At 46.3% G+C, this 48,854-nt stretch carries 42 protein-coding genes, 16 tRNA genes and 1 pseudogene; 28 read left to right on the plus strand and 31 right to left on the minus strand.

Going from position 1 to position 48,854, the window contains the following annotated elements:
* The 8 genes and pseudogenes from MO387_RS18255 to MO387_RS18290 form a co-directional block, all read left to right on the plus strand.
* A pseudogene (locus tag MO387_RS18255) lies at window positions 1-96 on the plus strand (IS5/IS1182 family transposase); the annotation flags it as partial.
* A 107-nt stretch (window positions 97-203) separates the two neighbouring features.
* Window positions 204-1,505, plus strand: a complete 1,302-nt coding sequence (locus MO387_RS18260) for a porin (protein WP_107948216.1) — start codon at window positions 204-206, stop codon at window positions 1,503-1,505.
* A 103-nt stretch (window positions 1,506-1,608) separates the two neighbouring features.
* Window positions 1,609-1,995, plus strand: a complete 387-nt coding sequence (locus MO387_RS18265; RefSeq protein WP_006085487.1) for a VOC family protein — start codon at window positions 1,609-1,611, stop codon at window positions 1,993-1,995.
* Between the two features lie 146 nt (window positions 1,996-2,141).
* On the plus strand, window positions 2,142-2,858 hold the full coding sequence (locus MO387_RS18270; RefSeq protein ID WP_006082262.1) for an SIMPL domain-containing protein: 717 nt from the start codon (window positions 2,142-2,144) through the stop codon (window positions 2,856-2,858).
* 171 nt (window positions 2,859-3,029) lie between these two features.
* Window positions 3,030-4,043, plus strand: coding sequence for an efflux RND transporter periplasmic adaptor subunit (locus MO387_RS18275; protein ID WP_107948218.1), 1,014 nt, complete (start codon window positions 3,030-3,032; stop codon window positions 4,041-4,043).
* A 36-nt stretch (window positions 4,044-4,079) separates the two neighbouring features.
* On the plus strand, window positions 4,080-7,322 hold the full coding sequence (locus MO387_RS18280) for an efflux RND transporter permease subunit (RefSeq protein ID WP_107948220.1): 3,243 nt from the start codon (window positions 4,080-4,082) through the stop codon (window positions 7,320-7,322).
* Window positions 7,323-7,365: 43 nt separating this feature from the next.
* Window positions 7,366-7,578 carry a DUF2892 domain-containing protein gene (locus tag MO387_RS18285; RefSeq protein WP_006082265.1) on the plus strand — a complete coding sequence of 71 codons (213 nt, stop codon included), beginning with the start codon at window positions 7,366-7,368 and terminating at the stop codon, window positions 7,576-7,578.
* A 94-nt stretch (window positions 7,579-7,672) separates the two neighbouring features.
* A complete protein-coding gene (locus tag MO387_RS18290) occupies window positions 7,673-8,113 on the plus strand; it encodes a rhodanese-like domain-containing protein (protein ID WP_199908732.1) in 441 nt (146 codons plus the stop codon).
* A 313-nt stretch (window positions 8,114-8,426) separates the two neighbouring features.
* Here the strand turns inward: MO387_RS18290 and MO387_RS18295 are convergent, their stop codons facing one another.
* Window positions 8,427-8,918: a GNAT family N-acetyltransferase gene (locus MO387_RS18295; RefSeq protein ID WP_107948222.1), complete on the minus strand. Its 492-nt coding sequence runs from the start codon at window positions 8,916-8,918 to the stop codon at window positions 8,427-8,429.
* A 1,015-nt stretch (window positions 8,919-9,933) separates the two neighbouring features.
* On the opposite strand from MO387_RS18295, the gene MO387_RS18300 reads away from it, so the two are divergent.
* The gene (locus tag MO387_RS18300) at window positions 9,934-12,393 is read left to right on the plus strand and encodes a S8 family serine peptidase (protein ID WP_107948224.1); all 2,460 of its coding nucleotides are present in this window, start codon (window positions 9,934-9,936) and stop codon (window positions 12,391-12,393) included.
* An 83-nt stretch (window positions 12,394-12,476) separates the two neighbouring features.
* Here MO387_RS18300 and MO387_RS18305 read toward each other — a convergent pair whose 3' ends face one another.
* The 10 genes from MO387_RS18305 to MO387_RS18350 form a co-directional block, all read right to left on the minus strand.
* On the minus strand, window positions 12,477-13,022 hold the full coding sequence (locus MO387_RS18305) for a YaeQ family protein (protein ID WP_006085495.1): 546 nt from the start codon (window positions 13,020-13,022) through the stop codon (window positions 12,477-12,479).
* Between the two features lie 159 nt (window positions 13,023-13,181).
* On the minus strand, window positions 13,182-14,093 hold the full coding sequence (locus tag MO387_RS18310; RefSeq protein WP_107948226.1) for a bifunctional precorrin-2 dehydrogenase/sirohydrochlorin ferrochelatase: 912 nt from the start codon (window positions 14,091-14,093) through the stop codon (window positions 13,182-13,184).
* A gap of 19 nt (window positions 14,094-14,112) precedes the next feature.
* Window positions 14,113-14,472, minus strand: a complete 360-nt coding sequence (locus tag MO387_RS18315; RefSeq protein ID WP_107948228.1) for a rhodanese-like domain-containing protein — start codon at window positions 14,470-14,472, stop codon at window positions 14,113-14,115.
* 128 nt (window positions 14,473-14,600) lie between these two features.
* A complete protein-coding gene (locus MO387_RS18320; protein ID WP_006082273.1) occupies window positions 14,601-14,918 on the minus strand; it encodes a DUF2007 domain-containing protein in 318 nt (105 codons plus the stop codon).
* A gap of 234 nt (window positions 14,919-15,152) precedes the next feature.
* Window positions 15,153-16,100: a protein translocase subunit SecF gene (gene secF / locus MO387_RS18325; RefSeq protein ID WP_106650963.1), complete on the minus strand. Its 948-nt coding sequence runs from the start codon at window positions 16,098-16,100 to the stop codon at window positions 15,153-15,155.
* A gap of 12 nt (window positions 16,101-16,112) precedes the next feature.
* On the minus strand, window positions 16,113-17,963 hold the full coding sequence (secD, locus tag MO387_RS18330; RefSeq protein ID WP_106650964.1) for a protein translocase subunit SecD: 1,851 nt from the start codon (window positions 17,961-17,963) through the stop codon (window positions 16,113-16,115).
* Between the two features lie 17 nt (window positions 17,964-17,980).
* Window positions 17,981-18,313: a preprotein translocase subunit YajC gene (gene yajC / locus MO387_RS18335; protein ID WP_007649452.1), complete on the minus strand. Its 333-nt coding sequence runs from the start codon at window positions 18,311-18,313 to the stop codon at window positions 17,981-17,983.
* A gap of 27 nt (window positions 18,314-18,340) precedes the next feature.
* Complete coding sequence (tgt, locus tag MO387_RS18340) at window positions 18,341-19,465, minus strand: tRNA guanosine(34) transglycosylase Tgt (protein WP_106650965.1); 1,125 nt, start codon at window positions 19,463-19,465, stop codon at window positions 18,341-18,343.
* A 162-nt stretch (window positions 19,466-19,627) separates the two neighbouring features.
* Window positions 19,628-20,665, minus strand: a complete 1,038-nt coding sequence (queA, locus tag MO387_RS18345) for a tRNA preQ1(34) S-adenosylmethionine ribosyltransferase-isomerase QueA (RefSeq protein ID WP_107948232.1) — start codon at window positions 20,663-20,665, stop codon at window positions 19,628-19,630.
* Window positions 20,666-20,728: 63 nt separating this feature from the next.
* Window positions 20,729-20,953: a hypothetical protein gene (locus tag MO387_RS18350; protein ID WP_107948234.1), complete on the minus strand. Its 225-nt coding sequence runs from the start codon at window positions 20,951-20,953 to the stop codon at window positions 20,729-20,731.
* Between the two features lie 106 nt (window positions 20,954-21,059).
* Between MO387_RS18350 and MO387_RS18355 the strand changes: the two genes are divergently transcribed.
* Window positions 21,060-21,689: an acyl carrier protein phosphodiesterase gene (locus tag MO387_RS18355; protein ID WP_107948235.1), complete on the plus strand. Its 630-nt coding sequence runs from the start codon at window positions 21,060-21,062 to the stop codon at window positions 21,687-21,689.
* A gap of 69 nt (window positions 21,690-21,758) precedes the next feature.
* Entirely contained in the window at window positions 21,759-22,430 is a 672-nt protein-coding gene (locus MO387_RS18360) for a pseudouridine synthase (RefSeq protein WP_107948238.1), read from the plus strand.
* Window positions 22,431-22,528: 98 nt separating this feature from the next.
* Here MO387_RS18360 and MO387_RS18365 read toward each other — a convergent pair whose 3' ends face one another.
* Entirely contained in the window at window positions 22,529-22,969 is a 441-nt protein-coding gene (locus MO387_RS18365) for a hypothetical protein (RefSeq protein WP_107948240.1), read from the minus strand.
* A gap of 351 nt (window positions 22,970-23,320) precedes the next feature.
* On the opposite strand from MO387_RS18365, the gene MO387_RS18370 reads away from it, so the two are divergent.
* Complete coding sequence (locus MO387_RS18370) at window positions 23,321-24,700, plus strand: Gfo/Idh/MocA family oxidoreductase (RefSeq protein ID WP_107948242.1); 1,380 nt, start codon at window positions 23,321-23,323, stop codon at window positions 24,698-24,700.
* A 192-nt stretch (window positions 24,701-24,892) separates the two neighbouring features.
* On the opposite strand, the gene MO387_RS18375 is transcribed toward MO387_RS18370, so the two are convergent.
* The 7 genes from MO387_RS18375 to MO387_RS18405 form a co-directional block, all read right to left on the minus strand.
* On the minus strand, window positions 24,893-25,417 hold the full coding sequence (locus MO387_RS18375) for a CIA30 family protein (RefSeq protein ID WP_006085503.1): 525 nt from the start codon (window positions 25,415-25,417) through the stop codon (window positions 24,893-24,895).
* Between the two features lie 75 nt (window positions 25,418-25,492).
* Window positions 25,493-26,719 carry a serine/threonine transporter SstT gene (sstT, locus tag MO387_RS18380; RefSeq protein WP_006082286.1) on the minus strand — a complete coding sequence of 409 codons (1,227 nt, stop codon included), beginning with the start codon at window positions 26,717-26,719 and terminating at the stop codon, window positions 25,493-25,495.
* Window positions 26,720-26,893: 174 nt separating this feature from the next.
* A complete protein-coding gene (locus MO387_RS18385; RefSeq protein ID WP_106650974.1) occupies window positions 26,894-27,790 on the minus strand; it encodes a chemotaxis protein CheV in 897 nt (298 codons plus the stop codon).
* Between the two features lie 140 nt (window positions 27,791-27,930).
* On the minus strand, window positions 27,931-28,401 hold the full coding sequence (locus tag MO387_RS18390; RefSeq protein WP_006082288.1) for a dual specificity protein phosphatase family protein: 471 nt from the start codon (window positions 28,399-28,401) through the stop codon (window positions 27,931-27,933).
* A 72-nt stretch (window positions 28,402-28,473) separates the two neighbouring features.
* Window positions 28,474-29,757, minus strand: coding sequence for a DEAD/DEAH box helicase (locus MO387_RS18395; protein WP_107948244.1), 1,284 nt, complete (start codon window positions 29,755-29,757; stop codon window positions 28,474-28,476).
* 47 nt (window positions 29,758-29,804) lie between these two features.
* The gene (locus MO387_RS18400) at window positions 29,805-30,362 is read right to left on the minus strand and encodes a methylated-DNA--[protein]-cysteine S-methyltransferase (protein ID WP_242326440.1); all 558 of its coding nucleotides are present in this window, start codon (window positions 30,360-30,362) and stop codon (window positions 29,805-29,807) included.
* A 93-nt stretch (window positions 30,363-30,455) separates the two neighbouring features.
* Entirely contained in the window at window positions 30,456-32,147 is a 1,692-nt protein-coding gene (locus MO387_RS18405) for an Ada metal-binding domain-containing protein (RefSeq protein WP_107948249.1), read from the minus strand.
* A 172-nt stretch (window positions 32,148-32,319) separates the two neighbouring features.
* Between MO387_RS18405 and MO387_RS18410 the strand changes: the two genes are divergently transcribed.
* A complete protein-coding gene (locus tag MO387_RS18410; protein ID WP_107948252.1) occupies window positions 32,320-34,149 on the plus strand; it encodes an ABC transporter ATP-binding protein in 1,830 nt (609 codons plus the stop codon).
* Window positions 34,150-34,730: 581 nt separating this feature from the next.
* Here MO387_RS18410 and MO387_RS18415 read toward each other — a convergent pair.
* The 10 genes from MO387_RS18415 to gltX all read right to left on the minus strand — a co-directional run bounded on the left by MO387_RS18415 (window position 34,731) and on the right by gltX (window position 37,824).
* Window positions 34,731-34,806 (minus strand) — tRNA-Glu (locus tag MO387_RS18415).
* Between the two features lie 200 nt (window positions 34,807-35,006).
* Window positions 35,007-35,082, minus strand: a tRNA-Glu gene (locus MO387_RS18420).
* Between the two features lie 118 nt (window positions 35,083-35,200).
* Window positions 35,201-35,276, minus strand: a tRNA-Glu gene (locus MO387_RS18425).
* A gap of 123 nt (window positions 35,277-35,399) precedes the next feature.
* Window positions 35,400-35,475, minus strand: a tRNA-Glu gene (locus tag MO387_RS18430).
* 118 nt (window positions 35,476-35,593) lie between these two features.
* Window positions 35,594-35,669: transfer RNA gene (locus tag MO387_RS18435), tRNA-Glu, on the minus strand.
* A gap of 51 nt (window positions 35,670-35,720) precedes the next feature.
* Window positions 35,721-35,796: transfer RNA gene (locus MO387_RS18440), tRNA-Ala, on the minus strand.
* Window positions 35,797-35,900: 104 nt separating this feature from the next.
* Window positions 35,901-35,976, minus strand: a tRNA-Glu gene (locus tag MO387_RS18445).
* A gap of 118 nt (window positions 35,977-36,094) precedes the next feature.
* Window positions 36,095-36,170, minus strand: a tRNA-Glu gene (locus MO387_RS18450).
* Window positions 36,171-36,233: 63 nt separating this feature from the next.
* Window positions 36,234-36,309 (minus strand) — tRNA-Ala (locus tag MO387_RS18455).
* A gap of 105 nt (window positions 36,310-36,414) precedes the next feature.
* On the minus strand, window positions 36,415-37,824 hold the full coding sequence (gene gltX / locus MO387_RS18460) for a glutamate--tRNA ligase (RefSeq protein WP_071939599.1): 1,410 nt from the start codon (window positions 37,822-37,824) through the stop codon (window positions 36,415-36,417).
* 614 nt (window positions 37,825-38,438) lie between these two features.
* On the opposite strand from gltX, the gene MO387_RS18465 reads away from it, so the two are divergent.
* The 13 genes from MO387_RS18465 to MO387_RS18525 all read left to right on the plus strand — a co-directional run bounded on the left by MO387_RS18465 (window position 38,439) and on the right by MO387_RS18525 (window position 46,509).
* Window positions 38,439-38,514, plus strand: a tRNA-Val gene (locus MO387_RS18465).
* A 58-nt stretch (window positions 38,515-38,572) separates the two neighbouring features.
* Window positions 38,573-38,648, plus strand: a tRNA-Val gene (locus tag MO387_RS18470).
* Between the two features lie 39 nt (window positions 38,649-38,687).
* Window positions 38,688-38,763, plus strand: a tRNA-Val gene (locus MO387_RS18475).
* A gap of 48 nt (window positions 38,764-38,811) precedes the next feature.
* Window positions 38,812-38,887, plus strand: a tRNA-Val gene (locus tag MO387_RS18480).
* Between the two features lie 28 nt (window positions 38,888-38,915).
* Window positions 38,916-38,991, plus strand: a tRNA-Val gene (locus MO387_RS18485).
* A gap of 28 nt (window positions 38,992-39,019) precedes the next feature.
* Window positions 39,020-39,095: transfer RNA gene (locus MO387_RS18490), tRNA-Val, on the plus strand.
* Window positions 39,096-39,123: 28 nt separating this feature from the next.
* Window positions 39,124-39,199 (plus strand) — tRNA-Val (locus tag MO387_RS18495).
* Between the two features lie 170 nt (window positions 39,200-39,369).
* Window positions 39,370-39,600, plus strand: a complete 231-nt coding sequence (locus tag MO387_RS18500; protein ID WP_006082294.1) for a hypothetical protein — start codon at window positions 39,370-39,372, stop codon at window positions 39,598-39,600.
* A 465-nt stretch (window positions 39,601-40,065) separates the two neighbouring features.
* Window positions 40,066-41,085: a TRAP transporter substrate-binding protein gene (locus tag MO387_RS18505; RefSeq protein WP_063884723.1), complete on the plus strand. Its 1,020-nt coding sequence runs from the start codon at window positions 40,066-40,068 to the stop codon at window positions 41,083-41,085.
* Window positions 41,086-41,144: 59 nt separating this feature from the next.
* Entirely contained in the window at window positions 41,145-41,801 is a 657-nt protein-coding gene (locus tag MO387_RS18510; RefSeq protein WP_012089624.1) for a TRAP transporter small permease, read from the plus strand.
* Window positions 41,801-43,198, plus strand: a complete 1,398-nt coding sequence (locus MO387_RS18515; RefSeq protein ID WP_006082297.1) for a TRAP transporter large permease subunit — start codon at window positions 41,801-41,803, stop codon at window positions 43,196-43,198. Before MO387_RS18510 ends, MO387_RS18515 begins: the two co-directional genes overlap by 1 nt.
* A gap of 130 nt (window positions 43,199-43,328) precedes the next feature.
* Window positions 43,329-45,125 (plus strand): ATP-binding protein, encoded by a 1,797-nt coding sequence (locus MO387_RS18520; RefSeq protein WP_107948254.1) that lies wholly within the window; start codon window positions 43,329-43,331, stop codon window positions 45,123-45,125.
* Between the two features lie 4 nt (window positions 45,126-45,129).
* Window positions 45,130-46,509: a sigma-54 dependent transcriptional regulator gene (locus tag MO387_RS18525; protein WP_107948256.1), complete on the plus strand. Its 1,380-nt coding sequence runs from the start codon at window positions 45,130-45,132 to the stop codon at window positions 46,507-46,509.
* Between the two features lie 82 nt (window positions 46,510-46,591).
* On the opposite strand, the gene MO387_RS18530 is transcribed toward MO387_RS18525, so the two are convergent.
* Together MO387_RS18530 and MO387_RS18535 are read right to left on the minus strand one after the other, a co-directional pair.
* Entirely contained in the window at window positions 46,592-47,041 is a 450-nt protein-coding gene (locus MO387_RS18530; RefSeq protein WP_012197363.1) for a DMT family transporter, read from the minus strand.
* A 9-nt stretch (window positions 47,042-47,050) separates the two neighbouring features.
* Entirely contained in the window at window positions 47,051-47,485 is a 435-nt protein-coding gene (locus MO387_RS18535; RefSeq protein ID WP_012197364.1) for a DMT family transporter, read from the minus strand.
* Window positions 47,486-47,581: 96 nt separating this feature from the next.
* Here MO387_RS18535 and MO387_RS18540 point away from each other — a divergent pair, with 96 nt between their 5' ends.
* Both MO387_RS18540 and MO387_RS18545 read left to right on the plus strand, forming a co-directional pair.
* Window positions 47,582-48,520, plus strand: a complete 939-nt coding sequence (locus MO387_RS18540) for a LysR family transcriptional regulator (RefSeq protein ID WP_107948258.1) — start codon at window positions 47,582-47,584, stop codon at window positions 48,518-48,520.
* Window positions 48,521-48,769: 249 nt separating this feature from the next.
* Window positions 48,770-48,854 (plus strand): valyl-tRNA synthetase (locus MO387_RS18545; protein WP_242326061.1); only part of this gene is annotated, 85 nt, incomplete at its 3' end.

Here is a 48,854-nt window from a genome sequence, read left to right on the forward strand (position 1 = left end):
TCAGTAGCAACAAGGTATGATAAATTAGCCCGGAATTATGCAAGTACACTGGCCTTGGCTTGCTGCCTTATATGGCTGCCAATGTGGGTTGGCTAAATTATGAACAGCAAAGATCAACAGGCCCTAATAAATGGATTTAAATACTTTCGGCTGACTAGGACCGAATAAAAATCCAATACTTATAAAGAATAGAGAGAATAATAATGAAAACATTCAACAAGACACTCATTGCCGTTTCTGTCGCATTAGCAAGTACTCAAACCTTAGCTTCAGGTTTCCAACTCAACAGCCAATCAGCCACAGGTATGGGCCGTGCATTTGCGGGTGATGCGGTTATTGCCGATAACGCTTCTGTGTTATCACGTAACCCTGCTGCTATGGCATTATTCGATAAAGATGCGATCTCCTTCGGCTTAACTTATGCCGATATTACTGTTGATGTTAAAGACGTTAACTTTGCCGGTGGTGCCGTTGACTTAGGCAGCATTGATGATGCGGGTAGCTCTAAAATTATCCCTAATATTTTCTACATCCACCCAATCGACGATAAGTTCGCCGTCGGTTTTGCCGCGTTTTCTAACTTTGGTACTGGTACCGATGCCAGCTCACTTTCAAAGAGTTTACCTGCAAACTCACCAGCACCCTATGATCTGCTTGGCGAAACAGAAGTCACAACGGTTAACTTTAACGCCAGTCTTTCATACCGTATTAATGACATGTTCAGTATCGGTGCGGGTGTGGATGCCATTTACGGTGAAGGTCGTTTAACCCGTAACATGGGCACTACGCCTTTGGTTGACGTCGACGCTGACGGCTGGGCCTTCGGTGGTATAGTGGGTGCAACTATTGAGCTAGATAAAGATAACCGTTTCGGTATCAGCTACCGTTTCAGCCCAACAGTGAATGTTGAAGGTGATATCAATACTGTCTCGATGACAACTATTCCTGGTGTGGGTACTGTTCCGGTCGCGACCAATTTTGATAGTTTAGATGTACCGCTAGCGGATATCTTCCAAGTTGCAGGTTTTCATCAAATCACCCCTAAGTTTGCTCTGCACTATACAGCGCAGCACACCCAGTGGGGCAACTTTGATCAAATCACGGCTAAAGATGGTACAGCCACGATTGCAGCTGTTGGAATGACTCAAGCCGTAGGCGACGTTGCTCTGAAAGAATACCAATGGAAAGATTCATGGTTATTCAGCTTAGGTGGTACTTATACTATCAACGAACAATTCACCGTTCGTGCAGGTTATATGCATGACCAAGGCGTTGTGGACGAAATTAGCTCAATTTCATTCCCAGACTCTGACCGTAACTGGTATACAGCGGGTATGAGCTACAACATCAACCCACAAAACACCGTTGACTTTGGTATCGCTTATATTAAAGGTGAAAAAGTTCACCTGATCGAAAACAGCTCTATCACAGGCATAGGTCCTGTGAATGCAATTACTGAATCAAGCGGTATGTACTACTCAGTTCAATACAGCTACCAGTTCTAAGCTAAACGCTTAATCCTAAAAGCCGCATTTTTTGCGGCTTTTTTGTATCTTAAGCATTTATTGCCTAAAGTTAATTCATACTCCTATACACGCAGCTACGGCTATGGCTAAAGTCATTGGACTCGGTGGAATTTTCTTTAAAAGTGCAGATCCCGTTACCTTGGCAACTTGGTATAAAACCCATCTTCAGGTCCCCATTGAAAACTGGGGCGGCGCCGCGTTTTATCACACAGATAAAGCGACACTCGGCTACCATGTTTGGACGCCCTTCGCCCATAGCACTGACTATTTTGAGCCTTCAGATAAGAGCTTTATGTTCAATTTTATCGTTGATGATCTGGCCCAAGCGCTCATACAGGTCGAACAAGGTGGCGGTCAGCTCGTGGGTGGCATTGAAGATTCAGAGTTTGGCCGCTTTGGTTGGTTTATCGATCCCGACGGCAATAAAGTCGAATTATGGCAGCCAAGTGTTATTCCTCCGGAAAAATAGCCCGTCTCAATAAAGCGACATCAAGCTGATATCGCCAACTTGTCTCCCTCAAATCTTAAGCGGCATCTATCCCGAATAAACCCAGTGCATGACTTAGGTTTATTGGGTATCGTAGGCTGAGTTTATCTAATCAAGAGATTCTTTTTATGGAAAAAAATAACATCCTTCCTGCCCTGCTGCTGGGCGGTTTCCTTTGTGCTGGGCTTGTGTATGTTGGTCAGACAGCGAGCACAGCGTTATTGCAGATGAAAGCTATGGAACGCACAGTGACAGTTAAGGGCTTAGCGGAAAAAGAAGTCAAAGCCAACGTGGCGATTTGGCCAATCAATTTCACTGAGGTCGATAATAATCTGCCTAAACTCTACGAGACGGTTCAGCAAAAAACCGACCGCGTCGTGGCGTTTTTAAAGGAACAAGGCTTTAGCGATAGCGAAATTACGATTTCATTACCTTCAATTGAAGATCGCCAAGCCCAAGGTTATGTCGATCCCAACGTCAGATACCGTTACTCGGCAAAGGTGAACCTGTCGGTTTATACCCCGCAAATTGATTTAATGCTCAATACTCGTAAGCAGATGATTAGCTTAGTGAAGGAAGGCATAGCGATCGCCAGCCAAGAGTATGACAATCGCACCGAATTCCTGTTTACCGATCTCAATTCAGTCAAACCAGTGATGGTGCAAGAAGCCACTCAAAATGCCCGTGAAGTGGCGGAAAAATTTGCTAAGGATTCAGATTCTCGCCTCGGAAAAATTAAAACCGCCAGTCAAGGCCAGTTTACTATTTCGGATCGCGATAACAGCACGCCTTACATTAAACAAATTCGCATTGTGTCCACACTCACCTACTATTTAAATGACTAAATCTTAGGCTTAGTCGGAACTCACTGAAACGATAGGAATAAGGCACTTATGGGCCTTATTCCTAAATTAGGAAAATACACTATATTAAATTTTTCTAATAAATATTGATTGCCTATTGAAAACAACTCCATTAGAATTTACTCATGAATTACATCTGGGATGATATGAATTATGACGTCAATTTCTCGCGTTCTTTTCTTACTGCTGGCGCTTGCCAGTACTCAAGTTCAGGCTGCCTCAGTCGAAACCATCGAAGTCTTAACTAAACCCTACGCCAATTGGGTCACCTTAGATGCCACCATAGAAGCAGTAAAAGCGGCGACTGTGTCAGCGCAAACCTCTGGCCGTATTGTCAAACTCAACTACGATGTTAACGATGTTGTCCCCGAAGGAGCCGCCCTACTGGAGATCACCAGTAAAGAACAAGGCGCTGAACTGGCAAGCTTTGAGGCCGATTTAGCTAAAGCCAGAGCCTTGAATGTTGAAGCACAGGCGCAATACAAACGTTATAAAGAGTTATTCCCCCAAGGCGCGATTTCTAAGGGCGCGATGGATGAAGCCACCGCCAATGCTAAGGCCACAGAGCAAGCCGTAACCGCCGCGCAAGCCCGCGTCATCAAAGCCAGCGAATCCTTAAAATACACTGTGGTATCAGCGCCTTTTAGTGGTGTAGTCACAGAGCGTTTTGTCGAACTGGGCGAAACCGTGAGCCCAGGACAAGCACTACTTTCAGGGTTTTCCGCGAGTCAAATGCGCGCCATTACCCAAGTGCCGCAGCGTTATATCAATCAGTTGAAAAACGCCCCCGAATTCCTCGTCCGTTTAAGTGATGGCCGCGAGTTAATCTCAAAGGATCTCACTATTTTTAGTTTTGCCGATCCCGTCAGCCACAGCTATCAAGTACGCATTAATCTGCCTGAAAATGAAGCTAATCTTCAACCCGGCACGTGGGCAAAGGCTTCCTTTAAAAATGGCGAACGAGAAAAAATCCAACTGCCCACCTCAGTGCTACTGACAATGAACGAACTGAGCAGCGTTTACCTTAAAAAGGGCGAAGAATTTGTACTCACCCAAGTCCGTGTCGCCAATCCCTTAGATGGCGAGGTCGAAGTTCTGGCGGGTCTTAAGTCGGGTGATAAGGTTGCCGTTGATGCCTACCAAGTGTTGCTCAACAAAAAGCAATAAATTCCCTAGCGACTTAAGCTTTGTCGAGGTTGTTTTATGAAACATGCTCCAGTACCACAGACCACACTTGGGATTTCCGGTCGAATTGCCGCCGCCTTCCAAAATAGCGCCATCACGCCACTATTAGCGCTTCTCGGACTCTTACTCGGCTTATTTGCTATTTTGGTGACGCCAAAGGAAGAAGAGCCACAAATTGATGTCACCTTTGCCGACGTGTTTATTCCTTTTCCCGGCGCGACACCTACCGAAGTTGAAAACTTAGTCACCTTGCCTGCGGAACAAGTGATCTCCGAAATCAAAGGCATAGATACCCTATATTCGTTCTCCCAACCCGATGGCGCACTGATTATCGTCATCTTTAAGGTAGGCGTCGCGCGCAATGATGCCATCGTCAGCCTGTACAACCAGATTTATTCCAACATGGATAAATTGCCAAGGGGCGCAGGCGTGGGCGATCCGCTGATCAAACCGCGCGGTATCGATGATGTGCCCATTGTCAGTTTGACCTTGTGGTCAAAGGACAGACAAGTCTCTGCCGAGCAACTGACCCATGTCGCCCTTGGATTAGAAACCGAAATTAAGCGCATTCCCGGTACCCGCGAAATCTATACCGTAGGTCAGCACGACATGGTGGCCAACATACGTATCGATCCCGCCAAGATGAACAGCTTTAATCTGACCTACGACAAATTAAGACAAAGCCTGAATGACAATAATATGGTCTCTATGCCCGCATCCTTAGTGCAAGGTAATCAAGAGATTAAAGTTCAGGCGGGGCAATTTTTACAATCCATAGACGATCTCAAGCAACTAGTTGTCAGTGTCTATCAAGATAAACAAGGCAAGCATATTCCGATTTATTTGGCGGATATTGCCGAAATCAGCTTGAAGAGTGACATCCCTAAACAGAGCGTTTGGCACGCAGATAAAACCGATATTTATCCCGCCGTCGCCATCGCGATTGGTAAACAAGCGGGCCAAAATGCCGTCGATATCGCCAACAGTGTCATTGAGCGGATTGCTAAGGTCGACAATGTGTTGATCCCCGCGAATGTCGAAGTCACAGTGTCACGTAACTATGGCGAAACCGCGGCGGATAAATCTAACACCCTTATTTTAAAACTGATTTTCGCCACCAGCGCCGTAGTCGTATTGGTCTTTTTAACCATGGGTGCCCGCGAATCCTTAGTCGTAGGTGTGGCCATTATTGTCACGCTGGCGATCACCCTTTTCGCCTCTTGGGCATGGGGATTTACCTTAAACCGCGTGTCCTTGTTCGCCTTGATTTTCTCCATCGGCATCTTGGTCGACGATGCCATAGTCGTGGTAGAAAACATCCACCGGCATATGGCGCTCGGCAAAAAGTCATTTAGTGAGCTTATCCCTGTGGCGGTCGATGAAGTCGGTGGCCCGACGATTCTGGCGACGTTCACTGTTATCGCGGCACTGCTGCCGATGGCTTTTGTATCGGGCTTAATGGGGCCTTACATGAGTCCGATCCCTATCAACGCCAGTATGGGCATGTTGATTTCTCTAGTGGTTGCCTTTGTCGTCACCCCTTGGCTCAGTCGTAAACTGCTGAAACACAATGACAAGCACGATAGCGCCCAAGCCTCACACGAGGATGAAGCCGAAACTAAAATGGTGCGTCTCTTCACCCACTTAATTGGTCCTTTCCTGCTGGGGAAAAATGCCCGTAAGGCAAGAGTGGGACTGGCTGCCGGCGTATTTGTGTTGATCGGTATCGCCGTCGCGCTCCCCGTGGGTCAGCTTGTAGTGCTAAAAATGCTGCCCTTCGATAACAAGTCCGAGTTTCAAGTGATGGTAGACATGCCCGAAGGCACTCCCGTAGAGCAAACCCAGAGAGTGCTACAGGATTTGAGTCGCTATCTGACGACTGTCCCTGAAGTCGAGCATCTGCAGTTGTATGCGGGCACTAACGCACCAATGAACTTTAACGGCTTAGTGCGTCACTACTTCCTGCGTCACAGCCAAGAGCTTGGCGACATTCAAGTAAACCTAGTGGATAAAAAACACCGCAAACGCGACAGCCACAGCATAGCGGTATCGGTGCGAGACGAACTGCAGCAAATTGGCGAGCAATATCAAGCCAATATCAAAGTAGTTGAAGTGCCACCTGGACCGCCAGTGTGGTCGCCGCTGGTTGCCGAAGTATATGGCCCAAGCCCCGCAATCCGCGAGCAAGCCGCTTACGAGATGCAGGCGCTGTTCCATGAAACCAAAGATGTGGTCGATATCGATATTTTCTTGCCCGCCGCCCAGCAAAAATGGCAAGTGATGATCGACCGCAGTAAAGCTAGCCTGATGGCCGTGCCCTACAGCAATATTGTCGACTTGATTGCCACCTCCGTTGGCGGCAAAGATGTGAGTTATTTACATCAAGCCCAGCAAAAACAACCGATACCGATCCGCCTGCAATTAAACGAAGGCGCGAAAGTCGATTTAGAGCAAGTGCTGAATATGAAGTTACTGAGCCAAACGGGGCAATCTGTGCCTGTGTCTGAGCTGGTGACCATCAAACGTGGCAAAATCGATGCACCAATTATCCATAAGAATATGATCCCTATGATCATGGTCGTCGCCGATATGTCGGGACCACTGGACAGCCCGCTCTACGGCATGTTCGATATGGCGGGCAAAATCGATGGCGCCGATGGCTTAGGGTTTGATCAGCATTATATTCACCAACCCACAGGGTTAGACTCAGTCGCCGTGCTCTGGGATGGCGAATGGAAGATCACCTACGAAACCTTTAGGGATATGGGCATCGCCTATGCCGTTGGCATGATAGCGATTTATTTACTGGTGGTGGCACAGTTTAGATCCTATCTGGTGCCGCTCATCATCATGGCGCCTATTCCACTGACAGTGATTGGTGTGATGCCTGGCCATGCCCTGCTCGGCGCCCAGTTCACTGCGACATCCATGATAGGCATGATAGCCTTGGCGGGGATTATTGTGCGTAACTCGATATTATTGGTCGATTTTATCAATCAAGAAACCGCATCCGGCGTGCCCTTCGAGCGGGCAGTGATCCACTCGGGTGCAGTGCGAGCCAAACCCATTATGCTCACCGCACTAGCGGCCATGATAGGGGCGCTGTTTATCCTTGATGATCCAATTTTCAATGGCTTAGCGATCAGTCTGATCTTTGGTATTTTTATCTCGACCATACTGACCTTAGTTGTCATCCCTGTGCTGTACTACACAGCAATGAAAAACCGCATGAATACTGTTCAGACACAAACACAAAACTAACCACAACAAAGGCCATCACCAAAATGGCCTCAAGGAGTAAGGTATGTCATTAGAACGCAGCATTATGGCTTTTGCCGGATTTATGGTGTTACTGTCACTGGTGTTAACCGCCTATGTGCACCACAACTTTCTGTGGCTAACCGCATTTGTTGGCGCTAACCTGTTTCAAAGTGCTTTTACCGGTTTTTGCCCTGCCGCCATGGTTTTACGCAAATTGGGTGTAAAATCAGAGGCTGAGATTGCTAAGCAAAGTTAAGCCACATAAAGTCACTACTTTAGCATTAAGATTTAGCTGAGCGAGTACTCGTTTAGCTTAAACAAGCCTTCCAAAAAGGCGTCAAGGAGATAAAGTGACCCACAACCTCGTAACCCGTGGCCAAAGCCTAATGCGCTTAGCCCTATTAAGCCTGCAATCACTGGTTCTCGTGCCACTGCTACTAATGCCAATGATGGCCAGCGCCGCCGACCAAGATCCTGCAATCGCATGGGATAAAATTGCCGCAGGCGCTATGGTGCTCGATGTCAGAACGCCTGAGGAGTTTGCCGAAGGTCATCTAGCCAATGCGGTCAATATTCCCTTTGAGCAAGTGGCTGAGGAATTTGCCAAGCGTGGCATAGCCAAAGATACGCCTGTTGTCTTGTATTGCCGTAGTGGTCGCCGTAGCAGTATCGCGACCGAAGCCTTAGTCGCCGCGGGATATACGCAAACCTATAATGGTGGCGGTTATTCCACCTTAGTTGAAGCGCAAAAAAAGCCGCTAAGTAATTCACCGCCATCGAATAGGCTCTAGTGCGGGAAGCAAGTGTTAATCACTTAAGCACTGTCACCTCGCTCTAGTCATTCAAGGTTTAACTGCTAAAAGCGCCCTAAGGCGCTTTTTTATTGTCTAAGTGAATAAGCTTACTTTAAGCAATAGCCTATCAATCAACATTGCTTTATATAAAAAGCTTTTTATCCAGCCCAACATTAGACTTCTAAGATAGCGGGTAAATGGTGAGATATTGAAGTATCTTATTAGCGTAAATCGATTCAGATAAAAATTAATAATCGTTTTCGCTACTACACAAGTAACATCAATGATCCGATGTATGGCAAAAAATTAACTATCTAACATGTTCAAAACGTAGATGACCTTCATTAACGCCAGTCTCACTAAAACCATTGGAAATCAAAACCCTTTTTGATGCTTCATTTTCCGCTGAAGTATGAGCAATAATGTTCTTTGTTTTCTCAAAAGAGTAAGCATGGGAAACGAGTGTATTAACAATTTCAGTAGCATAGCCACGACGCTGCCACTCAGGTAGCACTGAATAACCAATTTCAACCATCCCATGACTATCTGGAGGTCCAAAATAACCACCAGAGCCAACTAGCGTTCTTTCTTCTGAAACAGGATTAATATCAATTGCATACCAGCCATACCAACCTTTTGCTGCTTCACCGCCATTTTCATAGCAAGCAAGAAAAAACGCCATTGCATCACAATCATATTCGCCACAAGGCCAAGCATTTGAAACAATTGCATTTAATTTTTCAGCAAGTAACTGTGGTGTTTCAAGCTCTATATGAAGATGATCAGCTGAAGAAGATATCAATACGATCCGCTTAGATGTTATATTTTTTATAATTTTTATTGACTCCAATTTAGGATTTATAGTGCACAGCCTTAAACTCGTGCACTCACTCGCTTAAAAAATGCCACAAGAAAAAAACTTAACCTCATGAATTAATTTAACTTACCACCCATCAAATAGACACGCTATTAGGCAAAATGCTTATATGTCAAGTTTTGTGAAAATGCTAAAAATTCGAGCTTATATATGCAGATTCTTAGAAGTAAAACGCCACACTAATGGGCGTTATAATAATTTAAATGAATATATTTTTTAGACTGTTCTAACGATGAAAAATAAATAAGATTATTCAAAATTTTTAATTGAAAGTTATCGACATAATTAGCCTCACAAACATAATTGAAGCATGTACGAGTTTGCAGTGGTAGCTCATATCCTGTAACGCTATTTTGGATAATGTACACTCAGCATTTACCGTTATCAGCCATATCGCATGCTTTCACTTCTCGTTTTGCCGCTCACATTCTCCTCCAAAAAACACATCAACAAATTTACGAGTTTGGTTCAGCCGTCGTCAATGAATTGGCAACTGCCACTCCCTTGACAGAAATTTGCAACAATTTCGCATAATCAATCACTTGAAAAAAACTCATTATAATGACCAATTTTTACAGGGATATTTAGTTATTTATAATCACTAAAAAATATATGCATAAACTTCAATTGCATAGAAACATGAAAGTCAATATAAAGTACTCATATTGACCGTAAATTCGTATTCACTTATTCATTTTTACCACATAAAAAAACAAGAAATTGAATAAAACTTAGTTACAACTCGTTACATGTTGAATTTATATTCAAATTAACTGCTTATAAAATATGAGGCTTTATAAGCAATCATACTGTTAACAATTGATTTACAAATACTTTGGTCGCAGATAAATTCACTAACCGAGTAGCATCTGAGTCGTAGTTATTCTTATGAAACATAAAATAATAATGATTAACACTAAATTGACCATGGAAGAAGAACATGACAATCAACAGAACCACTAAAATAGCGTTAAGTCTTTCAAGCTTAGCTATTGCGATCTCAGCCGGTGTACAAGCAGCACCACAAGCACCAGGTTTTGCCGCGGCATTACAAGCACAAACCTCTCCACTGCCAAAGCGTTACATAGTGAAATTTAAAAATGCCGATGCTGCTACCATAATGTCAGCCAGTAATGTGCAATCAATGAGTGATCAGCAATCGAGTGACGCGGCAACTGATACGCTGCCAACCACCATGAATTATCAGCCCAAAATGGCGGAAATCAGTGCTCAACACACTGCATTGAACAAAGTACAAGCGAAGGAAATGAAACGTATCGGCCGCAGTAACAGTTACTCGGTCAAACTCGATGCAAACGGCATCAATGCGTTAAAAAAACGCGCCGATGTGGAATATGTTGAAGAGGATATGCCGCGTCACTTACTGAGTGAAAGCACGCCTTGGGGTCAAACCTTTGTGGGGGCGACTCAGTTAAGCGATAGCCAAGCAGGCAATCGTACTATTTGTATTATCGATTCTGGCTACGATCGTAGTCACAGCGATTTAAGTGGCAATAATGTCACGGGCACCAATAACTCAGGCACAGGCAACTGGTTCGAGCCAGGTAACAACAACGCCCACGGTACTCACGTTGCGGGCACGATTGCGGCAATTGCCAACAACGACGGCGTGATCGGCGTAATGCCAAATCAAACTGCCAATATTCATGTCGTAAAAGTGTTTAACGAATCTGGCTGGGGTTACTCTTCATCCTTAGTGGCCGCGGTAGATACTTGTGTTGCCAACGGCGCTAACGTTGTCACTATGAGTTTAGGTGGTGCGGGTTCGAGCACCACTGAGCGTAATGCTCTGGCTGCCCATTATAATAATGGTGTTCTCTTGATTGCCGCTGCAGGTAACGATGGCAATAGTGCTCACAGCTATCCAGCATCCTACGATGGCGTGATGTCAGTCGCCTCAGTGGATAATCATAAAGACCACTCTGCATTTTCCCAATACACCAACCAAGTTGAAATATCTGGCCCAGGTGAAGCGATTCTGTCGACGGTTACCCGTGGCGAAGGCCGTTTAGCCGATATTACTATCGGTGGTCAGTCTTACTTTGATTCAGGTGTGGTGCCTCATAATCGCCTCATTTCATCGGGCGGCAACTATGTGCCAGCACCACACAACGGTACAGCGACAGCTACGCTTGCCGAATGTAGCGTCAGCGGAACTAGCTTCAACTGCGGCAACATGACCAATAAGATTTGTTTAGTGGAACGTGTTGGCAATCAAGGCACAAGTTACCCTGAAATCAATGCGGCTAAAGCCTGTAAAAATGCCGGTGCCAGTGCGGCGATTGTTTACAGTAACGCGGCATTACCTGGCTTACAAAACCCCTTCCTTGTCGATGCAAACAGTGAAATCAATATGGTTTCCGTATCAGTGGATCGCGCAACAGGTTTAGCACTGCGTAACCAACTGGGTGCGACAGCAACAGTCAGCAACCAAGGCAATAAAGATTACGAGTACTACAACGGTACTTCGATGGCAACGCCACATGTGTCAGGTGTTGCAACCTTAGTCTGGAGCTATCACCCAGAGTGTAGCGCGGCGCAAGTTCGTAACGCATTGAAAATGACCGCCGAAGATCTTGGTACTGCGGGTCGTGATAACTACTATGGCTATGGTTTAGTCAACGCTGTTGCCGCGAAAACCTTCTTAGATGCCTCTTGTACTGGCCCAACGGGTCCGGTTGATCCAACACCAACCGATGGCGTGCTAGTTAACGGTGTGGCTAAAACAGGCTTAGGCGGCGCAGCGAGTGAAGAACTGCACTTCTCCTTTGACGTACCACAAGGTGCAACTAACTTAGGCTTTGTAATGAACGGTGGTACAGGTGATGCGGACTTGTATGTGCAATATGGTGCAGCGCCAACTACAGCTAACTATGATTGCCGTCCGTATAAAAGTGGCAATAGCGAGTCTTGCCCAATCACCAATATCCAATCAGGCACTTACTACGCCATGCTGAAAGGCTACTCTGCCTTCACTGGTGTGTCATTAACAGCAAGCTACACAGCATCTAGCGGCGGAACGCCACCGACTACGCCTGCAAGCTATAGCAACACTGATAACTACAACATCCCTGATAACAAAGCAGCAGGGATCACTAGCCCAATCACGGTCACTCGCACAGGTGATTCAGGCACTGTGACTGCGGTAGTGAACATAGTCCACCCTTATATTGGTGACTTAAAAGTACAGCTGATCAGCCCTTCTGGTAAAACAGTTACATTGCATAGCAACACAGGTTCAGGTGCTGCCAATATCAACAAGAGCTATACCGCTGATATGACGGGTGCTAATTCGAACGGCGTATGGAAGTTAAAAGCCGTAGACAGTGGCCGTGGTGATGTGGGTTATATCGATAGCTGGGAGCTGAGCTTCCAATAAATCCAAATTGATACGCTTACTGAGAAATGAAAGTAATAAATGAAAAGAGCCTGCAATCGCAGGCTCTTTTTTTACAAGACATGTTATGCAATATCTTTGAGGATTTCAGGTTCGATCAACACGCTGGTCTCATTATCCGATAGCCAAATTTGGCCTTCGCTGATAGAAACCTGCAATGCCATATTACGCCCAACAAAGGCTTCCATCGCCGTGACTGACTCTTCGGCAATATTCCACACGGTTAAATTCTGGTAACGCTCTAACGCCTGCTGATTCTGTTTCCACCAAATGGGTACACTACGGCCACCATAGGTAAATAACTGCACAACTTTGGCACGGCCACTGGCCTTTCGCAGCCATTTCTCATCGGCCTGACCAAACTCAACCCACAGATCAATTTCGCCTGATAAGGTTTTGTCCCACAACTCGGGCTCGTCATCGACGCACAAACCTTTACTGAAACTTAAGGTTTCGCTGGCATTCACAATAAACGCCAGTAAACGCACCATCATGCGGCCATCGGTTTCGGAAGGATGCTGGGCAAGCGTCAATTGATGGTCTTGGTAATAATTCCGATCCATATCGGCTATCTGTAAATTGACCTTAAACACGGTCGCTTTGAGGGCCATAGTCATCCTAAATGCAGAGTGAAATCCTGAAACAGCGAAATCCTAAAATAAGGCTGCCGAGTCTACCTGAGACTCGGCATTAGCTCAAACGAACAATAGGATACGTCCATCAAATCGAACAGAAAGTGCAATCGGACAGAAGGCTGAATCGATAAGAGGTTAAATCGCACCGGGTCGTAAATGCTTAGCCATCGGGAAATGCGCCTTCAACAGACTGATTTTTTGCGCATCGGCCACCAGCAACATCCGAGTGCCCTGCTCGTACTGCTGGCTCAATTCACTGAGTGCGGGTAACTCACCACGATTAGCATCTCGACGCACTAATTCGGCCAATTCGTCGCTCAACTCCCCTTGGCTATAGATCCAATCGAGGCGCTGCAGTAACGGCATGGCAGCGAGCGGCAGTAAGTCCACAGAGGCTGAATCATCTAGCAAAAGGATTTCGCCGCGGCTAACTAAATGATTAAACGCATTATGGTAATGCTCGGCGGTACGACTATCGAAACGGTCGCCATTGGTATCGAAAAAACGCTCCCAAAATAAACGGCGTTTCGAGGTTGAATCGAGCTTGTCTTGCACTTCGACGCGTCTATCGGCGACAAAGTCGAATAAAGGCTTGAGTGATTGCGGTAGGCTGGATTCTAAGCGCGAGCGAATCGTGCGTGCAAATACCGGTGCAGCACCCGCAGTGCTGATCGCCACCACTAAACGGCCTCTATCGACAATCGAAGGGGTGATAAAACGGCAAAATGCCGGATTATCAACGGCATTAACCCAAATACCGCGCGCGGTGGCTAGAGTCGCCAACTCGGCATTAAGACTGTCGTTTGCCGTGGCTAAATACACCAGATCATAATTTTGAATATCGGCGTGGACCACTTCACGCTGGGATAGCAAAATACGACCCGTATCGGCATAACGCTGCACTTCAGGATTCACCTCAGGGGCTATCACATGGATACTGGCTTCGGTACGTGTTAGCAGCGCCAGCTTACGGCTCGCCACATCACCCGCCCCCACCAGCAAGACATTTAAGTTAACCGTATCGACAAACAAGGGGAAATATTGCATTAGATGAGATCCTGAACGCTTAATCCTGCACGACTGGCAGTTGACGCTGTACCCAGCCCTTATAGCCACCAATCAATGAGGCAACGCGGGTGTAACCCATGAGTTGCAGATTATGGGCCGCCAAGGCTGAGCGCGCACCACCCGCGCAATAGAGTAATATGGGGGTTTGCTTATCGGGGAAACGTGCTTCGATATCACGCTCTAAAATACCCCGACTTAAATGTTTTGCTTGGGGTAAATGATCCTGCAGCCACTCGCGATCCTCACGCACATCCACAAGGTGCCAGCTATCATCGGCCTGATAGGCTTCAATGGTCACTTCGGTGATGTTAGGCAGAATTGCGTCAACAAGGGCGGAAAAAGCACTGGGATGCGGCATCACTGACTCCTAGATAAGATATTGAATGACATGATGAATGTCAGCTTATCAGCAAAGTGTAATCTTCTCATCCAGTAGACGCAATCTTTCAGCCACAGCACAAAGCGGAAGTGATTGCTTATCCAAGGCTAGTTGTGGCTTTCGCTGCGCTCAGAGCTGCATTGCCAGCACAACTCAAAACTGCCTTCATTGGTTTCATGGCATTGCACACATTGCCACTGTGGGCTTTCGACATCCAACGCATTCAGTTGCACTTGCGCCGACGCATGTTGGGACTCGCCCACCCATAACTCGACGTTTTGCATCCCAGTAGGAAGCTCACCAATACCGCCCAATAGCGCTTCACCTCTGAGCTCAACATGAATACCACAGGCCTCTAATAAACCTTTCCATGTGTGGGCTTGCAATAAATTACCACCAGCAACTAACACTTTACGTTCTTCCATGCGACATCCTACGGCTACAACTCTCTGGAATATGGGTTGCCGACATCCTACTGCTAAATAGCAGAGCCTGTCGAGCGCTGATTTTTACACCAGTTGTTAATTTAATTAACATTCCATTTTTACAGCATAACTGACTATAACTTTGTGAGTTTGCTAGCAGAATGTCAGATCTATCTCAAATTCGAGCTAAAAAAAAGCCACCTCGTCGGTGGCTTTTTAACTCGAATGTAACCTTTAAGGCATCATAGGAGGTTGGTCTGCGCCTTCTTTCTCAATCTCAACTGGCATCATGTGTTCACGATTGATACCCAGTTTAATGGCCAAGAAACTCGCCACATAGATAGAGGAATATGTGCCCACAAAAATACCCATCAGCAATGCAGTCGCAAAGCCATGGATCATAGTACCGCCTTTAAGGAACAAGGCCACGACCACCACTAAGGTTGTACCTGTGGTGATAATAGTACGGCTCATGGTTTGAGTAATGGACACGTTAACCACTTCTTCCGGGTCGCTTTTGCGCATCTTAAGGAAGTTTTCACGGATACGGTCAAATACCACGATAGTATCGTTGAGTGAGTAACCCACAACCGTCAATAGACCCGCCAGAACGGTCAAGTCGAATTCCAATTGGAATACCGAAAACACGCCCAAAGTCACGATCACGTCATGCGCCAATGCCGCGACAGAACCAAATGCTAAGCGCCATTCGAAACGGAAGGACACATAAATCATGATACAGATAAGCGCGACTAATACCGCTAAACCGCCTTGCTCAGCCAGTTCTTTACCCACTTGTGGGCCAACGAACTCAACACGCTTCTGCTGAACTTGTGGATCAACTTTCTGCGCAGCTTCCATGACAGACTTAACTTGCACGTCACTCTTCACGCCTTCTTTCACCTGTAAACGTACTAATACGTCACGGCTAGAACCGAAGTTTTGTACGACTGCACCTTCAGAATCTGGCGTCGTCAGTTGCACCCGCAGGGCGTTTAAATCGACTGGATTAGTGAACTCCATTTCAACGACAGTACCGCCAGTGAAATCAAGCCCCCAGTTAATGCCATTGGTCACAAGAGAAACCAATGAAGCCAGTACCAATACAGCCGACATAATACTGATTGGCAGTGCATGACGGAGGAAGTTTACCGTATGTTTTAAAGATAAAATTTCTAACATTGTCACTTCCCCTTAGATAGACAGAGTCTTCACGCGCTTACCGCCCCAAATCGCGTTAACGATTGAGCGAGTACCCACGATTGCAGTAAACATGGAAGTCGCAATACCTATCATCAAGGTCACCGCGAAGCCTTTAACAGCGCCTGTACCTACAGCAAACAGGATCAGCGCCGTAAGGAAAGTGGTGATGTTCGCATCGGCGATGGTGGAGAATGCGTTGCCATAACCTTCGTGGATGGCCTGCTGGACGCTACGGCCCGCACGTAATTCTTCACGGATACGCTCATAAATCAGCACGTTACCGTCAACTGCCATACCCACAGTCAACACCATACCGGCAATACCTGGCAGGGTTAACACTGCGCCAGGGATCATCGACATTACGCCCACCACCATAACTAAGTTCATGGTTAAGGCGATGTTGGCAATAAGACCAAAGCCACGGTAGTAAACCAGCATAAAGAGTAAGACAACCGCCATACCCCAAACCATAGCTTGAACACCGTTTTCAATGTTTTCAGCACCTAAGCTTGGACCTATGGTACGTTCTTCAACAATCGACACTGGCGCAATTAAGGCACCAGCACGCAGTAATAGCGCAAGATTTTGTGCTTCACCATGGCTTAAACCAGTGATCACAAAGTTGCGGCCTAAACGCGCTTGAATGGTCGCGACAGAAATCACTTCTTGGATTTTCTGCATCTTAACGCTGCCGTCGGCATTGCGCTCACCACTGTCTTTGTATTCGATGAACAAGGTCGCCATAGGTTTACCTATGTTGTCTTTGGTCACGTCAGAGAAAATGGTGCCGCCTTTCGCATCAAGGTTGATGCTAACTTGTGGACGACTGTACTGGTCAAAGCTAGGTTGTGCGCCAGTGATATGATCACCGGTCAACATCACTTCTTTCTTCAATATTACAGTGCCGCCTTCACGGCGCTGGTAGACTTCAGAACCTGCAGACACACGGCCTGATTGCGCTGCATTAGGGTCGGCTTTGTCATCAACCATGTGGAATTCAATCGATGCGGTAGCACCTAAGATTTCCTTAGCGCGAGCCGTATCTTGCACACCTGGCAATTCAACGATAATGCGCTCGGCGCCTTGACGTTGTACTACAGGCTCAGCCACACCTAACTCGTTTACACGGTTACGAATGGTCGTAATGTTTTGTTGCAGTGCTTCTTCTTTAATCTGCTTAAGATACACGTCACTCATCACAGCTTGCAGGGCAAAGTCTTCACCCTTGCTCACATCGGTGAACACCATATCGTTGCTGCGAGATTTTAGGAAACGTTCGGCACTGGCTAAACTTTCGCCATCACGGAATTTAATCTCGATTCCTTGAGCATTATTGCGAATGCCCGCGTAACGGATTTTTTCTTCACGTAATTGCGAACGGAAATCGGCAATTTTAGCCTCTTCCATTTTGCGAATCGCTTCGCCCATGTCCACTTCCATCAAGAAATGCACACCGCCGCGAAGGTCGAGACCGAGTTTCATTGGGCTACCGCCCATTGACTCAAGCCACTTAGGTGTCGCTGGGGCTAAGTTGAGCGCCACAGTAAACTTGTCGCCTAAGCTGTCAGCAATCACTTCTTTCGCCAGTAGCTGTTGATCCGCATTTTGCACACGGACCAACAACTGACCTTTTTCAAGCTCAGAGCGCTTTACCGCAATGCCCTTACTGGCTAACAGCTCGTTCACACTGGCTTGGGTTGATGCCGTGACTTCAGCACCTCGAGTCGCCACCACTTGCACCGCATGATCTTCACCAAATAGGTTCGGTACGGCATAGAAACAACCTATGGCAATGACGAGCATCACCATAATGTTTTTCCACATTGGGTATTTATTTAACACGCCTGAGCCCTCTTGGCTTACAACGACTGGATAGAGCCCTTAGGCAATACAGCTGCAATATAGTCTTTTTTGATCGTGATTTGTGTTGTGTCGTTTAAGCTCAGTAACACGTAATCGCTTTCGTCGCTGATTTTTGCAATTTTGCCTAAAATCCCACCACTGGTCAGCACTTCATCACCTTTGCCAAGTGAAGACATCAGATTTTTGTGCTCTTTAACGCGTTTTGATTGCGGACGGAAAATCATGAAATAGAAAATCAGGCCGAAAATCGCCAGCATGAAAATCAGTTCCATCGTGCCGCCACCTTGTGGTGCGCCGGCAGCGCTTGCATATGCATTTGAAATAAACATAGTTTTCTCTTCTTATTAGCAAAAAAATCAATCGACTAACTCTGGTACTTCGCGACCTTGACTGGTATAGAAGTCCGCCACAAAGGCGTCTAATGTACCCGTCTCAATCGCACCGCGCAAACCTTCCATTAACATTTGATAGTATCTCAAGTTGTGAATGGTGTTTAAACGCGCACCCAGAATCTCATTACAACGATCTAAGTGGTAAAGGTACGCCCGTGAATAATTTTTACAGGTATAACAATCACACTTAGTATCGAGTGGTGACGTGTCATCTCTATGACGCGCATTGCGTATTTTGATCACACCTTCACTCGTAAACAGATGACCGTTGCGGGCATTACGGGTTGGCATTACACAGTCAAACATGTCAACACCACGACGTACACCTTCAACTAAATCTTCTGGTTTACCGACCCCCATCAGATAGCGAGGTTTGTCAGCAGGAATTTGCGGACAAATATGCTCAAGAATGCGATGCATATCTGCTTTAGGCTCACCTACGGCCAAACCACCGACGGCATAACCGTCGAAACCGATATCGACTAAGCCTTTTAAGCTTTCGTCGCGTAAATCTTCATACACACCGCCCTGAATAATGCCGAATAGAGAGTTAGGGTTCTCTAAACGGTCAAATTCATCACGCGAACGTTTGGCCCAACGCAGCGACATCTGCATTGACTTACGCGCTTCATCTTCAGTCGCGGGATACGGCGTACATTCGTCAAAAATCATCACCACATCGCTGCCCAATGCATCTTGGATTTGCATTGATTTTTCAGGATCTAAGAAGATTTTCTCGCCATTGATTGGCGAACGGAAATGCACACCTTCTTCGGTGATCTTACGGATATCGCCAAGACTGAATACTTGGAAACCACCCGAGTCAGTTAAAATCGGACGCTGCCAGTTCATAAAATCATGCAAGTCACCGTGCTTACGCATGATTTCTTCGCCTGGGCGCAACCATAAATGGAAAGTGTTACCGAGCAAAATGTCCGCGCCTGTAGCACGTACTTCTTCTGGCGTCATACCTTTAACTGTGCCGTAGGTTCCAACAGGCATAAATGCGGGGGTTTCTACTGTGCCACGGTCAAAAATCAACCGACCACGGCGCGCACGGCCGTCGGTAGTGTCTAATTCAAATTTCATAATTCACCTCGCCAGATAAACAGTCTGACTACATTTTTAATGGCTAATGCCATTTTGATTAACAATAGAGATGGGGACAGCGTTAAAAGGTTCAACCTTTTAACGAAAAAAAGTTGCCGCCCATACTCACTTTGGGCGGCTATTTTAAAACAAAATCTTGGTCTAGTGGGCTTTTTTCGTCACAAACATGGCATCACCATAGCTAAAAAAGCGATATTTTTGCGCGATAGCATGTTGATACGCCGCCATAACATGATCAAAACCCGCAAATGCACTGACTAACATGATGAGGGTCGATTCAGGGAGGTGGAAGTTCGTCACCATGGCATCGACCACTTGGAATTGATAGCCGGGATAAATAAAGATATCGGTATCGCCGCTAAAGGCTTTGAGTTCACCTTGACTAGCGCGCGCCGCACTTTCTAAGGAACGTACAGATGTTGTACCAACAGCCACGACGCGTTTACCCGCCGCTTTGGTTTGCGCGATTAAATCGACCACATTCTGCGGCACATTGGCCCACTCAGAATGCATCTTGTGCTCAAGAATGGTATCAACACGCACCGGTTGAAACGTTCCAGCGCCCACATGCAAAGTCACAAAGGCGATATTCACACCCTTGGCTTTTAATGCATCGAGCATGGCATCGTCAAAATGTAACCCCGCCGTTGGCGCGGCAACGGCGCCTGGGTTTTGGTTATACACAGTTTGATAGCGCTCTTTGTCAGCATCTTCATCGGGTCTGTCGATATAAGGCGGTAGCGGCATGTGCCCTACGGCTTCGAGCACCTCTAGAATGGTCAACTCGGATAACAGCTCAAGTTCAAACAAGGTATCGTGGCGGGCGACCATCTTCATTTGATAGCCACCGTCGAGCAGAATGAACGAATCGACTTTCGGGGATTTAGAGCTGCGAACATGGGCGAGGATGCGCTTATCATCGAGCATACGCTCAACTAAAATCTCTAACTTGCCGCCGCTGGCCTTTTGGCCAAACATACGCGCGGGGATCACTCGGGTATTGTTGAACACCATTAAATCGCCGGGATTAATCATCCCCAGCAGATCGGTAAACTGTTTGTCGCCTAACGCGCCAGAATTGCCGTCTAAGGTTAACAGACGTGATGCATTACGCTGCGCCATAGGATAACGAGCGATCAGCTCATCGGGGAGATCGAAAGAAAAGTCTGCAACGCGCATGATAGGCCTCTAGATAGCTTAGAACGGCGGCTAGTCTATGGTTAGAGGCCAAGAATATCAAGATTACTTATTGCCAGCGTCCACTTCTTGCTCAGGAACCATAGGTTTGACGCTAATAGGTTTGACGCCATCTTGGGGCAAATTGTCATCGGCATCGAATTTAAGCCGTGAACGGCTGAAATCATCCATGCTAAAACGGTGTTGTTCAAAGGGGATTTCTACCAGCACTTTTTTGCGCTTTGGCTGCTCGTCTCGACCAAGCATCTTTATAAACCAGTTCCACATCATCCATGATCCTAAAAAGTGAAAAAATACTGCATTTTTAGCTTCCGTGCTTTCCTAAGCGCGCTTGCGCATGATACCGTGAACCGACGTGGTTAACCAAGTACAAAATATGAACTTTCTTACACACTTACATCTCGCCGACATCAGTAAAACGCATCTTGCCGCCAATGTGGCGGGTAATTATATTCAAGCGCCAATTGCACAAGCTCCAATTGAGTTACGCCAAGCGCTATGGTTAAACCAAGAGATTAATAATCTCTGCAGCAGCCACGAACTCACAATTGAATTAATGGAAGCTTTCCCTGCGCCCTTAAGAAGCATAGCAGCAGAACTCATGGCCGTGAGTTTCGATCACTATTTAGCTTATTATTGGGAAGAATATCATCACCAACCTTTAGATGAATTCAGCCGCAAGGCCTATGATGCGTTAGATACTTTCGCCGTCCAAGGTGTAGACCCGTACCATCCAGAAGCACTTGCTAAGCTCTTGCCCGCCATGCGCAGCGCCGATTGGCTCGGCAGCTACACCACAGAAAAAGGCTTACAACACGCTTTAGCACAAGTGGCAAAACAGCATCCGCAAGCCGCACTGTTTAAAGATGCCCACAAAGTCGTCAATAAAATGCAGATAGAAATCGAAACCGCGTTCCGCACTTTTTATCCGCAGCTGATGGCTTATACCCGCATTTGGAGCCGTAAGACGCCTGCTGAATATTTGCCCTCCCCAATCTCGCAATAAGCAAGCATGAGATTATGCTGTGTGCCTGCGTAAATTTTGCTAGTATGGCCGCGCAAAAATGAGGACAAGATGCAAATATTTGATTACCAGCCCCCAGCAGTGCCTTGGCTAGACATCCGCTATAACGATAGAGATCTGATTATCATCAATAAACCTTCGGGATTATTGTCTAATCCGGGTCGAGCGGCTCACACCTTCGATTGCGCGTTAACCCGCTTACAAACCCTTTATCCAGAAACGATTTTAGTGCATCGGCTCGACTGCGCGACCTCGGGCATCATGGTGTTCGCCCGTAATAAAAAAGCCGAGTCGCATTTAAAAACGCAGTTTCAAGATAGACAGAGTAAGAAAGTCTATATTGCCGAAGTGATGGGACATGTGCCGCAGGAACAGGGCATGATTGACCTCGCGATTGCGCCAGACACTGAGCATCCGCCCTATCAAAAGACGCTACAGGCAGGAGAGACTGGCGGTAAAAGCGCCCTCACCTACTACCGTGTACTAGAACGCCGAGAAAACAGCACCTTAGTCGAGCTTTCGCCAGAAACAGGCCGCACTCATCAATTACGTGTGCATATGCTTGCCCTAGGCCATGCGATTTTAGGCGATGAGTTTTACGGTGATGCCGAGGTTATCAAAGCAAAACCGCGTTTATGCTTACATGCACAAAGCTTAAGTTTGACCCATCCCTATTCGGGTAAATCGCTGTTTTTTAGCAGTAAACATCCATTTACTGAATAACTCAATCCAATAGCTGCAATCCCATAAAAGCAAAAGGTCGCAACTTAGCACTGAGCTAAAATGCGACCTTAGTTATTTACGGATTCGATTGTTGCCTTTTAAGCGACGCGTATACCTTGACCAAAATCGACATCAGCCGCTAATTCTTCTGCTTGGAAATAACAGCCCTGCTCATTACAAAATTGTAATTGCTGTGACTGTGTCACGATAAAGAATTCACCAAAGAAATTACCGCCCACATCTTCCAGCTTATGGCCTTCAGCGGTTTGCGACATATAGACTTCATCTAAACTATGGCAGCCATCGCTAAACCAAGTTTCTAAAAAATATTTTTCGTCTTCTTTATAGAGGGTAATTTTATCACCCAATAAAGGACGCCCATCTAACCAACGACCTATAATTTCACGATTTTGCATATCTGTCTCCCGCCAATGAAGGCGACGGCGTTTTTCAATCCCAGACATCCTGATATCCTTATGCAATACCCAATCACCTAAAGTGAATGTCAGTTGTGGTAGTACATTAAGCATAGAACCCATTTAACGCTTTACTCCCCACTACAGCAAATTACTTCAAACCGCCCGTCAAATGTAACTTTATGGTTAATTTAAATTTGCTAAATGTTTAAAATATAAAAGATAAATACCTTTGACTAATTAATCGGCAGTGTAGCTCAATCTACAAATAAAAACGCGATCTTTATCACTATTTACTTATCGCTAAAGTAAAGGCAGCTAAAAGACTGATCTAGCGAGCTGAATGAGCTTGTTACATCTTTTATTGCCAATTTAAATGGGGTTTCTGATATAACCCATAAGTGAATTACCGTATAAATAAGACCAAGTGATATTTCAATATCCCTACAAAACAAAAATAAAGCAGGAAGCGCTATGCATAACATTCATCGTCGTAATTTTCTTAAGGCCGCAGGTGCCGCTACTGCAGGACTCGTTACTGCCAATATTGCTCTCAATGCCTACGCCAGTAGCGTCGCCCCTAAACCGCAAGTGGGTAAATCCGTTATCGGACTCATAGCACCTAAGATGGACGTGGTCCGAGTCGGCTTTATCGGTGTTGGCGAGCGGGGTTTTAGCCATGTCGAGCAATTCTGTCATTTAGAGGGCGTTGAACTCAAAGCCATTTGTGATACCCATCAAGCGGTACTCGACAGAGCCGTAGATCATATCGTTAAACAGAATCGGCCCAAACCGGCTGTCTATACTGGTAATGATCTGAGCTATCGCGATTTGCTGAGCCGCGATGATATCGATATTGTGATTATTTCGACCCCGTGGGAATGGCACGCGCCTATGGCAATCGAAACCATGGAGAGCGGCAAACATGCCTTTGTTGAGGTGCCAATGGCGCTCACGGTTGAGGAGTGCTGGCAAGTTGTCGATACCGCTGAGCGCACTCAGAAAAACTGCATGATGATGGAGAACGTCAACTACGGCCGCGAAGAACTGATGGTGCTCAACATGGTGCGCCAAGGCGTGTTTGGAGAGTTACTCCACGGCGAAGCCGCTTATATCCATGAGCTACGCTGGCAGATGAAGGAAATCGACCATAAGACAGGCTCATGGCGCACTTACTGGCATACCAAACGTAACGGCAACTTATACCCAACCCACGGTTTAGGGCCAGTCTCCCAGTATATGAACATTAACCGCGGTGACCGATTCGATTATCTGACCTCGATGAGTTCCCCCGCCCTTGGCCGTGCGCTCTATGCTAAACGTGAATTCCCCGCCGATCATGAGCGTAATCAGCTCAAGTACATTAATGGGGATATCAACACTAGCCTGATTAAAACCGTTAAGGGCCGAACCATCATGGTCCAGCATGACACGACGACCCCAAGACCTTACAGTCGCCACAATTTGATCCAAGGGACAAATGGCGTGTTTGCTGGCTTCCCGAATCGGATCGCCGTCGAAAATGGTGGCTTTGGTCAAAGTTACCACGAGTGGGATATGGACATGCAAAAGTGGTACGACAAATACGATCACCCACTGTGGCAGCGCATAGGAAAAGAGGCTGAAATTAACGGCGGCCACGGCGGCATGGACTTTGTGATGCTATGGCGCATGATTTATTGCCTACGCAATGGTGAAGCTTTAGATCAGGATGTGTACGATGGCGCGTCTTGGTCGGTGGTGAATATTTTAAGTGAACATTCACTCAATGATCGCAGTAACTCTGTCACCTTCCCTGATTTTACCCGCGGCGCGTGGCAAACCGCCAAGCCATTAGGGATTGTCGGCGCTTAAGCAGCGGCTTTCGCCAAGTTCACTATTTGGCACCGCAACCATAAGGATAAGTGCCTCGGCCTTATCCTTTTTCTTACTGTTAAATTAAGCCCTGAGATGACCCGCGCCATTAGCAACAAACCATCTGCCATAAGCACTTAGCGGTAAAAAACTCGCGACAATAAATTCACCATAAGAAACTCACTACAAGCGCTAGTAGTAGCCGATTTCTCTGATTTTCAATGAAAAGTCGCCACTTTGCTGGGCGCCAATCACTAACCCTAAGCTGCACAACTGACTCAATACTATATTCGGACGGGAAATGGGTTTACCCCGACATTGGGGCTTGAAATCACTGAATGGAATTTCTATCCGCTGCCAATTCAATACTCTGGCACTACTCACACCAAAGGTTTGGTGAGTGGGTGTGGGCATAGGCGCTTGATATACCGTACTTTGTGGTGTGTCGACATCCTTTAAATTCACTTTATAGTCTTTAGTTCGGTCGCCATCGAGTTCGAGGTAAATCCCAGTAAACTCACTGACATCTATAGGGCTAAACTCACAACGCACTGAAGCAAACCCGCCGCCATTTGCCAGCGACACATGGCCACTAAACTCACCATAACCTAAAGGTGAAACCGTCATTTTACTGCGGGACAAACCGCCCATCACAGTGTCATTTATTCCATACCAGGGCTTTGCAGCATCTAGCACGCTAAAATCAAAAAAGATCATAACGACTCCCATAAAAAAAGCAGCCACCTAAGTGACTGCTTCCATAATACTTTTCGATACGAATAACAGCACTCGTTAACTCAGTTTAGCTTTATTCTCAGCGGCTTCACAAGCGGCAGCGGTAAAGATAACGTCAGTTGAGCTGTTCAGTGCAGTTTCGGCTGCATCTTGAACCACACCAATAATAAAGCCAACAGCAACCACTTGCATGGCAACATCGTTAGAAATACCAAACAAGCTACAAGCCAGTGGGATCAATAATAATGAACCACCCGCCACACCGGATGCGCCGCAAGCTGAAACAGCAGCAACAACACTCAGTAACAATGCGGTCAGTAAATCGACTTGAATGCCTAAGGTATGCGCCGCAGCTAAGGTCAATACGGTAATAGTGATCGCCGCGCCGCCCATGTTGATGGTGGCACCTAAGGGAATAGAAACGGAATAAGTGTCTTCATGCAGCTTTAACTTTTCACACAGCGCCATATTCACCGGAATGTTTGCCGCGCTCGAGCGAGTAAAAAACGCCGTCACACCACTTTCACGCAAGCATTGAAATACCAGCGGATACGGATTACGTTTAATCTTCACGTACACAATCAATGGATTAACAACTAAAGCAATAATAGCCATCGCACCTAATAGCACGGCCAATAACTGGGCATAACCTGCAATCGCCGCAAAACCGGTTTCGGCAAATGTCGCCGCAACGAGACCAAAAATACCGATAGGCGCTAAACGGATAATAAAACGCACCATTTGTGAAATACCGTGGCTCATGTCGGCAAACACTTGTTTAGTCGAATCGGTAGCATGATGTAGGGCTAAACCTAAACCCACACCCCAAGCGAGAATACCAATATAGTTGCCCGTCATTAACGCATTGACTGGGTTATCAACCAGTTTGAATAACAAGGTATGGATGACTTCACCAATGCCCTGTGGTGGGCTGGTGCCTTCTACGCCAGCAACTAAGACTAAATTAGTCGGGAAAATCGAACTCAGGAGCACTGCGGTTAATGCGGCCGCGAAAGTGCCGAATAAATACAGCACCACAATGGGACGCATATTGGTTTGAGTATTCTTTTTTTGATTAGCAATCGATGACGCCACTAAGATAAAAACTAAGATGGGAGCAATCGCTTTTAATGCGCCAACGAATAAACTGCCTAAGAAGGCGATATCTTTCGCGCTACTCGGTGAAAAACTGGCTAAGACCACACCAGCGATTATCCCCAAAAAGATTTGTATTACTAGACTGCCATTAGCCAACTTAGCTAACAATGATGATTCTTGTTTCATGGTTTAACCTATCGTTATTATATTTCGGTTGAGATCCCCAACGCGCACCTTCGGAAATGAGGCCAATAAGGTTTTTATAGGATGTGACTGGACTTGTCTAGTTTTGCGGGGAAATAAGCTAACTAAATTACCCTAGCCCCGCAAAAAGCATACAAAAAACTAACAAGCGCCAGATTAGCGCTTGTCTAAGGCGAGATCGGCGCCCCGTAACATGGCATCGATTAACTCGTGGGCATCGAACTTAGTTAGTGCTTCATTCGCCCCAACTTGATGGGCCTGACTCACGCTAATTTCGCTGGATAAAGACGTATGCAAAATGATGTAGGCCTTGGCAGTCAGAGGATTATCACGCACTTCAAAAGCCAATTCGTAACCATCCAGTCCCGGCATCTCGATATCACTCACCAAAATATCTATCGGGTGATGTTCCAGTGCCGCTTGCTCCATCATGACTAGCGCTTCTTTACCGTCGGCGGTGACTCGATAAGGAATGTTAATCATATCAAGGGCGTCGGATAACTGCTTACGCGCCACCTTAGAATCATCCACCAATAAGATATTCATAGGTTTAAGTTTTTCACGTTGTACGTCAGTCAAAATAGCCCGATTCGTCTGTGGATCATCGGGGAAGATTTTCGACAATAACAGTTCAACGTCAAGTAACTGTACCAGTTGGTCCTCAAAACGTGTCACGCCCGTCAAATAGGCATTTTTCCCTAAACTAGACGAAGGAGCTTCAATATCACGCCAGTTACATTCAATAATCTTATCGATACCGCGCACCAAGAAACCAATGATCATCCGCTGACAATCCGTGATGATGATGTAGCACTTTTCCCGCTCTTCAGGGGCTATTGGCCGATAACCAATCGCCGCCGCCATATCTATGATAGGAATCGTATGACCACGGATAGTTGAAGCCCCCAGAATCGTCGGATGAGATTGGGGGATTTTGCTGAGACGTGTGTACGGCACCAGCTCACGCACTTTCAACGTGCCTAAGGCAAACACTTGCGTCTGTGATAACCGAAACAGTAGTAATCCCTGTGACTGACTTGCCTTACTTTTCATAATTAGATAGATAACTCACTAAAACCAACCTGCGGATAGCTTAACCTTAACACAGTAAAATTTTGATGACTAAGGTCAAACGAATGAAACTATTATGCCTATTAATGAATAGGTTCGGCCCTGAGACACCTACAAAAGGCTTAGTCTTGTAATGCGTACAAAACGTCAAAGGCGAATTGATCCCAGCCATCGGCAGTAAAGGCGATATCGCGAATACTGCGTACTTGGCTGACAGCGTGTAATGGCGCAGCACCATTGACCATTAAGTAATAGGCCATGATAAGACTGGTGCGATCCTTACCAGAACGGCAATGGATCACCACAGGTAAGCCATCGGCTTCACACTGTTGGATAAAAGCTAATGCCTTGGGCAATTGAGCGACACAAATCGCCACATCCCCATCTTGGGGCGGCACATTGCGCGAAAAGGGAATACATTCGTAACGTAAATCGAGCTTTTTAAAGGTGCTCGGCTCGCAGCCTTCGCCCCCATTGACCGACAGGATGGCACCAATACCGGCCTCTTTAAGCGCTTGCAAATCCCAAGGATCTTTATTGGGACCACTGCGCCCTGCGACTTTACCTTCAACTAACCAGAATAAGTGTTGCATAAACCTTACCTACGACAAGTGAGATGACAAGGAACGCCAGAGATAAGCTAAGAATAGCTTGTTTCCAACGACTTAAGATTTTTTGCCCCAAAATTCAGCATTGGCAGCCGGCAACTGTTTACGCTTTTTTTTACCCATACCTTCGGGCTTGGCGACAGGTTTAGCTTGTTCTAACAGTTCGACTGGCATTTCATCATCGGCTTCAAAACCGACAATTTGCTCACGCACTAACTTAAGCTTGTTCTTTTTCTCTATTACGCCAAAGTGGTGATAATCCTCATGGGAAATCAAGGTCACAGCTAAGCCAGCTTCACCGGCGCGGCCACTACGGCCAATGCGATGCATATAATCCGCAGGGCTTCTTGGTAAATCAAAGTTGATCACCACAGGTAGTTTATCGATATCGATACCACGGGCGGCAATGTCAGTGGCGATTAACACACTGATCTCACCATTTTTAAAACCATCGAGCACTCGCGTACGTGCGCCTTGCGCTTTATCGCCATGGAAGACTTCGGCACTGATCCCACGTTTAGACAACTTTTGCGCTAAATGATTACAGGTATTTTTGGCACTCACAAAAATCAACGCCTGTGACCACTGATGTTCTTTAATCAGATGCGCCAATAATGCGGTTTTCATCGGACGATTAACGGTGATCACCCGCTGATGAATCGTGCTTTCTTGTTCACTTTGGAATTGGTATTCAAGCGGATCATTCAGCAATTTTGCCGTTAATTCACGGACTTCTTCTGGAAATGTCGCTGAGAATAATAAGGTTTGTTTCTTGGCGGGCAACGCGTCGAGCACTTGGGCTAATTCTTCTGTAAAACCAAGGCTTAACATACGGTCAGCTTCATCGAGCACTAAGGCGCTAACGCGGTTAAGTTTGATGGCATTGCTGGACAACAGATCTAACAAACGACCCGGCGTTGCCACTAATACATCAGCACCAGCGCGTAGGCTCTGCATTTGCGCATTGACTGAAACACCACCAAACGCGGCGACAATTTTTAGCTTGCCATTCAAATGCGAGGCATAGGACAGAAAGCTGTCTGCGACTTGTTGGGCTAATTCGCGGGTTGGTACTAAGACCAAACAACGAACATAAGCACCTGTCTTATCGTCTGTTTTTGCTTCAACAAGTTGCTGCAACAGCGGCACGGCAAAGGCTGCCGTTTTACCCGAGCCCGTATTGGCGCCGGCTAACACATCCCGCCCAGCAAGCACAACGGGGATCGTCGCCGCCTGTACTGGTGTGGGCGAAACATACGCTAATTCGGTTAGTCGATTTAGCAAAGGTGCAATAATGCCGAGTTGGGCAAAGCTTGCCGCAGAGGAAGAAGCCTGAGTCATAGAAAGTTTAACTGCTCACCAATATCTTAATAGGCGGCTATTCTAGCTTAAATATCGAGGCAGTGCTTGTCAGTTTCCAGCGTTAACAACTGCTGTTTCATCGCAAGCCCGTAGGCGTAACCCGTTAACTTGCCATTTTTGCCTATCACTCTATGACAAGGCACGATAATCGCGATGGGATTGGCACCATTGGCCGCGCCCACGGCGCGCACCGTCTTAGGCCGACCGATTTGCTCGGCAATCTGCCCATAACTACAGCTCTGGCCGTAATCTACATTGAGCAAGGCTTGCCATACGTCGCGCTGAAATTCAGTGCCCTTGGGCGCGAGTTTTAAATCAAATTCAACCCGCTCACCCGCAAAGTAATCCGCGAGCTGCGCCTGAGTTTCGCGAATATGCGCCTTAGCTTGATTGAGGGCATCCTCACTCGCCTTGGCAAGCGCAATCTCAGTGCGATCCGAGCCGACAACCGTTAAATGGCTCAGTCCATAGGCATTGGCATTTAACTGCAATATTCCGGCAGGACTGATAAACGTATCCACGGCGCAGGGTTGATATTCTGCAATGCTTGGCGCTTGGCTCAATTGACGAATCGCATGTTTCATAATCTGTCTCTTTATTTGATCTTAATTTGGTTCTTAACTGAACTGCTTACTCATCTTTTTAAACTGGCCATTTAATGTGAGACAGCTTAATGGTTATTGATGCCAAAGCTGAAAGGTTAAATAACTGCCCCATGGGGCAATTTGTTGGCTCAGCTGCTCGCACAATTGGGGATAGCTCACAGCTGCAGCGGCTGTTTCATCCAACCTATTGTTCTTGATATATAAGGCCAATAAATGCTTTTTAACAATCAAATCGGTATGCAAAAACACATTGGGATCGCCCAAGCCACGAAGCTTGGCATACGCTATCGTCCAAGGACCTATGCCTTTAACGCTAAGCCAATCATCGACGCTCGCCTCAGGATGTTCGCAGATAAACGCCGCGAGCGCATTGAGGGCTAATTTACGAGCGCCGGGCATTTTTAGCTCTGTTAGACTCGCCTCACGAATGGCCTCGGGTGTAGGAAATAAACGATACTCGCAACCATTGAGACTAAAGCGCTCGCCATAGGCTTCAACCAATTGATTAAGTAGCTTAGTCGCCTGCACTACCGTCACTTGCTGGCCTAAAATCGCACGGCAGGCCGCCTCAAATAAGGAGCCTGCACCGGGAATGCGTAATCCCGAAAACGGTGTTAATCCTAAACTCGGTAGCGCACTTAAGCCTTGTTCAATCAGCAGCATATCCGCATCGAGATCTAAAATGCGTCGCACTTCAGTGACCAGCAATTGCAGCTCATCGACAGGAGAGTCTTCGGTCAACATTATCGCGAGTTTGAAGCGATTTAGCTTAGGCTCGTGGATAATGTGCACTGTGCCGCGCATCTTACCTAGGGCAAAACAGCGACCATATTCGAGCCCATTATCGCCAGCTTTGGCCTCATCTACCACGGACGCCTCATCGCCAACGACATCGCTCGCTTGTGGATGACTCATCTGCGGTGTGAACCATTCCATCCCTGTTACCGCACGTAATCGATAAAATGCCAGCTGTGATGCCCAATCCAATGGCGGCCGATAATACTGATACAAGGTTAATCCATAGTGCGGCACAAATTCACCCAAAGTATCAATTTCACTTAATCCTGTTAGTGGCTCAATCATGGACTCCTTTGCCGCTTTGGTTAACGTGGTCTTTCTTAATTGAGTTGGCGTCAATTGTAAGGTTTGCTTAAACGCCTCATTAAAACGGCGAATACTGTTGAAACCCGCCGCCAGTGCGACTTGAGTGACAGGTAATTGGGTTTGATGTAGTAATTGCTTAGCGAATAGTAACTGCCGATATAAGGCATATTGTTTAGGCGAAGTGCCAAAACCTTCGGTAAAGAGCTTATTGAGATAACGACTGCTGATCCCTAATCGCTCAGCCAATTGTGTCACTGTCGAGGCAGGCTCTCCCGATGATTTCCCCGCTAAGGCGCCCGCTTCGATTAAACTAATGGCCCTCGCCAACGTAGTGCCTGTGCCTTTCCATGGATTTGAGCCTGGCGCACTGTCGGGCCGACAACGCAAACACGGGCGTAATCCCGCCAGTGCGGCTTTCACGGCCGAATCAAAATAACGCACATTTTGCTCTTTTGGCGCGACGGCGGGACACACGGTACGGCAATAAATGCCCGTCGTTAATACGCCCACAAAAAACTTACCATCAAAACGCGGATCGCGGCTCATCCTCGCCTCACGGCAAATCGATGCTGAAAGTAGCCCCGAACTGGACTCCAATGAATGCACCGAGTCTATTTCATCATGCTTATTTGAACTCTTAGGCACTCTATCTGTATTCATTGTTCATCACGCCCGACAATGTTCGCTCACAATTAATTTCTTGTTGATCACTTTACGTAAAACTAGCATGTAGCACTAGCGGAAAACGGAACTCAATCATTTCAATGCTTTTAGGGAATGAAATCCTATATGCTATACGCGACTATTTTTTATCTCACCATAGAGCTAATTCATGTTTAAACGATTTGAATCTTGGGTGGAAGCCCTCCCCGATGATGAACCCACTAAGCCGCCTACTGGGGTTTATGCTTTTTGCCGCCACTACACTAAAGGCTACGAACTGCCGCTGATCTTAATGTCAGTGCTGACCGCTATGCTGGCGATGCTTGAAGTGTCCCTGTTCGGATTTATGGGCCAATTAGTGGATTGGCTTGTGAAAAAAAATCCCGAAACCTTATTTCAAGACGAAGGCACGACCTTAATGCTGATGGGGGGCATGGTGCTGATTGTGATGCCAATCTTGGTATTACTGCATGCGCTTATCATGCATCAAACCTTGCTCGGCAATTATCCTATGTCGATCCGTTGGCTCGCGCACCGCTATTTGCTAAAGCAAAGTGTGTCATTTTATCAAGATGATTTTGCTGGCCGAATCGCCACGAAAGTGATGCAAACCTCCTTAGCCGTGCGCGAAACTGTGATGAAGTTGCTCGATGTATTGGTATACATTTTGGTGTATTTCACCTCTATGTTGGTGATGATCGCCAGCGCCGACCTGCGCTTAGTGATACCTATGCTAGTGTGGCTTGCACTGTATGTAGGGCTGCAATGGTACTTTGTGCCTAAGCTGAAAAGTGTCTCTACCGAGCAAGCCGATGCGCGATCAACCATGACAGGCCGTATTGTCGACAGCTACACCAACATCACTACAGTGAAGCTATTCGCCCACACGCAAAAAGAAGCCGAATACGCCAAATCGAGTATGCGGATATTTTTAGACACGGTTTATCGCCAAATGCGCTTAGTAACGGGCATCAGCGTCAGCGTGCAAATCATTAATTATGTGCTCGCATTCAGCATTGCTGCGGTAGCGATTGCTCTATGGACTGACAGCGCGATTACTATCGGCGCCATCGCCATTGCGGTCAGTTTAGCACTGCGCTTAAACGGCATGTCACAATGGATCATGTGGGAAATCAGTTCGTTATTTGAAAATATCGGCACTGTCACCGATGGGATGAACACCTTATCGAAAACGACGATCATCCAAGATGAGCCAGACGCCAAGGCGCTGGTCGTCAACCATGGCAAGATTGATTTCAACCAAGTGTGCTTCCATTACGGCGAGCAGACTGGGGTGATTGAAGATCTGAATCTGAATATTAAGGCAGGTGAAAAAGTTGGCTTAGTGGGACGTTCTGGTGCGGGTAAGTCGACCTTAGTGAATCTATTAATGCGTTTCTACGATGTCGAGAAAGGTCAGATTAATATTGACGATCAAGACATCAAAACGGTTATGCAGGATTCACTACGTTCGCAAATCGGTATGGTGACCCAAGATACATCACTGTTGCACCGTACTATCCGCGAGAATATTCTTTACGGCAATCCAACGGCCAGCGAAGAACAGCTCGATAGCGCCATTAAACAAGCTCAAGCCTATGACTTTATTAAGGATCTAAGTGACCCTCACGGTAATCATGGCTTAGATGCCCAAGTCGGTGAACGTGGTGTAAAACTTTCTGGTGGCCAAAGACAGCGTATCGCTATCGCGCGGGTTTTATTAAAAAATGCGCCGATTTTGCTACTTGATGAAGCCACCTCAGCGCTTGATTCCGAAGTCGAAGCCGCCATTCAAGAAAGTTTATATGAGTTAATGCAAGGTAAAACAGTCATTGCAATCGCCCATCGACTTTCGACCATCGCCGCGATGGACAGACTTATAGTGTTAGATCAAGGCCGAGTTGTCGAACAAGGCACGCACCAAGAACTGATTGACGCTGGCGGTATTTATGCCCAGCTTTGGGCGCACCAAACCGGTGGATTCTTAGGTGTAGACTAAATTAAAAGTTAAATGACGAAAGGCGATACTCAGAAATGAGTGTCGCATTTTTTATCTCAAATAAGTTTCCGCCTAATTCTGCCCTCTTCCCGCAAAGCTTCACTCTTACACCGCCCTCATATTCACCGCAACGATACGCTATTCAGCTATTACACTAGCTACCGTAAGAACGGCTCACTTCAAATTGCACTCGTTGAGCTGTTGGAAATATGAGATAAATCGCGATTAACGGTTCCAAGTATAACCATTAAGAGTGGCAGTATTCAAAGTACAAATACATTGAACAATCTGAAAGGTGAGTTTTAGCCATGGGGTTAGCGCAAGGTTAAGCAGGAAAACACTTCAATAATGCTTATCACACAATTGAACAGAATGACTTCACCGCACTAAGTATGCCTCTCGAAGCATCATTTATCTTAATGTGGATGGTTTGATTGGTGGGTAAATTCGGAATCGGCAAATAACTCGACGCGTATGAATCGGGGAGATCTCGATTTAATATTCAAAATTCAGACACAAAAAAACCACCTTGAGGTGGTTTATTGTCTTTAACCAAAGTTTCGATAAACCTTGATTAAAATTGGTATCCCCTAGGGGATTCGAACCCCTGTTACCGCCGTGAAAGGGCGGTGTCCTAGGCCTCTAGACGAAGGGGACCCGGACATATTAATTTGAACGTACTGTTCCCGTTTAACATCTACGGTGTCCTAGGCACTCTCTTCTAAAAAATGAAGGGGACCCAGACTTATGATTTAACTCGTAACCGAGCTTTATAACACATTCACTTCAGTAGGCTAGGAAGTAAATGCTTTGTTCTTACCAAACAACACGTTAGTTATTTGCTAGGAACCAAAATTTGGTATCCCCTAGGGGATTCGAACCCCTGTTACCGCCGTGAAAGGGCGGTGTCCTAGGCCTCTAGACGAAGGGGACCCGGACTTATGTTTTAACTCGTAACCGAGCTTTGTAACACATTCACTTCAGTAGGCTAGGAAGTAAATGCTTTGTTCTTACCAAACAACTCGTTAGTTATTTGCTAGGAACCAAAATTTGGTATCCCCTAGGGGATTCGAACCCCTGTTACCGCCGTGAAAGGGCGGTGTCCTAGGCCTCTAGACGAAGGGGACCCGGACTTATGATTTAACTCGTAACCGAGCTTTGTAACACATTCACTTCAGTAGGCTAAATGCTTTGTTCTTACCAAACAACACGTTAGTTATTTGCTAGGAACCACTCTCTATAAAAATAGATGGTATCCCCTAGGGGATTCGAACCCCTGTTACCGCCGTGAAAGGGCGGTGTCCTAGGCCTCTAGACGAAGGGGACCCGGACTTATAATTTAACTCGTAACCGAGCTTTGTAACACATTCACTTCAGTAGGCTAGGAAGTAAATGCTTTGTTCTTACCAAACAACACGTTAGTTATTTGCTAGGAACCAAAATTTGGTATCCCCTAGGGGATTCGAACCCCTGTTACCGCCGTGAAAGGGCGGTGTCCTAGGCCTCTAGACGAAGGGGACCCCGGACATATTAATTCGAACTCACGTTCCTGCTTAACATCTACAGTAAATTGGTGGAGCTACACGGGATCGAACCGTGGACCTCTTGCATGCCATGCAAGCGCTCTCCCAGCTGAGCTATAGCCCCAAATTTTTGTCGACACTGCTAACTTTAATAGTATGCGTATCAGCAGAAATTTAGATTTTGTTCATATCAAACAACTCGTTAGCTATTCGACAGGAACCAATACTTGGTATCCCCTAGGGGATTCGAACCCCTGTTACCGCCGTGAAAGGGCGGTGTCCTAGGCCTCTAGACGAAGGGGACCCGGACTTATGATTTAACTCGTAACCGAGCTTTGTAACACATTCACTTCAGTAGGCTAGGAAGTAAATGCTTTGTTCTTACCAAACAACACGTTAGTTATTTGCTAGGAACCAAAATGTGGTATCCCCTAGGGGATTCGAACCCCTGTTACCGCCGTGAAAGGGCGGTGTCCTAGGCCTCTAGACGAAGGGGACCCCGGACATATTAATTTGAACTTTTCGCTATAAAAGGTTCCCGTTTAACATCTACGGTAAGTTTGGTGGAGCTACACGGGATCGAACCGTGGACCTCTTGCATGCCATGCAAGCGCTCTCCCAGCTGAGCTATAACCCCAAACCTATCGAACTACATTTAAGCGCACTGCAAGCATTTGCTCGACTGTGTCTCAACTGCGTGGCGCATTCTATGCAGCGCACCTAAAAGTGTCAACTCGTTTTTTTAGGAATTTATTCTATCTGCTACAAATTCAATCGCTTTGGATATTCTTTGCTCAGAACGGCTTCTTCCAATTAAAAATAGTGTGATATCTAAGCCTGGAGACTGCCCTGCCCCTGTTACAGCAACACGTAAAGGCATACCGACTTTACCCATACCCACATCTAATTCAGTCGCAGTGTCTTCAATCGCCTGATGGATAGCTTCTACAGTCCAATCAGTTAATGCGGCTAATTTTTGTTGAACCAGTTGCAATGGCTCTAACGCAACACCACGTAAATGCTTTTTCGCTTGGGCTTCATCAAACTCTGCAAAGTCTTCATAGAAATAGCGGCTAGAAGCGGCTAACTCTTTTAGTGTCTTAGCGCGTTCAGCTAATGCAGTAACCACTTCCGCTAATGCTGGGCCGTTTGACAGATCAATTTTTTGATCGTCCATGTGCCATTGTAAGTGTGTTGCCACATATTCTGGGGCAAGACTCTTTATATAGTGTTGGTTCAACCACACCAGTTTATCGGTATTAAAGGCAGAAGCGGCTTTATTGATATCACCGAGCTTAAAGTATTGCTTCATTTCTTCTAAAGAGAAGATCTCTTGATCGCCATGTGACCAACCTAAACGTACTAGGTAGTTCAACAGTGCTTCTGGCAAATAGCCATCGTCACGGTACTGCATTACGCTCACTGCGCCATGACGCTTAGATAATTTCGCACCATCATCACCGAGAATCATAGAGACGTGAGCATATTCTGGGATCGGCGCCCCTAATGCTTTAAGGATATTGATTTGACGCGGCGTATTGTTGATATGATCTTCACCACGAACCACACAAGTAATTCCCATATCCCAATCGTCAACAACCACACAGAAGTTATAGGTTGGCACACCATCGGTACGGGCGATGATCAAGTCATCTAATGCATCGTTAGAAAATTCAATACGGCCACGAACATGGTCATCAAATACCACTGAACCGCCGATAGGATTTTTGAAGCGCACGACAAATGGCTCATCAGTATCACGAGCGGGTAAGTCACGGCAGCAACCATCGTACTTTTGTGCTTCACCGTTTGCGGCTTGTGCTTCTCTTAACGCATCAATACGCTCACGTGAGCAATAGCATTTATATGCAGTGCCCTTTGCTAACATTTGGGCAATAATTTCGTTATAACGATCAAAACGCTTAGTTTGGTAATACGGGCCCTCGTCCCATGTCAAACCTAACCAGTTCATACCTTCTAAAATCGCATCGCAGGCGGCTTGAGTCGAACGCTCAATATCAGTGTCTTCAATACGTAATACAAACTCACCGTTATTGGCGCGAGCTTGTAACCAAGAATAAAGTGCAGTACGGGCACCACCAACATGTAAGAAACCAGTAGGACTAGGGGCAAAACGCGTCTTAGTTGTCATAATGGGACACTAACCTATATAAAGTCGTCTAGATAAAGACAATCACGATAAAAAAGTGGGCTTATTCTAACAGTCAAAGCAGGCGCTGCAAATGGGACAAGCTCTGCAGTATCACTTATCTAGTAAAATCGTGATGCTAAATCCCCTCCTTATATAGAGAAGCCTATATAAAGGTGCACATATAAAGTGGTGCCACAGCTATCACCCGCAAACCTGCACCCCATTTATCTGACTTAAGACTCATGGATTGATTTCGCTACGCTTAGATCCCAGCCCTACTTTTGCCCCTATCATGCCTTCAGCTATAAATAGTGTGTCTTTGGCGTAACGCCTATACACTGCTATCCACTCAATCTCTAACATCTAATCATTGTGAGTCACTCACACCCTGTCATTTTATCGTCCGAAATGCTCACGAATGACATGAGTCTAGCTATCGCGGCATCCCAAACACCCAAATTGCACGCCATTGATAGGCGAATAAACTAACACTTTGATCGGCGGCGTGATTAGCATTAAGCCAATGCGAACAAAAATAGCGCGACCAATGCTTTTTTCACTAAAAAGCGTTGACACTAGATCGAACCTCCCTATAATACGGCTCCACACAGCGAGGTCGATTAGCTCAGCTGGGAGAGCACGTCCCTTACAAGGAGGGGGTCACTGGTTCGAGCCCAGTATCGACCACCATTGTTTATTATAAATAATTTGTAAAGAAATAATGGCTGTACAACATAGTTATATCCCAGGTCGCTTAGCTCAGCTGGGAGAGCACCTCCCTTACAAGGAGGGGGTCACTGGTTCGAGCCCAGTAGCGACCACCATATAACTTAATGTACCTCATTGTGTGAAAGTCATTCCCAGGTCGCTTAGCTCAGCTGGGAGAGCACCTCCCTTACAAGGAGGGGGTCACTGGTTCGAGCCCAGTAGCGACCACCATTCTTCAGTGAATAATGACTTAAAAATTGTGTAATGTCAGAATTCCCAGGTCGCTTAGCTCAGCTGGGAGAGCACCTCCCTTACAAGGAGGGGGTCACTGGTTCGAGCCCAGTAGCGACCACCATATTCTGCAATACACAAGTTATATCCCAGGTCGCTTAGCTCAGCTGGGAGAGCACCTCCCTTACAAGGAGGGGGTCACTGGTTCGAGCCCAGTAGCGACCACCATATTCTGTAATACATAAGTTATATCCCAGGTCGCTTAGCTCAGCTGGGAGAGCACCTCCCTTACAAGGAGGGGGTCACTGGTTCGAGCCCAGTAGCGACCACCATATTCTGCAATACACAAGTTACATCCCAGGTCGCTTAGCTCAGCTGGGAGAGCACCTCCCTTACAAGGAGGGGGTCACTGGTTCGAGCCCAGTAGCGACCACCATATTTATCCCCACAATAAACTTTACCAACACGCTGACTCAACTATGCTTGATCTCAATCAGCGAGTGCTAAATTTTACTATTTCACCTTTTATAATCCGTAAAATACCAAGCTCTATCGACACTCAGCCTGATTTCATTCTGCTTTTAGCATTGTTTGGAGATCAACATTATGGCCAGCGTCAGTCAATCCGCTTCTCTTGCCAATATTGCCGCTTATTTAAAGCATACCCACGCTTGCGATGAGCAAACGGCGCTCAAGGAAGCACGGGAAGTCATGCATAATCTCGTCAGTATGCGCCAAAAGGGCTTTATTACCGGTTGGTACTTTGACGAACAAGGCCACTTAGAGTTGTTGCCTAGCGATGCGATCCTAAAACGTATCCTTTTAGATGATGATTAACTGCACCAACTGTCCCTTTGTCTTGATTGACGACAAACACCATCGACTTGACCACAATTGACCATACAATCAGCCTAAATTCATATTCCGAAATAACCCATCACGCATTTTCAGCGTAGCGCATACTTTTGCGGCATTTTTTGATCTCAAAATAACTAAGTTTGTTTAATAAACCTGCACCACCAAGGGCTATCTATTTGAGGCAGATCCGCGCCATGGGTGGGTTTCCACCCAAACAGAAAATCACTGTGAGCGAGATCTCACCCACAAAACTAAAAGTGTGACAAACATCAAATGAACTACACTTTAGTAACCAAACACTTACAGAAGTCTGTGTAAGTTGGCGTGGTATTTGCCTTTAGTAAGACAGACCTCAGGGAAATCAAGGCTGTATTCCTACTCAAACTTGGTAACAAACTAACCAAGACTGAGGACAAATCCTAACAACAGAAAAAGGAACTCAAGATGACATTGAATCAACAAACTGGATTGACCCGTCCACTCAAAACCTTAGTCAAAATGCTCGCCGTTGCCTCCGTGTTCGCAACCAGCTTTAACGTATTTGCAGAACCTATTGAAATTAAGTTTTCGCACGTTGTGGCAGAAAATACGCCCAAAGGCCAAATGGCACTTAAGTTTAAAGAACTCGTTGAACAACGTTTACCGGGTGAATACAAGGTCAGTGTATTTCCTAACTCACAGTTATTTGGGGATAACAACGAGTTAGCGGCACTACTGTTAAACGACGTGCAATTTGTTGCGCCGTCACTCTCAAAATTTGAACGTTACACTAAACGCCTACAAGTATTCGATTTACCTTTCCTCTTCAATGATATGGATGCGGTAAACCGTTTCCAACAAGGTGAAGCAGGTCAAACACTGCTGAACTCTATGACCCGTAAAGGGATTGTCGGTCTAGGCTATTTACACAATGGTCTGAAACAGTTCTCGGCTAACACGCCACTTAAAAATCCTGCTGATGCAAAGGGCTTGAAGTTCCGCGTAATGGCGTCTGATGTTTTGGCGGCTCAGTTTGATGCTGTCGGCGCTATTCCAGTGAAAAAACCTTTCTCTGAAGTATTTACCCTGCTGCAAACCCGCGCTATCGATGGTCAAGAAAACACGTGGTCAAATACTTACTCACAAAAGTTTTATGAAGTGCAAAGCCAAATCACTGAAAGTAACCACGGTGTGCTCGACTACATGGTCGTGACCTCTGACACTTTCTGGAAAGGCTTACCCGCTGACAAACGTAAGATCATCAAAGAAGCTTTAGATGAATCTATCGCATTAGGTAACAAAATTGCCGCTGAGAAAGATAACCAAGACAAGCAGTTAATCCTAGATTCTAAACGTTCACAGTTAGTGACTTTAACGCCTGCTGAACGTCAAAAATGGGTCGATGTGATGAAACCAGTTTGGGCTAAGTTTGAAGATCAAATCGGTAAAGATGTGATTGAAGCTGCTGTAGCTGCAAATAAATAATAATGATGATAGCCGCTTAACCTCAACCGAGGTTAAGCGGCCATTTCAGCGAGGGGATTATGGCTGTGATATCGCGAATATTTGGTTATTTTGAAGAAGGTGTGCTCAATTTATTGATCACTCTGATGACGTTGTTAGTGTTTTCAGAAGTCGTCGCACGATTCTTCTTCAATACGGGTTTTCTGTGGATCCAAGAACTCACACTGACCTTTTGCGGTTGGTTTGTGTTGTTTGGTATGTCTTATGGGGTAAAAGTTGGCGCGCACATTGGTGTCGATGCCTTCGTTAAAAACTTAGCGCCTCGGGCCAAAAAGATAACGTCCCTCGTTACCGCCTTTGTCTGTATCGTCTATTGCGGACTGTTTTTAAAAGGCAGTTGGGATTACTTAAGCCAGATGTATCAAATTGGTGTGCCTATGGAAGATATTAATTTCCCCCAATTTTTCTTAAAAAACCTCGACCCAGACTTTGCTTGGAACACCTTACGGATTGATGTTGAAGATGGCGCGGTACCGATTTGGTTATCCCAGAGCATCTTGATCATTGGTTTTTCGATGTTGACTTGGCGATTCGCCGAACTCTTTATTGCCATCCTACGTGACCAAGTCACTGGCTTCCAATTTGCCGATGAAGCGAAAGAAAGTATGCATTTAATCGATGAAAGCGTTAAAAACGCCAATGAAGAACCCGTCTCTGACGAAAAGGAGACTAAATAATGGCGATTGCAACCCTATTTACCGCCCTATTAGTGTGTATGTTTCTCGGTATGCCTATCGCTATCGCGTTAGGTTTTTCCAGCATGCTCACCATTTTGTTTTTCTCGAATGACTCCTTAGCCTCAGTGGCACTCAAACTGTATGAGTCTTCATCGGAGCATTACACTCTACTCGCTATCCCCTTCTTTATTCTGTCATCCGCCTTCCTCTCAACCGGTGGCGTCGCGAGACGGATTATCGATTTTGCCATGGACAGTATTGGACATGTCCGTGGTGGATTAGCGATGGCATCTGTTATGGCCTGTATGCTGTTTGCGGCGGTTTCAGGCTCATCACCCGCAACCGTAGCGGCGATTGGTTCAATCGTGATTGTGGGCATGGTTAAAGCGGGTTATCCCGAGAAGTTTGCGGCGGGGGTTATCACCACCTCAGGCACACTTGGTATTTTGATCCCACCGTCCATTGTGATGTTAGTGTATGCGGCAGCGACCGAAGTGTCCGCAGCAAGAATGTTTATGGCAGGTTTAATCCCAGGCTTAATGATGGGATTCATTCTGATGATCGTTATCTACATCGTCGCCCGCTTTAAGAACCTGCCTTCGCGTCCTTTCCCAGGCTTTAAACAACTGGGGATTTCAAGCGCCAAAGCTCTGGGTGGATTAGCACTCATCCTTATTGTACTCGGCTCTATCTATGGCGGCGTTGCTAGCCCGACTGAAGCTTCGGCTGTGGCTTGTATGTATGCGTACTTTATTGCGGTATTTGGTTACCGTGACATTGGGCCATTAAAAGAGGTGGCTTGGCGCAATCAAGGTGAAAGCTTACCTAAAGCCGCCGCACGTAACTTAGGTCACATGTTCCTAGGGCTAATTAAAACGCCTATCGACAAAGACATACGTAACGTAGTGCGTGATGGTGCTAAGGTCAGTATCATGCTGCTGTTTATCATAGCTAACGCTATGTTGTTCGCACATGTATTAACTACTGAACGTATCCCACATATTATCGCTGAGCATATCGTTAACATGGGTTTACCCGCTTGGGGCTTCCTGATCATCGTTAACTTACTGCTGCTTGCTGCCGGTAACTTTATGGAACCATCGGCAATTGTACTGATTATGGCGCCGATCCTCTTCCCTATCGCGACTCACTTAGGCATTGATCCTATTCACTTAGGTATCATCATGGTGGTGAACATGGAGATAGGTATGCTCACGCCGCCGGTGGGGCTCAACCTCTTTGTTACCGCGGGGATCACGGGTAAGAGTATTGGCTGGGTCATTCAATCGGTTCTGCCTTGGTTACTGCTGATGTTAGCCTTCTTAACCTTGATCACTTACGTGCCACAGATTTCGCTCTTCTTACCAGAATGGTTGGATTCGATGCGTGGTTATTAATCTGGCAATGCAAGGTTGTGAGATTACCCCTTGATTACAGTTAGTTTTTAAGCGAGCCTAGTCAGGCTCGCTTTGTTTTATGATGCACAGTCTCAGTGATTGATACCGTCGCTTTATCAGGATAGCCACCATGTTGCCCATGACGCCTAAGGCCAAGAAACGCCTCTTTCTCACTGTAGTGCTACTTGCAGGCCTATTTGCAACACTCAAACTGACCTATTGGGTGCATTTGCATCAGGGTAAAATCGAGATCCAAGCGCAATCGGAGAAACAACTGAAGGAGTTAGTCAGCTTTCTCGATGGTGCATTATCGCGCTACGAAAGCATTCCCCACGTGCTATCGACTAATCCTATGCTCGCCAATGTACTGAACGACCAACAAAACCCAGATAAGATCCAAGAACTTAATTTATATCTCGAAGAAATCCAGCATGTCACTGAGGCGTCCGATATCTATCTGATTGATGCCTTAGGGATTGCGATTGCCGCCAGTAACTGGCAACAGAGTTTCTCTTTTATTGGCAAGGATTATTCCTTTAGACCCTATTACACCGATGCTATTTCGGGCAATTTAGGCCGTTATTATGCCGTGGGTACCAGCTCAGATAAGCGTGGGTTTTACTTTTCTTACCCTATTTATCAGCAAGGCGGCAAAGGCATACTCGGCGCTATCATAGTCAAAGTGGACATTAGCGGTATCGAGCAGCAAAGCACGAGTATTGCCATTGCGGGTCAATATCAATTCCTTATCAGCGACCCTGAAGACATTGTTTTTATCTCTAGCGTCGATGAGTGGCGCTTAAAGTCACTTACGCCACTTACCCAAGCCAAACAATATGCGCTTAATGCATCAAAGCGTTACGCGGAACGCCCCATAGGTGAACTGTTGATGAAACCGCCCTATGAGAGTGGCAGCCAAGCCATGCTCTACCAATTGCAAACGGGCAGAGATCATGAGCAATACATGGATAATCATCAGTTGATGGCCAAAGCTGGCTGGCGGGTGCACATCTTAGCGCCCATCAAACCCTTGCTGTCGTCTTTACCTGCACTAATGTTACTGTCGGCCAGTATTTATCTGTTGCTGGCACTCAGCATCTTATTTAGCGCCGAGCGTCGCCGCAACCTACAGCGTATGCAGCTGGCACAAAGCCTGTTAGAACAGCGAGTCGAAGAACGGACTCAGGACTTGCAGCAGGCGAACCATCAGCTGAAAGACACTCAGGATGAACTCATCCAAGCGGCAAAACTCACAGTGATCGGCAGTTTATCTGCCAGCATTAACCATGAGCTTAATCAGCCGCTTGCAGCACTGCGCAGCTACGCGCAAAATACTCAAACCTTTCTAGCTCGTAATATGCAAGATAAGGCTTTGGATAATATCAAGATTATTATTGAACTGACCGATAGATTGGCCGATATTGTCGGCCAATTTAAAAGCTTCACTCGCAAGAGCCAAGGCACGGATAGCGCCACTGATATTGGCCGCTGTATCAAACAAGCGTTGACCATAGTTCAGCCCGCAATAGACAAGCAAGGCGTTGAACTCGATGTGCAGTTACCCAATGGCAACTATCAGGTTTGGGGCGATAAAGTCCGATTACAGCAAGTGTTTGTCAATATCATGAGCAACGCCATTGTCGCTATGCAACAATCGGTTAAACGCAGCTTGGTCATCCGCGTGACCAGTGAAGATAAGTTCTGCATCAGTATCCAAGATTCAGGTCCTGGCGTACGTGAAAGCCAAATGGAGAAAATCTTCGAACCTTATTTCACCACCAACGAGCGGCATGGGCTCGGGCTTGGCTTATCCATTTCTCAGCGTATTATCGAATCTATGCAAGGCCAAATTAACGTCGCCAATGCCGAAGAAGGTGGCGCCATTTTCCAGATTATTTTACCTATTTATTTGCTTGAGGAATGTTAGTCTCATGAGTGTGCCCAATTCTATCCAAGATTATTCTGTACTCATCATCGACGATGAGCCGCACATAGGCACAGTTCTCGTTCAGCTATTTGAACTTGAGGGCATTAAGGCGCTCGCTACCACAGAGCCGAAAGGGATCGCTAAACTCCTGCATAAGGATTGGGCGGGAATGGTGATATCAGATGTCAACATGCCGCAATTAGATGGCATCAGCTTAATGCAACAAATCCGCCTGCAGGACCCCGACCTCCCCGTTGTGTTATTGACAGGGTTTGGGGATATCGCCATGGCAGTCAATGCATTAAAGCAAGGTGCCTACGACTTTCTCGAAAAGCCCTTTAATAACGAACATATACTCGATGTGGTGAAGCGCGCCTTAGATAAACGCAGCCTGACCTTAGAAAACCGTAAGCTTAAAAAGGATCTCGAAAGCCAGAGCGTACCAGGCCCGCGCATTTTGGGTAACAGCGTCGGCATCAACCGCATGCGCCACATCATAGATCAAGTGATAGATACCCCAGCTGACGTGTTAATCGAAGGTGAAACAGGCACAGGTAAAGAACTCGTCGCCCGCTATTTACACGATCACAGCAGCCGCAGCCAAGCCAACTTTGTCGCCATCAACTGTGGGGCGATCCCTGAAAACTTAATTGAGAGTGAGCTCTTTGGCGCCGAGGCAGGTGCCTTTACCGGCGTTGATAAGATGCGCATGGGTAAGTTTGAATACGCCAACGGCGGCACATTATTTTTAGATGAAATTGAAAGTACACCACTGTCACTGCAGGTAAAACTGCTACGGGTACTTGAAGACCGTAAGGTTGAACGCTTAGGGTCAAACAAAAGCATCAACTTAGATATACGTGTGATTGCCGCCACTAAGGTGGATTTAAAAAGCTTGTGTGACACGGGGGAATTTCGCCAAGACTTGTTGTATCGCTTAAATCTGGTGACTGTGCCTATCCCTCCCTTGCGGGATCGCCGTGAAGATATTCCTTTGCTGTTCCTGCACTTTGCCCGCGTCGCATCGGCACGCTATCACAAAGCGCTTATCGCCTTAAATGCCGAGCAAAATGCCATACTCACCTCCCACGACTGGCCGGGCAATGTGCGTGAGTTACGTAATCTCGCCGAACGCTTTGTACTGCTGGGCGGAGAAGCCGCCTTTGCTGGCACTTTGGGCAACACCCCAAGCCTGCACTCGAGTATGTCCTTACTACAAAGGGTAGAGTTTTTTGAGCGGGTACTGATTGAAGAAGCGCTTAGCCACAACAAGGGCAGCATTAAGCAAACAATGGAGCAGTTGGAACTGCCCCGCAAAACCCTCTACGACAAAATGCGTAAATATGATTTAGACCGCAAGCAGTACATTAATTCCGATGACTAGCTCATTTCGATGACAAGATAGTAGTGAACCCAGCTTGAGCTGGGTTCGCTACCACAGCATAAGAACGAGTCTGAATCACGTATTACGTCGACGTTTTATTACTTGAATGTATAAAATACAGTGCGATCGCCAAACAGATTACGGCGGCGATTCGACTTGTAGAAAAGTGAATCGTTTCATTGCCAAACCAGCCAAAATTATCAATCAACATACTCATTAGTAGCTGTCCAAAAATAACAGCAACGGTTGCGACGGCCGTACCTATCCGCTGAACGGCTAGCACCATGATGACGATATAAGGCACGCCACACATTGCACCTAATAACTGCCATTTAGGTACATCCAACAGTGTCACTGCTTGAGGTGGTTCAAAATAAAAAATCAACAATCCAGTGATCAAGGCTCCAGTCGAAAAAGTTAAAAATGCACTGCGAAACACCCCTACTTTACTCCCCAGCTGTCCATTTATCGCTGCTTGCATGCTCAAGGTGGCCCCACCAATCACAGCCAACATAATCATAATCAATGTCATAACTCGCCCTTAACTTTGCGCCATCAGCACTAATGCTGCGACGATAAATAGCAGTGCCACAATACGTTTAGTATCAATTCGTCTATGTGCTGTACCAAATAAACCGAAGTGGTCAATCAGCAAACTCTTCGCAACTTGGCCCGCTAAAATACCGATCATTGTCATAGCAATCCCAATTGCTGGTGTTGCGATCGTGAGTATCACCACGTAAATAGGGCCAAGCACGCCGCCCGTTAATGTCCAAGAGGGTTGCGCGAAAAATGATGGACTATTTCGAGGACTGAAAAACAGCATCAAGATAAAAGTGAGTGCTGCGCCGACACCGAAAATACTAAAGGTTGCCCATAACTCCCCGACTTCAGCACCTAAAGGTCCTAGGAGGCCCGCTTCAACGGATAATCCCGCCCCTCCTAGCACAACAAAAAAAATCATTAAAAACTGCATACATAAGCTCCTGTGATTAAGGGCAGCAAGAGTACCCTAGTCGATAAAACCAATAAATGAGACAATGCAGGAAACACCTGTGCATAATTTGCAAAAATGAATGATATAAACTCAATCAATATGCGAGCGTTAAAGTTTTTTATCGGCGTTTATGACAGCAAAAGCTATTCTGTTGTGGCTCGAAAGGAAGGGGTCTCTCCCTCGATGATTTCTAGAGTCATCAGCCAACTAGAAGATTCTCTGGGACAGCAGCTGTTTTATCGAAATACCAGGGCAATCATACCCACGGAATCGGGTAGGATTTTCATTGAATATGCGCGTTCCATGGCAGATCAGCTGAATGAAGTCCGCAATGAATTATTAGATAGGACGATAGAACCTAAGGGATTGATCAGAATTAATGCCCCGGTTTTTTTCGGCCAGCGACATATTGCGCCTTGGTTAGCGGGGTTTTTAAGGCGATATCCGCAGGTACAAGTGGAGCTCACACAAACTGACGATTATATCGACCCGCATGTTAGTGCCGCCGATATTATCTTTCGTATTGGCACTTTGGTTGATTCATCACTCCACTCAAGAATACTGGGAAGCCAAACCTATCATCTTGCGGCGTCCAAAGCGTATATAGCACTGCATGGCATGCCCACTGAACCCGTCGATCTCAAAAACCATCAATGCCTAGTCTATAGCGGATCTTCGGGTCAAAATCGCTGGTTTTTTAACAAGAACAAGACGACATGGCTGCATCAGCCTATCACCCCAATCCTCACCTCAAATAATGCGGAAACATTACTCATAGCTGCATTAAATGATATGGGAATCGTCCTCTTTCCTGACTGGTTAATCGGTGACTCACTTAAAAATGGACAACTTATTTCATTGCTCACGGACTGCGAATCAGCGATAAAAATTGATCAGCATTACATTACTGCCATTTACCCAAACTCCCGCACTCCCTCATTGAATGTCCGCGCTGTGATTGACTACTTTCTAGAGGTGTATGGCAATCCGCCCTATTGGAAATATCAAGGTTAATGAATCGCTGCACTAAAGCCGCAACAGATACATTAAATCAGAACACTTAGTGGATGAGCTTAAATATCGACCATAAGACTCAAGGCATGAAACTCAGCCCCAAATTCCGCGTAGCCAGTCAGGTTTGCAGGTTTATGTCAACGTATTTCAGGACGGGACACACCAAAAATAAAGGCCAACGGTTGATGTTGGCCTTTATTCATTTGATTGTCCCGTCCTGAAATACGTTGACATAAAGAGGACTTCTTTATGACAACATCAATTAACTCAAGCCGTAAGCGCACACAACGAGATTACACCTTAGCCTTTAAATTACGCGTTGTAGAGCGTGTTG

This window comes from Shewanella sp. N2AIL (assembly GCF_022690845.1).
Classification (GTDB): Bacteria; Pseudomonadota; Gammaproteobacteria; order Enterobacterales; family Shewanellaceae; genus Shewanella; species Shewanella baltica.

Coding starts and splice junctions, on each gene's coding strand:
- MO387_RS18320 (WP_006082273.1), bottom strand. CDS start 14,918: ATGGAAGAACGTAAAGTGTTAGTTGCTGGTGGTAATTTATTGCAAGCC.
- MO387_RS18520 (WP_107948254.1), top strand. CDS start 43,329: ATGTTGCCCATGACGCCTAAGGCCAAGAAACGCCTCTTTCTCACTGTA.
- MO387_RS18275 (WP_107948218.1), top strand. CDS start 3,030: ATGACGTCAATTTCTCGCGTTCTTTTCTTACTGCTGGCGCTTGCCAGT.
- MO387_RS18535 (WP_012197364.1), bottom strand. CDS start 47,485: ATGCAGTTTTTAATGATTTTTTTTGTTGTGCTAGGAGGGGCGGGATTA.
- MO387_RS18530 (WP_012197363.1), bottom strand. CDS start 47,041: ATGACATTGATTATGATTATGTTGGCTGTGATTGGTGGGGCCACCTTG.
- MO387_RS18355 (WP_107948235.1), top strand. CDS start 21,060: ATGAACTTTCTTACACACTTACATCTCGCCGACATCAGTAAAACGCAT.
- MO387_RS18515 (WP_006082297.1), top strand. CDS start 41,801: ATGGCGATTGCAACCCTATTTACCGCCCTATTAGTGTGTATGTTTCTC.
- MO387_RS18510 (WP_012089624.1), top strand. CDS start 41,145: ATGGCTGTGATATCGCGAATATTTGGTTATTTTGAAGAAGGTGTGCTC.
- MO387_RS18260 (WP_107948216.1), top strand. CDS start 204: ATGAAAACATTCAACAAGACACTCATTGCCGTTTCTGTCGCATTAGCA.
- MO387_RS18270 (WP_006082262.1), top strand. CDS start 2,142: ATGGAAAAAAATAACATCCTTCCTGCCCTGCTGCTGGGCGGTTTCCTT.
- MO387_RS18300 (WP_107948224.1), top strand. CDS start 9,934: ATGACAATCAACAGAACCACTAAAATAGCGTTAAGTCTTTCAAGCTTA.
- MO387_RS18280 (WP_107948220.1), top strand. CDS start 4,080: ATGAAACATGCTCCAGTACCACAGACCACACTTGGGATTTCCGGTCGA.
- MO387_RS18305 (WP_006085495.1), bottom strand. CDS start 13,022: ATGGCCCTCAAAGCGACCGTGTTTAAGGTCAATTTACAGATAGCCGAT.
- MO387_RS18285 (WP_006082265.1), top strand. CDS start 7,366: ATGTCATTAGAACGCAGCATTATGGCTTTTGCCGGATTTATGGTGTTA.
- tgt (WP_106650965.1), bottom strand. CDS start 19,465: ATGAAATTTGAATTAGACACTACCGACGGCCGTGCGCGCCGTGGTCGG.
- MO387_RS18375 (WP_006085503.1), bottom strand. CDS start 25,417: ATGATCTTTTTTGATTTTAGCGTGCTAGATGCTGCAAAGCCCTGGTAT.
- sstT (WP_006082286.1), bottom strand. CDS start 26,719: ATGAAACAAGAATCATCATTGTTAGCTAAGTTGGCTAATGGCAGTCTA.
- yajC (WP_007649452.1), bottom strand. CDS start 18,313: ATGTTTATTTCAAATGCATATGCAAGCGCTGCCGGCGCACCACAAGGT.
- MO387_RS18360 (WP_107948238.1), top strand. CDS start 21,759: ATGCAAATATTTGATTACCAGCCCCCAGCAGTGCCTTGGCTAGACATC.
- MO387_RS18265 (WP_006085487.1), top strand. CDS start 1,609: ATGGCTAAAGTCATTGGACTCGGTGGAATTTTCTTTAAAAGTGCAGAT.
- queA (WP_107948232.1), bottom strand. CDS start 20,665: ATGCGCGTTGCAGACTTTTCTTTCGATCTCCCCGATGAGCTGATCGCT.
- MO387_RS18315 (WP_107948228.1), bottom strand. CDS start 14,472: ATGCCGCATCCCAGTGCTTTTTCCGCCCTTGTTGACGCAATTCTGCCT.
- MO387_RS18405 (WP_107948249.1), bottom strand. CDS start 32,147: ATGAATACAGATAGAGTGCCTAAGAGTTCAAATAAGCATGATGAAATA.
- MO387_RS18395 (WP_107948244.1), bottom strand. CDS start 29,757: ATGACTCAGGCTTCTTCCTCTGCGGCAAGCTTTGCCCAACTCGGCATT.
- MO387_RS18365 (WP_107948240.1), bottom strand. CDS start 22,969: ATGGGTTCTATGCTTAATGTACTACCACAACTGACATTCACTTTAGGT.
- gltX (WP_071939599.1), bottom strand. CDS start 37,824: ATGACAACTAAGACGCGTTTTGCCCCTAGTCCTACTGGTTTCTTACAT.
- MO387_RS18505 (WP_063884723.1), top strand. CDS start 40,066: ATGACATTGAATCAACAAACTGGATTGACCCGTCCACTCAAAACCTTA.
- MO387_RS18525 (WP_107948256.1), top strand. CDS start 45,130: ATGAGTGTGCCCAATTCTATCCAAGATTATTCTGTACTCATCATCGAC.
- MO387_RS18540 (WP_107948258.1), top strand. CDS start 47,582: ATGAATGATATAAACTCAATCAATATGCGAGCGTTAAAGTTTTTTATC.
- MO387_RS18500 (WP_006082294.1), top strand. CDS start 39,370: ATGGCCAGCGTCAGTCAATCCGCTTCTCTTGCCAATATTGCCGCTTAT.
- MO387_RS18410 (WP_107948252.1), top strand. CDS start 32,320: ATGTTTAAACGATTTGAATCTTGGGTGGAAGCCCTCCCCGATGATGAA.
- MO387_RS18400 (WP_242326440.1), bottom strand. CDS start 30,362: ATGAAACATGCGATTCGTCAATTGAGCCAAGCGCCAAGCATTGCAGAA.
- MO387_RS18370 (WP_107948242.1), top strand. CDS start 23,321: ATGCATAACATTCATCGTCGTAATTTTCTTAAGGCCGCAGGTGCCGCT.
- MO387_RS18350 (WP_107948234.1), bottom strand. CDS start 20,953: ATGATGTGGAACTGGTTTATAAAGATGCTTGGTCGAGACGAGCAGCCA.
- MO387_RS18385 (WP_106650974.1), bottom strand. CDS start 27,790: ATGAAAAGTAAGGCAAGTCAGTCACAGGGATTACTACTGTTTCGGTTA.
- secF (WP_106650963.1), bottom strand. CDS start 16,100: ATGTTAGAAATTTTATCTTTAAAACATACGGTAAACTTCCTCCGTCAT.
- MO387_RS18390 (WP_006082288.1), bottom strand. CDS start 28,401: ATGCAACACTTATTCTGGTTAGTTGAAGGTAAAGTCGCAGGGCGCAGT.
- MO387_RS18310 (WP_107948226.1), bottom strand. CDS start 14,093: ATGCAATATTTCCCCTTGTTTGTCGATACGGTTAACTTAAATGTCTTG.